Annotated in this window: 57 protein-coding genes (2 of these 57 only partly in view); 33 read left to right on the top strand and 24 right to left on the bottom strand. The window is 72.0% G+C overall.

Annotation, left to right across the window (positions count from 1 at the left end):
- From E9228_RS10695 to E9228_RS16775, 4 genes are all read left to right on the top strand, one after another.
- Positions 1–2,614 carry the 3' portion of an alpha/beta hydrolase gene (locus E9228_RS10695; protein ID WP_166780539.1) on the top strand. 596 nt of this gene lie to the left of the window's left edge, so 2,614 of the gene's 3,210 nt are visible here — the last part of the coding sequence; its start codon lies beyond the left edge, outside the window; its stop codon occupies positions 2,612–2,614.
- A 320-nt stretch (positions 2,615–2,934) separates the two neighbouring features.
- A complete protein-coding gene (locus E9228_RS10690; protein ID WP_166780538.1) occupies positions 2,935–3,987 on the top strand; it encodes a BLUF domain-containing protein in 1,053 nt (350 codons plus the stop codon).
- Positions 3,988–4,289: 302 nt separating this feature from the next.
- Positions 4,290–5,042, top strand: coding sequence for a hypothetical protein (locus E9228_RS16780; protein ID WP_208385827.1), 753 nt, complete (start codon positions 4,290–4,292; stop codon positions 5,040–5,042).
- 30 nt (positions 5,043–5,072) lie between these two features.
- The gene (locus tag E9228_RS16775) at positions 5,073–6,056 is read left to right on the top strand and encodes a hypothetical protein (RefSeq protein ID WP_208385825.1); all 984 of its coding nucleotides are present in this window, start codon (positions 5,073–5,075) and stop codon (positions 6,054–6,056) included.
- A 278-nt stretch (positions 6,057–6,334) separates the two neighbouring features.
- Here E9228_RS16775 and E9228_RS10680 read toward each other — a convergent pair whose 3' ends face one another.
- Entirely contained in the window at positions 6,335–6,826 is a 492-nt protein-coding gene (locus E9228_RS10680) for a MarR family winged helix-turn-helix transcriptional regulator (protein WP_166780537.1), read from the bottom strand.
- Positions 6,827–6,883: 57 nt separating this feature from the next.
- Here E9228_RS10680 and E9228_RS10675 point away from each other — a divergent pair, with 57 nt between their 5' ends.
- Both E9228_RS10675 and E9228_RS10670 read left to right on the top strand, forming a co-directional pair.
- Positions 6,884–8,074: an FAD-dependent monooxygenase gene (locus E9228_RS10675; protein ID WP_166780536.1), complete on the top strand. Its 1,191-nt coding sequence runs from the start codon at positions 6,884–6,886 to the stop codon at positions 8,072–8,074.
- 136 nt (positions 8,075–8,210) lie between these two features.
- On the top strand, positions 8,211–8,414 hold the full coding sequence (locus E9228_RS10670) for a hypothetical protein (protein ID WP_166780535.1): 204 nt from the start codon (positions 8,211–8,213) through the stop codon (positions 8,412–8,414).
- A gap of 73 nt (positions 8,415–8,487) precedes the next feature.
- Here E9228_RS10670 and E9228_RS10665 read toward each other — a convergent pair whose 3' ends face one another.
- Positions 8,488–9,369: an NAD-dependent epimerase/dehydratase family protein gene (locus E9228_RS10665; protein ID WP_166780534.1), complete on the bottom strand. Its 882-nt coding sequence runs from the start codon at positions 9,367–9,369 to the stop codon at positions 8,488–8,490.
- Between the two features lie 88 nt (positions 9,370–9,457).
- Between E9228_RS10665 and E9228_RS10660 the strand changes: the two genes are divergently transcribed.
- Both E9228_RS10660 and E9228_RS10655 read left to right on the top strand, forming a co-directional pair.
- A complete protein-coding gene (locus E9228_RS10660) occupies positions 9,458–10,036 on the top strand; it encodes a TetR/AcrR family transcriptional regulator (protein WP_166780533.1) in 579 nt (192 codons plus the stop codon).
- Between the two features lie 54 nt (positions 10,037–10,090).
- A complete protein-coding gene (locus E9228_RS10655; RefSeq protein WP_166780532.1) occupies positions 10,091–11,788 on the top strand; it encodes a cation:proton antiporter domain-containing protein in 1,698 nt (565 codons plus the stop codon).
- A 4-nt stretch (positions 11,789–11,792) separates the two neighbouring features.
- Here E9228_RS10655 and E9228_RS10650 read toward each other — a convergent pair whose 3' ends face one another.
- The 4 genes from E9228_RS10650 to E9228_RS10640 all read right to left on the bottom strand — a co-directional run bounded on the left by E9228_RS10650 (position 11,793) and on the right by E9228_RS10640 (position 15,077).
- Complete coding sequence (locus E9228_RS10650) at positions 11,793–12,320, bottom strand: hypothetical protein (RefSeq protein ID WP_166780531.1); 528 nt, start codon at positions 12,318–12,320, stop codon at positions 11,793–11,795.
- 125 nt (positions 12,321–12,445) lie between these two features.
- Positions 12,446–12,571, bottom strand: a complete 126-nt coding sequence (locus E9228_RS17350; protein ID WP_258366233.1) for a hypothetical protein — start codon at positions 12,569–12,571, stop codon at positions 12,446–12,448.
- A gap of 78 nt (positions 12,572–12,649) precedes the next feature.
- Positions 12,650–14,020: an AGE family epimerase/isomerase gene (locus E9228_RS10645; RefSeq protein WP_252727980.1), complete on the bottom strand. Its 1,371-nt coding sequence runs from the start codon at positions 14,018–14,020 to the stop codon at positions 12,650–12,652.
- Between the two features lie 151 nt (positions 14,021–14,171).
- Complete coding sequence (locus tag E9228_RS10640; RefSeq protein ID WP_166780530.1) at positions 14,172–15,077, bottom strand: ROK family protein; 906 nt, start codon at positions 15,075–15,077, stop codon at positions 14,172–14,174.
- A gap of 216 nt (positions 15,078–15,293) precedes the next feature.
- On the opposite strand from E9228_RS10640, the gene E9228_RS10635 reads away from it, so the two are divergent.
- From E9228_RS10635 to E9228_RS10615, 5 genes are all read left to right on the top strand, one after another.
- Positions 15,294–16,439: an ROK family transcriptional regulator gene (locus E9228_RS10635; RefSeq protein WP_166780529.1), complete on the top strand. Its 1,146-nt coding sequence runs from the start codon at positions 15,294–15,296 to the stop codon at positions 16,437–16,439.
- A 40-nt stretch (positions 16,440–16,479) separates the two neighbouring features.
- On the top strand, positions 16,480–17,808 hold the full coding sequence (locus E9228_RS10630) for an extracellular solute-binding protein (protein WP_166780528.1): 1,329 nt from the start codon (positions 16,480–16,482) through the stop codon (positions 17,806–17,808).
- Positions 17,809–17,898: 90 nt separating this feature from the next.
- Positions 17,899–18,885: an ABC transporter permease subunit gene (locus tag E9228_RS17590; RefSeq protein WP_166780527.1), complete on the top strand. Its 987-nt coding sequence runs from the start codon at positions 17,899–17,901 to the stop codon at positions 18,883–18,885.
- The gene (locus E9228_RS10620) at positions 18,882–19,808 is read left to right on the top strand and encodes an ABC transporter permease subunit (protein WP_208385823.1); all 927 of its coding nucleotides are present in this window, start codon (positions 18,882–18,884) and stop codon (positions 19,806–19,808) included. The genes E9228_RS17590 and E9228_RS10620 overlap by 4 nt, the downstream gene beginning before the upstream one ends.
- Before the next feature lie 57 nt (positions 19,809–19,865).
- Positions 19,866–20,360, top strand: a complete 495-nt coding sequence (locus tag E9228_RS10615; protein ID WP_166780526.1) for a DUF4126 family protein — start codon at positions 19,866–19,868, stop codon at positions 20,358–20,360.
- A 125-nt stretch (positions 20,361–20,485) separates the two neighbouring features.
- On the opposite strand, the gene E9228_RS10610 is transcribed toward E9228_RS10615, so the two are convergent.
- Positions 20,486–21,466, bottom strand: coding sequence for an aldo/keto reductase (locus E9228_RS10610; RefSeq protein WP_166780525.1), 981 nt, complete (start codon positions 21,464–21,466; stop codon positions 20,486–20,488).
- Between the two features lie 90 nt (positions 21,467–21,556).
- Between E9228_RS10610 and E9228_RS10605 the strand changes: the two genes are divergently transcribed.
- From E9228_RS10605 to E9228_RS10590, 4 genes are all read left to right on the top strand, one after another.
- Positions 21,557–22,537 (top strand): NAD-dependent epimerase/dehydratase family protein, encoded by a 981-nt coding sequence (locus E9228_RS10605; protein WP_166780524.1) that lies wholly within the window; start codon positions 21,557–21,559, stop codon positions 22,535–22,537.
- 99 nt (positions 22,538–22,636) lie between these two features.
- Positions 22,637–23,032 carry a lactococcin 972 family bacteriocin gene (locus E9228_RS10600; protein ID WP_166780523.1) on the top strand — a complete coding sequence of 132 codons (396 nt, stop codon included), beginning with the start codon at positions 22,637–22,639 and terminating at the stop codon, positions 23,030–23,032.
- A gap of 74 nt (positions 23,033–23,106) precedes the next feature.
- The gene (locus E9228_RS10595) at positions 23,107–25,134 is read left to right on the top strand and encodes a hypothetical protein (RefSeq protein WP_166780522.1); all 2,028 of its coding nucleotides are present in this window, start codon (positions 23,107–23,109) and stop codon (positions 25,132–25,134) included.
- Positions 25,134–25,772, top strand: a complete 639-nt coding sequence (locus tag E9228_RS10590; protein ID WP_166780832.1) for an ATP-binding cassette domain-containing protein — start codon at positions 25,134–25,136, stop codon at positions 25,770–25,772. Before E9228_RS10595 ends, E9228_RS10590 begins: the two co-directional genes overlap by 1 nt.
- A 55-nt stretch (positions 25,773–25,827) precedes the next feature.
- On the opposite strand, the gene E9228_RS10585 is transcribed toward E9228_RS10590, so the two are convergent.
- Positions 25,828–27,066 carry an MFS transporter gene (locus tag E9228_RS10585; RefSeq protein WP_341849862.1) on the bottom strand — a complete coding sequence of 413 codons (1,239 nt, stop codon included), beginning with the start codon at positions 27,064–27,066 and terminating at the stop codon, positions 25,828–25,830.
- 148 nt (positions 27,067–27,214) lie between these two features.
- Between E9228_RS10585 and E9228_RS10580 the strand changes: the two genes are divergently transcribed.
- Positions 27,215–28,282: an SDR family oxidoreductase gene (locus E9228_RS10580; protein ID WP_166780521.1), complete on the top strand. Its 1,068-nt coding sequence runs from the start codon at positions 27,215–27,217 to the stop codon at positions 28,280–28,282.
- A gap of 2 nt (positions 28,283–28,284) precedes the next feature.
- Here the strand turns inward: E9228_RS10580 and E9228_RS10575 are convergent, their stop codons facing one another.
- Positions 28,285–29,403 (bottom strand): PQQ-dependent sugar dehydrogenase, encoded by a 1,119-nt coding sequence (locus E9228_RS10575; RefSeq protein WP_166780520.1) that lies wholly within the window; start codon positions 29,401–29,403, stop codon positions 28,285–28,287.
- A gap of 120 nt (positions 29,404–29,523) precedes the next feature.
- Between E9228_RS10575 and E9228_RS10570 the strand changes: the two genes are divergently transcribed.
- The 3 genes from E9228_RS10570 (at position 29,524) to E9228_RS10560 (ending at position 31,311) form a co-directional block, all read left to right on the top strand.
- Positions 29,524–30,030 carry a hypothetical protein gene (locus E9228_RS10570; RefSeq protein WP_166780519.1) on the top strand — a complete coding sequence of 169 codons (507 nt, stop codon included), beginning with the start codon at positions 29,524–29,526 and terminating at the stop codon, positions 30,028–30,030.
- Between the two features lie 125 nt (positions 30,031–30,155).
- Positions 30,156–30,557, top strand: a complete 402-nt coding sequence (locus E9228_RS10565; RefSeq protein WP_166780518.1) for a (R)-mandelonitrile lyase — start codon at positions 30,156–30,158, stop codon at positions 30,555–30,557.
- 88 nt (positions 30,558–30,645) lie between these two features.
- On the top strand, positions 30,646–31,311 hold the full coding sequence (locus E9228_RS10560; protein WP_166780517.1) for an SDR family NAD(P)-dependent oxidoreductase: 666 nt from the start codon (positions 30,646–30,648) through the stop codon (positions 31,309–31,311).
- Positions 31,312–31,428: 117 nt separating this feature from the next.
- Here the strand turns inward: E9228_RS10560 and E9228_RS10555 are convergent, their stop codons facing one another.
- Complete coding sequence (locus E9228_RS10555) at positions 31,429–31,833, bottom strand: sigma factor-like helix-turn-helix DNA-binding protein (RefSeq protein WP_166780516.1); 405 nt, start codon at positions 31,831–31,833, stop codon at positions 31,429–31,431.
- A gap of 8 nt (positions 31,834–31,841) precedes the next feature.
- Positions 31,842–32,060, bottom strand: a complete 219-nt coding sequence (locus tag E9228_RS10550) for a type II toxin-antitoxin system HicA family toxin (protein WP_166780515.1) — start codon at positions 32,058–32,060, stop codon at positions 31,842–31,844.
- A 186-nt stretch (positions 32,061–32,246) separates the two neighbouring features.
- Between E9228_RS10550 and E9228_RS10545 the strand changes: the two genes are divergently transcribed.
- The gene (locus E9228_RS10545; protein WP_166780514.1) at positions 32,247–32,531 is read left to right on the top strand and encodes a hypothetical protein; all 285 of its coding nucleotides are present in this window, start codon (positions 32,247–32,249) and stop codon (positions 32,529–32,531) included.
- A 66-nt stretch (positions 32,532–32,597) separates the two neighbouring features.
- Here the strand turns inward: E9228_RS10545 and E9228_RS10540 are convergent, their stop codons facing one another.
- The 6 genes from E9228_RS10540 to E9228_RS10515 form a co-directional block, all read right to left on the bottom strand.
- A complete protein-coding gene (locus E9228_RS10540; protein WP_166780513.1) occupies positions 32,598–35,411 on the bottom strand; it encodes an FtsX-like permease family protein in 2,814 nt (937 codons plus the stop codon).
- The gene (locus E9228_RS10535; RefSeq protein WP_166780512.1) at positions 35,408–36,139 is read right to left on the bottom strand and encodes an ABC transporter ATP-binding protein; all 732 of its coding nucleotides are present in this window, start codon (positions 36,137–36,139) and stop codon (positions 35,408–35,410) included. The genes E9228_RS10540 and E9228_RS10535 overlap by 4 nt, the downstream gene beginning before the upstream one ends.
- Complete coding sequence (locus tag E9228_RS10530) at positions 36,136–36,726, bottom strand: PadR family transcriptional regulator (RefSeq protein ID WP_252727979.1); 591 nt, start codon at positions 36,724–36,726, stop codon at positions 36,136–36,138. The genes E9228_RS10535 and E9228_RS10530 overlap by 4 nt, the downstream gene beginning before the upstream one ends.
- 167 nt (positions 36,727–36,893) lie before the next feature.
- Positions 36,894–37,775 carry an aldo/keto reductase gene (locus E9228_RS10525; RefSeq protein WP_166780511.1) on the bottom strand — a complete coding sequence of 294 codons (882 nt, stop codon included), beginning with the start codon at positions 37,773–37,775 and terminating at the stop codon, positions 36,894–36,896.
- A gap of 9 nt (positions 37,776–37,784) precedes the next feature.
- Entirely contained in the window at positions 37,785–38,411 is a 627-nt protein-coding gene (locus E9228_RS10520) for a YdeI/OmpD-associated family protein (RefSeq protein WP_166780830.1), read from the bottom strand.
- On the bottom strand, positions 38,408–38,944 hold the full coding sequence (locus E9228_RS10515; protein WP_166780510.1) for a thioesterase family protein: 537 nt from the start codon (positions 38,942–38,944) through the stop codon (positions 38,408–38,410). The genes E9228_RS10520 and E9228_RS10515 overlap by 4 nt, the downstream gene beginning before the upstream one ends.
- Positions 38,945–39,047: 103 nt before the next feature.
- On the opposite strand from E9228_RS10515, the gene E9228_RS10510 reads away from it, so the two are divergent.
- On the top strand, positions 39,048–39,458 hold the full coding sequence (locus E9228_RS10510) for a hypothetical protein (RefSeq protein ID WP_166780509.1): 411 nt from the start codon (positions 39,048–39,050) through the stop codon (positions 39,456–39,458).
- 184 nt (positions 39,459–39,642) lie between these two features.
- Positions 39,643–40,629, top strand: coding sequence for an aldo/keto reductase (locus E9228_RS10505; RefSeq protein ID WP_166780508.1), 987 nt, complete (start codon positions 39,643–39,645; stop codon positions 40,627–40,629).
- Between the two features lie 87 nt (positions 40,630–40,716).
- Here the strand turns inward: E9228_RS10505 and E9228_RS10500 are convergent, their stop codons facing one another.
- From E9228_RS10500 to E9228_RS17345, 4 genes are all read right to left on the bottom strand, one after another.
- Positions 40,717–41,196 (bottom strand): FBP domain-containing protein, encoded by a 480-nt coding sequence (locus E9228_RS10500; RefSeq protein ID WP_166780507.1) that lies wholly within the window; start codon positions 41,194–41,196, stop codon positions 40,717–40,719.
- A 167-nt stretch (positions 41,197–41,363) separates the two neighbouring features.
- Positions 41,364–42,098, bottom strand: a complete 735-nt coding sequence (locus E9228_RS10495; RefSeq protein WP_166780506.1) for a methyltransferase domain-containing protein — start codon at positions 42,096–42,098, stop codon at positions 41,364–41,366.
- 63 nt (positions 42,099–42,161) lie between these two features.
- On the bottom strand, positions 42,162–43,070 hold the full coding sequence (locus E9228_RS10490) for a helix-turn-helix transcriptional regulator (protein ID WP_166780505.1): 909 nt from the start codon (positions 43,068–43,070) through the stop codon (positions 42,162–42,164).
- A gap of 131 nt (positions 43,071–43,201) precedes the next feature.
- A complete protein-coding gene (locus E9228_RS17345; protein ID WP_166780504.1) occupies positions 43,202–44,164 on the bottom strand; it encodes a M23 family metallopeptidase in 963 nt (320 codons plus the stop codon).
- A gap of 147 nt (positions 44,165–44,311) precedes the next feature.
- Between E9228_RS17345 and E9228_RS10480 the strand changes: the two genes are divergently transcribed.
- Positions 44,312–44,800, top strand: a complete 489-nt coding sequence (locus tag E9228_RS10480; protein ID WP_166780503.1) for a hypothetical protein — start codon at positions 44,312–44,314, stop codon at positions 44,798–44,800.
- 151 nt (positions 44,801–44,951) lie between these two features.
- Positions 44,952–47,162 carry an NADP-dependent isocitrate dehydrogenase gene (locus E9228_RS10475; RefSeq protein WP_166780502.1) on the top strand — a complete coding sequence of 737 codons (2,211 nt, stop codon included), beginning with the start codon at positions 44,952–44,954 and terminating at the stop codon, positions 47,160–47,162.
- A 99-nt stretch (positions 47,163–47,261) separates the two neighbouring features.
- Here E9228_RS10475 and E9228_RS10470 read toward each other — a convergent pair whose 3' ends face one another.
- Both E9228_RS10470 and E9228_RS10465 read right to left on the bottom strand, forming a co-directional pair.
- Positions 47,262–47,720 carry a DUF3817 domain-containing protein gene (locus E9228_RS10470; RefSeq protein WP_166780501.1) on the bottom strand — a complete coding sequence of 153 codons (459 nt, stop codon included), beginning with the start codon at positions 47,718–47,720 and terminating at the stop codon, positions 47,262–47,264.
- A 124-nt stretch (positions 47,721–47,844) separates the two neighbouring features.
- Positions 47,845–49,284 (bottom strand): DUF4832 domain-containing protein, encoded by a 1,440-nt coding sequence (locus tag E9228_RS10465; protein WP_166780500.1) that lies wholly within the window; start codon positions 49,282–49,284, stop codon positions 47,845–47,847.
- A 153-nt stretch (positions 49,285–49,437) separates the two neighbouring features.
- On the opposite strand from E9228_RS10465, the gene E9228_RS10460 reads away from it, so the two are divergent.
- Genes E9228_RS10460 through E9228_RS10450 form a run of 3 tightly spaced genes read left to right on the top strand, consistent with a single transcriptional unit; the run spans position 49,438 to position 52,459 of the window.
- Complete coding sequence (locus tag E9228_RS10460; RefSeq protein ID WP_166780499.1) at positions 49,438–50,556, top strand: Gfo/Idh/MocA family protein; 1,119 nt, start codon at positions 49,438–49,440, stop codon at positions 50,554–50,556.
- Positions 50,553–51,305: a ThuA domain-containing protein gene (locus tag E9228_RS10455; protein WP_166780498.1), complete on the top strand. Its 753-nt coding sequence runs from the start codon at positions 50,553–50,555 to the stop codon at positions 51,303–51,305. The genes E9228_RS10460 and E9228_RS10455 overlap by 4 nt, the downstream gene beginning before the upstream one ends.
- On the top strand, positions 51,302–52,459 hold the full coding sequence (locus E9228_RS10450) for a GAF domain-containing protein (RefSeq protein WP_166780497.1): 1,158 nt from the start codon (positions 51,302–51,304) through the stop codon (positions 52,457–52,459). Before E9228_RS10455 ends, E9228_RS10450 begins: the two co-directional genes overlap by 4 nt.
- Positions 52,460–52,475: 16 nt before the next feature.
- Here E9228_RS10450 and E9228_RS10445 read toward each other — a convergent pair whose 3' ends face one another.
- Positions 52,476–52,907, bottom strand: a complete 432-nt coding sequence (locus E9228_RS10445) for a hypothetical protein (protein WP_166780496.1) — start codon at positions 52,905–52,907, stop codon at positions 52,476–52,478.
- Positions 52,908–52,960: 53 nt separating this feature from the next.
- Between E9228_RS10445 and E9228_RS10440 the strand changes: the two genes are divergently transcribed.
- The 4 genes from E9228_RS10440 to E9228_RS10425 form a co-directional block, all read left to right on the top strand.
- Entirely contained in the window at positions 52,961–53,866 is a 906-nt protein-coding gene (locus tag E9228_RS10440) for a phosphotransferase (protein ID WP_166780495.1), read from the top strand.
- Positions 53,867–54,004: 138 nt separating this feature from the next.
- Positions 54,005–54,661 carry a DUF6197 family protein gene (locus tag E9228_RS10435; RefSeq protein WP_166780494.1) on the top strand — a complete coding sequence of 219 codons (657 nt, stop codon included), beginning with the start codon at positions 54,005–54,007 and terminating at the stop codon, positions 54,659–54,661.
- A 191-nt stretch (positions 54,662–54,852) separates the two neighbouring features.
- Entirely contained in the window at positions 54,853–55,500 is a 648-nt protein-coding gene (locus tag E9228_RS10430) for an ABC transporter permease (protein WP_111074059.1), read from the top strand.
- On the top strand, positions 55,487–55,529 hold the 5' portion of the coding sequence (locus E9228_RS10425; RefSeq protein WP_166780493.1) for an ATP-binding cassette domain-containing protein. It continues 1,217 nt past the right edge of the window; only the first 43 of its 1,260 coding nucleotides appear in the window; it begins with the start codon at positions 55,487–55,489; the stop codon falls past the right edge of the window. Before E9228_RS10430 ends, E9228_RS10425 begins: the two co-directional genes overlap by 14 nt.

The raw sequence follows: 55,529 nt of genomic DNA, 5'->3' as shown, positions 1-55,529 counted from the left end.
CCCGACCGTGGTGCTGCTGCACGGTCGCCACACCTCGTGTGCGGGCACCGGCGCCAACCCGCTGCGCTGGCCCTGTGGCCCGACGCAGTCGAACGTCCGCTCGTACCTCGGCTACGAGGGCACCGCGCGTGCACTCGCCACCCGCGGCTACAACGTCGTCTCGATCGCCGCGAACGCCGTGAACTCGAACGACAACCAGCTCGCACTCGACTACGGCGCCGAGGCCCGCGGTCAGCTCATCCTGGACACGCTGGCGATGCTCGGCAAGGCCGACGCCGGCACGCCCGTCTCCTACGACGACGTCACCACGGCGACCGACGCGAGCCCGAGCACCACGACGACCCGCACCCTCGACGACGCCCTCGTCCGCGCGACGACCCGGGCCGACCAGCCCGCCGCCGCGACCGGTGTCACCGCAGCGTCCCTCGCCGGCCGCTTCGACCTGACCCACGTCGGCATCATGGGCCACTCCCGCGGTGGTGAGGGCGTGGTCTCGGCCGCCACCCTCAACGAGGCGCTCCCGAAGCCGTACGGCATCGAAGCGGTCCTGCCGCTCGCACCCGTCGACTTCGGCCGCATGACCCTGCCCGACGTCCCGACCGCCGTCTTCCTGCCCTACTGCGACGGCGACGTGTCGAACCAGCAGGGTCAGCACTTCATCGACGACTCCCGGCACGCCTTCGGTGACGAGGTCCTCCGCTCCGCGGTGTGGGTGATGGGCGCGAACCACAACTTCTTCAACACGGTGTGGACCCCCGGCCAGTACCCGGCCGCGACCGGTGACGACTGGAACACGCGCGACACCACGTCGACCTGTGCCACCACCAGCCCGACCCGTCTGACCTCTGCGCAGCAGTACCAGGTCGGCGTCAGCTACATGACCGGTTTCTTCCGCCTGACCATGGGCGGCGAGACCCAGTTCCAGTCGATGTTCGACGGCTCGGTCAAGCCCGCCACCACCGCGACGCCGTTCGCCGACGTCCGCACCATGGCCACGCAGCCCACCTCGAAGACCCAGCTCGTCACGGACTTCACCTCGTCGAGCTCGCTCGTCCGCACCGTCGGCAGCGCCACCGCCCCGGTCTGCACGAACCTGACCGGCCGCACCCTGCCGCAGTCCCAGCCCTTCTGCGCCACCACCAAGGGCTCCGCCCAGGTGCCGCACTGGACGCCCGGCTCGTTCGCACCGAACGTCCCCGCGTTCCCCACCACCCGGTTCCTGTGGACCGGTGCCTCCACCACCGACCCGGCAGTGCCGAGCACCGGTGAACTGCGCGTCTCGGTCCCCGCGTCCGCACGCAACGTCACCGGCAGCACCCAGCTGACGGTGAAGACCGCCCCCGACGAGGCCGTGCCCACCGGCACCGACTTCCGGATCACCGTCCTCGACGGCTCCGGTGGCAGCTGGTCGACCGCCGCCTCGGCGATCAACCCGCTCGCCGTCAACCGGATGCCCGGTGGCACGAACGCGACCCTGAACAAGATCGTCCTGCAGCAGCTGACGATCCCCACGGCGACGATGACCGGTCTGGACCTGACCGACGTCCGCGAGGTCCGCTTCACCGCGGGCGTCGGCGCCGACGGCACCGGGACGGGCGGGGTCTACCTGTCCGACCTGGCGTTCGACACCCCGAGCGTCGGCACTGCCGTCGCCCAGACGCGCACCACGGTGAACGTCGCCCCCACCGCGGTGGAGGAGGGCGCCGGCCCCGGCACCGCCGACATCGCCGTCTCCCTGTCGCGTGCCGACTCCCGTCCGGTCACCGCGTACGTCAGTGTCCTCGGATCGGCGACCGGCACCGTCGGCGTCGGCATGGAGCGCGTGACGTTCGCACCGGGCGAGACCTGCCGCGCGGTCACCGTGCCGACGGCCGGCAACACCATCGCCTCGGCGACGCCCAGCTCCGCCTTGAAGGTGAGCGTCACGAACACCAGCAACGCCGTCATGGGCGCATCCGCGTTCACCAACCTGACCGTCCGCGAGGACGACGGCGTCACGGCGCCCGCGAAGGCGATCGCCCCGGTCGGGAAGCAGGGCGACGTGTGCGCCGAGCGGACCGCCGCGGCCACTCCGGTGACGCTCGGCACCTCCTCCTCGAAGGTCACGCCGGGCACGACGGTCCTGCTCACGGGCACGGGCTTCCGTCAGGGCGAAGGCGTCACGTTCCGCTCCGGCACGACGGTCGTCGACACGGCGGTCGCCGGGTCGAGCGGTGCGGTCGCCGGGACCCTGCAGGTACCGGCCGACGCGGACCTCGGTGCGCTCGCCGTGTCCGCCGTCGGCGCTGGCTCCGGTCGTGAGGCCCGGGCCACCGTCACGGTCGTCGCGACCACGCCGAAGCTCGCACTGCAGGAGGGCAGCCGGGCGACCGTCGTCGGGTCGTGGAAGGTCGGCCGGACCATCACCGCGAAGCCCGGTTCCTGGAACGCGACCGGCATCACGTTCACCTACAAGTGGTCGCGTGACGGCAAGTCGATCCCCAAGGCGACGAAGTCGACCTACACGACGACGTCGAAGGACGTCGGGGAACGGTTGACGGTCACCGTCCGTGCCACGAAGGCCGGGTACGCGAACGGCACCACGGCCGGGCTGTCGGGACGGATCCACAAGTAGTCGGACACTGATCACGACGAGGGCGGGTGACCACGAGGTCACCCGCCCTTCGTCGTGGTCCGCCGTCGTCACCCACCCGGCGATGGCGTCCAGTCCAGCCACGGACGACCCCACCGAACCGGGCGTCTCCCTGCACCGCCGCGGCCTGACCGGCCCGCGCCGGACGGGAGGCCCGTCCCCAGCCCGCCACGCGCCTCCCGTCCGACGGTCCCGCCACCACCCCGGCACGCGACCCGAAGACGGGACTGGTGCCGCCGCCCGACCCGCGCTTGACTCGTGCCAGGGCACCCCGCCCTGTTCCTCGACCAGGGAGGCCGACCATGCGCTCGCTCGTCTACACCAGTACGCAGACGCGACCGATCTCGGACTCCGAACTGGCCCAGATCCTCGCCGTCGGTCGCGAGAAGAACACGCGCATGGGGGTCACGGGCATGCTCGCGCACCGTGACGCGAACTGCATCGGCATCATCGAGGGCGAGGACGACGTCGTCCACGAGCGCCTCGAACAGATCCGCGTCGACCCGCGGCACACCAACGTCCGGGTGCTCTGCGACGACCCCGTGCAGCAGCGCTCGTTCCCGGACTGGTCGATGGCGTTCCAGCCCCTCGACCCGCTGATGCGCGAGGTCCCGGGCTTCAGCGACCTGTTCGACACGCAGCGGCCGACGGACGCGGAGTTCGGCGCCTCCCGGGCCCGCGCGCTCCTGGAGTGGTTCCGCAAGCACCCGCTCGCCCCGCTGACGAGCCAGGACGCGGCAGACGCGGAAGCCCCGCGGACCCGAGCGCTCAACGGCGCGATCGCGGTGCTGCACGACGCCGGCACGTTCGCCTTCTCCATCGAGGCGGTCGCCGAGCGCTGCGGCATGCGCGTCGCCGAGGTCGAGGGTCTCTTCCCGAACCGGCACGCCCTGCTGGCGGCGACCGTCGAGCGGTGGAGCCTGGCCGTCTCGGCGCCGCTCCTGCCGATGATCGCCGAACGCGGCACGGTCGCGTTCATGCACGCGCTGCTCGCCGCCCACGTCGAGGAGCCGGGCCTGATGCGCCTGCTCGCCTCCATCCTCGGGGCCGCCACGGACCCGACCGTCGACGGCGCCGACTACTACCGGTCGGCCTACCTGCAGTTCCGGCAGACGATCCGCACGGCGCTCGCCGCGGACGTCCGCGACGGCCGTGAGCCGGCGACGATGGACCCCGAGCGCGGTGCGCAGCAGCTCCTGGCGCTCTACGACGGCCTCCGTCTGCAGGCGTTGCTCACGCCGGACACCGACCCGCTCGACGCGTTCGACCGCGCCGCCGCCCGGATGCGCCGCGGCTGGTCGGAGCAGTACGAGCAGCCCACCTACTGGGACATCCCGGTCGCGCCGACGCGCTGAACGCTACCGGTCGATCCGGGACCGTGCGGTCTGCCCGTGGAGTGGGGGCGGTGGAGCGCTCCCGGGTCGGCCATGATGGTCCCAGGGCGTGGACCGGGTATCCGCGCTCTGCTCTCTCACCCAGGGTGGTGAGCCGGCCGTCTGGTCGCCTTCGGGTGGTGATCAGGCGGCCGAACGCGTTCGCCGGACCGGCACTTGTCCGCCGTTCGTCCGACTGCGGAGCGTGCTCGATGGGGTCTACCGTCGCGACCGTGCGGCAACGGGGCCGCACCGGTCATGAATCGAGCATCATGCAACGACGGATGAGAAGTCTCGTCGCCTTCGCCGTGAGTGCCGGCGTCGTGGGGGCGCTGGTCCCGGCGATGTCGGCCCAGGCGGTCACGACGAGCGACACCCCGGACTTCGGCAGCAACGTCAAGGTCTACAGCCCATCGACACCGACCTCGACCATCCAGGCCGACGTCGACGCCGCGTTCAACGCCCAGCTCCGCAGCCCGACCGCGCAGTTCGGGACGCAGCGGTCGGCGTTCCTGTTCAAGCCCGGCAGCTACGGCCGTGTGTGGGCCAACCTGGGGTTCTACACCTCGGTCGCCGGCCTGGGGAAGAACCCGGACGACGTCACCATCAACGGCGCGGTCAACGTCGACTCCGGGTGGAACGCCGGTGACGAGTCGAACGCCACGCAGAACTTCTGGCGCTCCGTCGAGAACCTCGCGATCGTGCCCGAGGGCGGGACCGACCGCTGGGCCGTCTCGCAGGCCGCGCCGATGCGGCGCGTGCACGTCAAGGGCAACCTGACCATGGGTCCGTCGAACCAGGACGGTGGCCAGGGGTACTCGTCCGGCGGGTACATCGCGGACAGCAAGGTCGACGGCACCGTCACCTCGGGGTCGCAGCAGCAGTGGTACACCCGCAACTCCACGCTCGGGTCGTGGCAGGGCGGCAACTGGAACATGACGTTCTCGGGCGTCCAGGGCGCACCGGCGAACGACTTCTCGAAGAGCTACACGACGCTCGCCACCACGCCGACGACCCGCGAGAAGCCGTACCTGTAAATCGACTCGTCGAACAAGTACCACGTCTTCGTGCCGTCGCTCAAGCAGAACTCGAGCGGCGTCACCTGGCCGAACACCGGCGGCACGGACATCCCGATGCGGAACTTCTACGTGGCGCACCCTGGAGACTCGGCGGCGACGATCAACAGTGCGCTGGCGCAGGGCCTCAACCTGTTCTTCACACCCGGCACGTACCAGCTCAACGCGGCGCTCAACGTGACGCGGGCGGACACCGTCGTCACGGGCATCGGCTTCCCGACGCTCGTGCCGACGGCCGGCAACGCCGTGCTGACCTCGTCCGACGTCGCCGGCGTGAACGTGTCGAACCTCGTCGTCGACGCCGGGTCGCAGAACAGCGCGCAGCTGCTCCGCCTCGGTACCAGCGGGTCGCACGTCGACCACGCGGCCGACCCGCAGAGCATCCAGGACGTGTTCTTCCGAGTCGGCTCGAGCATCCAGGGCCGGGCGACCACGACCCTGCAGGTGAACGCGGACGACACCCTCGTCGACCACATCTGGGCCTGGCGCGCCGACCACGGCGGAGCCGCCACGGGCTGGACGGTCAACACCGGCGCGACCGGTGTCGAGGTGAACGGCAACGACGTCCTGGCCACCGGACTCTTCGTCGAGCACTACCAGAAGTACGAGGTGCAGTGGAACGGCAACAACGGGAAGACGATCTTCTTCCAGAACGAGATGCCGTACGACGTGCCCGACAACGCCTCGTGGCAGAGCCCGACCGGAGCCGGGTACGCGGCCTACAAGGTGGCGTCGACGGTCACGACGCACGAGATCTGGGGCGGCGGTGTCTACTGCTTCTTCAACACGAACAAGTCGGTGCACGCGGATCGCGCGTTCGAGGTGCCGCAGACGGCCGGCGTGAAGGCGCACGGGCTGGTCACGGTCTCGCTCGGCGACACCGGCACCATCTCCAGCGTCATCAACGGCGTCGGTGGCGCCGTCCCGACCCCGGCGGGCAACACCGCGCCGAACCGGGTGGCGAGCTACAACTGACGGCGGTCGCGATCGCGACCACCTGACGGACGGGAGGCCCGGTGCCAGCTGGCACCGGGCCTCCCGTCCGTCTCGTGGCGTAGGCCCGCCACCAGGGCCGGGCGCACCCACGGCTTCCGGAGCTGCGACCACTGCCCGGATCGCGAGTCCGGTTCCGCGTCGTCGAGCCGCCCGCGACCTGGTCCTCGGTGCTGGTGGTGTCGGTCATCCGGGCCCTCCGCCTCGCGGTGGCCGGCACGCGCCGGATCGGGCCGGACCGGACCGGGCCGAGGTGCCGGCTACGAGCGTCCTGCCCGGAGTCTCGTCGTGGCGTCCGAGGCGGCCGCGACCATCTTCCGGAGGAACGCCGTCGAGGTCACGAGCTCGGCGGCGGACGAGCCCTGCAACGCAGCGGCGATCTCCGCGCTCGACTCCTCCAGGAACGCCCCGGCGCGCTCCCGTGCCACTGGCGTGGGCCGCAGGGTCACCCGGCGCCGGTCACTGTGCTCACGGCTGCGTGCGAGGAGGCCGGCTGCCTCCAGGCGGTCCACCAGGACGGTGACCGAGCCGGAGGTCATCCCGATCCGTTGACCGAGCCGCGCGGGCGAGAGCGGATCTCCGGACGAGTCGGCCCAGAGCACCTGTCCGAGGGCGTTCGCGTCGGTGGTGGGCAGGTCGAGCCAGGACGACATCTGCTGGTTGAGTTCGGCGGATGCCACGGCCCAGGCCTGGAGCGCCTCCATCACCTCGACCTGGGGCGCATCCCACTGCGTCTCGAACACGTTCGTCATCATGCTCCTTCAATGTGTAGTGTCTTTACTGTAAAGCTCAACCATCAGAGGAGCACCATGGAGCACCGCACTGCCGTCGTCTCAGGAGCCAGTATCGCTGGCCTGTCGACCGCCTACTGGCTCCGCCGGACCGGCTGGGACGTGACCGTCATCGAACGAGCCGCTGCCTTCCGGGACGGTGGACAGAACGTCGACGTCCGCGGAGTCGCACGGGACGTCCTCCGCCGGATGGACCTCTTCGACGCCGTCAAGGCACGGAACACCACCGAGACGGGCACGGTCCTCGTCGACGAGCGTGGTGCCGTCACCACCGAGCTGCCCTCCGACGGGGCCGGCGGCGCGACCGCGGAGCTCGAGATCCTCCGCGGCGACCTCGCGCGGACGGTCCTCGAGGCCCTGCCGTCCGGCGTCACGTTCGTGTACGGCGACGCCGTGTCGGCCGTCGACGACGACGCGGACGGTGTCACCCTCACGACCGAGGCCGGGCGGAGCCTCCGTGCCGACCTGTTCGTCATCGCCGAGGGTGTCCGCTCCCGTACCCGGGCGACCGTGTTCGGCGAGGACGTCGTCGACCAGCGCGACCTCGACGTCACCATGGTCTTCGGCACCATCCCCCGGACCGACCGCGACGACGACCGCTGGCGGTGGCACAACGCCGTCCGCGGGCGCCAGGTCCACCTCCGGCCCGACCCGTACGGCACCATCCGTGCGATCCTCGCCTACTCGCCCGGGGACGACGTGATCGGGCTGACCCGGGCGGAGACGCTGGCCGCCGTGCGACGCCGGTACGACGGGGTCGGGTGGGAGGCGCCGCGGATCCTCGACGCCCTCGACACGTCGCCAGACGTCTACATCGACCAGCTCCAGCAGGTGCGGATGTCGACCTGGCACCGCGGGCACGTGGTGATGGCCGGTGACGCCGGCTGGTGCGTCACGCCGATGGGCGGTGGTGGCGCCTCTCTCGCGCTCACCGCCGGGTACGTCCTGGCCGCGCAGCTGGCGGACACGACGCAGGACCAGGAGGCGGCCCTGGCCGCGTACGAGTCGTGGATGCGACCGCTCGTCGACGACGTGCAGGACCTCCCGCGCGGGCTGAAGGCGTTCGCCTACCCGCAGTCCCGGCTGGCGCTCGCGCTCCGTGGCGTCATGGGCAAGGTGCTGACGTCGAAGCCACTCCGACCGCTGGCGGCGAAGCTCACGCAGGTCGCCGAGACCGACCGCGAGTTGCCGGTGCTCGTCGAGCGCTGAGTGGGACGGGAGGCGCTGGCCGGCCCTGTGACCAGATGACCAGCATGGTGATGTACCACCGTGGTGAAACGTGGTACTCCTCCGCTACGTTCCGGACTGTCGTCACTCCTGGCGATCTGTGCAGGGAGGAGGGCTGATGAAAGCGCTCACGAGCCTGCGGTTCGCGATCATCGTCTCCATCGGCGCTCTCGTCGGCGGCTCCGCCTGCTTCGCAGCGACCGCTGGGACCCCGGCCCACTGGATCGGCGTACTGGCCTCGAGCGTGGCCACCGGGCTGAGCGGGATGTACGTCGGCATCGTTGCGCGCCTGCGCATCCGCAACCGTAGCGATCGGCACTGATCGCCTGTCTGGCACGCACGGGAGGCGCCCACCAGCTGGTGGGGCGCCTCCCGTCCGCCGCGTGGTGCGTCGGTCAGGGCTGCAGCGCCTCGAGGTCCTCGAGCAGGGACGGGTGCGTCGGCTCCCACCCGAGCGCCTGCCGGGTGTGCGCGCTGGAGGACGGCTGGTCCATCGCGAAGATCGGACCGAACGGGCCGAACGTCTCGTCCGGAACGGACTGCACCGGCAGGCCGAGGCGACGCCCGACGACGGTCGCGATGTCGACGACCCGGTCGCCCTCGTCGGCAACGGCGTGCCAGGCGGTGCCGCCGGGTGCGGACTCGAGCGCGAGCCGGAAGAGCGCAGCCGCGTCGCGGGCGTGCACGGCGGGCCAACGCTGTTCGCCGTCGCCGGGGTAGCCGGCGATCCCGGACCGCCTGGCGGCGTCGGTGAGCAGTCCGGCGAAGCCACCCTGCCCGTCCTCGTGGACCGTGCGGGGCATCCGGACGGCCGAGGTCCGGACCCCCTGCGACGACAGTGCGAGCAGGTCGCCGACGGCGATCGCGCGGCTTGCGACCGGGCCCTCGGTCGGCAGCGGGTCGGCCTCGGTCGAGGCACGTCCCGTCACCCACGGGGTGCCCGAGACCGTGACGAGTGGCTTGTCGGTGCCGATCAGCGCGGCCCCGAGGGTCGCCATCGCGTCGCGTTCCTCGGTCAGCCCCTGCTCGAGCGCCTCGGCGCTGCCGTAGTCGCGGCTGAAGGCGAGGCTGATGACCCCGTCGGCGCGGGTGGCGCCGTCACGCAGGACGTCGAGGTCGGTGAGGGAACCGCGCAGCGGTTCCGCGCCGGCGGCCGTGAGGGCGGCGGCGGAGGCGTCGGACCGGGCGAGCCCGAGGACGGTGTGGCCGTGGGTGAGCAGCTCGGCGACGACGGCGGTGCCGATCGTGCCGGTGCCGCCGGTGACGAAGACGTGCATGGGGACTCCTGAAGTCGAGTGACGGGACTTGTGTACCGTCACTGTAGACCTACGATGGGACAATTGTCCCATCGACTAGGATCGGACCATGGCGCGATGGGAACCAGGAGCACGGGAACGACTCGTGATCGCCGCCGTCGACCTGTTCACCGAGCAGGGCTACGACGCGACGACCGTGACCGAGATCGCCGAGCGTGCTGGCGTCACGAAGAGCACGTTCTTCCGGCACTTCCCCGACAAGCGCGAGCTCCTCGTCGCCGGGCAGGAGACCCTCAGCCGCCTGCTCGCCGAGGGCATCACCGAAGCGCCCGCCGATGCCAGCCCGCTGGAGGCCGTCGCCGCCGGACTCGAACGCGCCTCCGGCGAGATGGGTCCCCGGAACCGCGAACTCGGACCGCGCCTCAAGGCCGCCGTCGCAGCGAGCACGGAGCTGCAGGAACGCGATGCGTTGAAGAGCGTCGGCATGGCCGCGGCGATGACGGCCGCGCTGCTCGAGCGCGGGGTGCCCGAGACGACCGCGCACCTGGCCAGCGAGATGGGGGTCCTGGCGTTCAAGCAGGGCTACGCGCGCTGGTCGGAGGGCGAACGGAGCGACGACGACGGACTCGCCCGGCACGCGCTCCAGGTCCTGCAGGAGCTCCGGACCGCGACGGCGGCGCTCGGCTGAGTCCGCCGGATCCCGGTGTGGCCCCCAGCGCCCCGGGATGCCACGCTGGGGCACGTGATCGAGATCCTCGTCGTCGGTGTCGTCGCGCTGCTCGTGATCGCGGCGGCGGCGGTGCTCGGACCACGGCTGGGCATCGCCGCACCGCTCGTCCTCGTCGTCGTCGGCATCGTCGCGAGCCTGGTGCCCTGGATCCCGCACGTGGAGATCGACCCGGAGTGGATCCTCGTCGGGGTGCTGCCACCGCTGCTCTACTCGTCGGCGGTGTCGATGCCGGCGATGGACTTCCGGCGGGAGTTCACCGCCATCAGCGGGTTGTCCGTGGTGCTGGTCGTCGCGACGTCGGTCGTGCTCGGGCTGTTCTTCGCCTGGGCAGTCCCGGGCCTCGGGCTGGCCTGGGGGATCGCGCTCGGGGCGATCGTGAGCCCGACCGATGCCGTCGCGACGTCGATCGTCAAGCAGACGTCGGTGTCCCGCCGGGTCATCGCGATCCTCGACGGGGAGTCGCTGCTCAACGACGCGACGGCGCTCGTCCTGCTGCGGACGGCGATCGCGGCGGCGGCGGCGGCTGCGTTCTCGTTCTGGGGAGCGGTGGGCGACTTCGCCTTCGCCGTGGTGGTGGCCGTGGTCATCGGCGGGGCCGTGGGGCTCCTCAACCTCGCGGTCCGTGCACGCGTCACGAGTGCCCCGGTGAACACCGCGATCTCGTTCGCCGTCCCGTTCGTGGCCTCGATCCCGGCGGAGCACTTCGGAGCCTCCGGTCTCGTCGCCGCGGTCGTCGCCGGTCTCGTGACGGGTGTCCGCGCCCCCCGGGTGCTGCCGCCCGACCACCGTCTCTCCGACGCGCAGAACTGGAGCACGGTGGAGTTCGTCCTCGAGGGCGGGGTGTTCCTCGTGATGGGGCTGCAGCTGGCGTCGATCGTGGGTGCTGTCGAGCGCGAACACACCGGGGTGTGGTCGGCACTCCTCATCGCGCTCGGTGCCCTCGTCGTGACGTTGGCGGTCCGAGCGGCGTACGTCGTCCCGTTGCTCCGCTCACTGCGCGCGAGCGCTCGGCGGAGTGCGGGCATGCAGGCCCGGGTCGAGTCGATGCGGTCGAAGCTGGACGACCCGGAGGCTGCCCGCGCCGCCGTCCAGGAGCACCGGCGCGGGCGACGCATCCCGACCGCGCGCGACGTCGAGCGGTTCGGCAGCCGGGTGCGGCAGGCGCTCGGGGACATCGCCTACTTCCGGAAGGCACCCCTCGGCTGGCGCGACGGCACCGCCGTCGTGTGGGCGGGGATGCGCGGTGCGGTGACCGTCGCAGCCGCGCAGACCCTGCCGGAGGGGACCCCGCAGCGGGCGCTCCTGGTCTTCGTCGCGTTCGCGGTCGCCCTGCTGTCCCTGGTGCTGCAGGGCCTGACGATCGGTCCGCTGATGCGCCGGATCAGCCCACAGCCAGGCGACACCACGGAGGAGGACGAGGGTGAACGGCGTCGTCTCCTCGACCTGCTGCGGACGGCGTCCGACACGGTGCCGACGTCGGGGGAGTCCACCGTGACGCGGGCGGAACTGGCAGCTGCCGACCCGACGGAGCTCCGTGCCTGGCTCGGTCGCGAGAAGGCCCGTCGCCTCGCCGTCCTGCGGGCACAGCGGACGGCGTTGCTCGACGCACGCGACGACGGCACGTTCGACGCCGAGGTGCTCGCGTCCGTGCTCCGGAACCTCGATGCCGAACAGATCGCCCTCGAACTGCGCGGCGGTCCGGGCACCTGACGACTCAGTCGCGGACGACGACGCCCTGCCGCAGCATGTCCCTGGCGACCCGCGAGCGCGGGATCACCCACAGCGCACTCCACAGCGCGAGGCCGGCCCACAGCCCGAGCAGCAGCAGCGTGATCACGGTGCCGTGCTGGTCGCGCATCGACCACGTCATCGCGCTCCAGAACACGGCGAGCACGATCTTGCCCCACCCGGCGGTCTGCTGGTCGGCCTGGGCCTGCAGTCGCGGGACCCAGATCTCGGCGGGGACCCCGGACGGCACGTGCCGTTCGCTCACCCACCGTTCGGCCATCACGACGGCCTCGTAGCCGCCGTCGGTGCGCCACGACCGGAGCTGCAACCAGCCGGCGACCGCCGCGCCGACGAGGGCCGCGGGGAGTCCGACGGAGACGAGCACCTGCGGGGTCGCGGTCCGGAACGAGGACAGGACGAGCATGGTGAACACGAGCGCGAAGCCCGCGCCCGCCGCCGCGCTGCCGAGCAGCCGCAGCCGCCCGGCCTCGTCGACCTCACCGATCCCGTGCACGCTCCGACCGTACCCGCGTGCGTGGACGTGCCGCCGGTCGCCGGGACAACGCACAGGAGGCCCGGCACCGGTCTCGTGGACCGGCGCCGGGCCTCCTGTCTGTCTGCTGGTCGTGCCCGGAGGGGTCAGTCTCCGGCGTTGATGAGTCCGAGCCAGCGGCCGAAGCCCGTCGGTTCGTCGTCCTGCAGGCGGAACTGCGGGTGCTGGGCCACGTCGGTGCGCTGGCCTGGGGTGCGGTCGTCGTCGATCACGGCGGACTCCTTTCGTCGAGGTGGTGGTCTGAACACGCGCGGGCCTCGGCGTGTTCCCGAACCGACCGACCCGCCGGGTCAGAGGCGGAACGGGTTCGTCCGGGTCACCGCCAGCAGGTACCACGCGGTCGCACCCGTGTGCAGGCTCGCGTAGTAGAGGTCGCCGAACCCGGTGTCGAGCCCGTCCGAGGACGCCGACACGATCCCCTTCCCGTCGCCGTCCGGCTGCGTCCGCTGCGCGAGCTGCACGCTGTCCAGGACCGACGAGGCCCGTGCCCGGTCACCGCGTGCACCACGGGCCTCCAGGGCGAGCGCCAGCTGCCCGGAGCCCTCGAACCAGACCTTGCTGGTGTCGGTGTCCGAGAACGACGGACCGGTGTACGGACCGTCGTGCGCGATGAGGGTGTCGAGGACCCACGTCACCGACGCCGAGTACCGCCGGTCGAGCGTTGCCAGGTACGCCCAGACCTGCACGTCCTCGGGGATCGGCACCCGGTTGATCGTCACGCCGTCCGGGTCGGTGCCGGTCCACAGGTGCCCGTCCGTCCGGTCCTGCATGGCCCGGACGAACGACTCCGCCAGGGCCGCCCGTCGCTTCCACGCCCGGTCGTGGGTGAGCTGCGCGAGCTGGGTGAAGAACGCGGTCACGTCGATGTTGTGCTCGGTGGACTTGTACGTGATCGGCTGGTCGTCGGCGTTCCGCCCACCGGTGTACCCGGCCGGCTGACGGACGTCGTCGCGGGCGTGCTCCTCGATCCACGTGCCGAGGCGGAGGGCGCCGTCCAGGAACCGTCGCTGCCGTGTCACCGCGTAGAGCCGGCAGAACGCCATCCCCACCCAGGACTGGTTGCCCGTGTACGCCGCCGGGGAGCCGATGTCGATCGGCCGCGGCGGGGTCGCGACCGGGAACGTGTCCGGCTGGTACGAGGCGCGGGTCCGCCCGTCCCCGATCGGGTCCGCCGCCTGCAGGGACAGCAGCGCGTCACCGAGGACCGTCGCCCGCTGCACGTCATCCCGACGACCGCGGCCGAGCCACGCCAGGACCATCAGGGCGTCGTCGTACGCGAACGAGGACACGAACTCCGTCGGCAGGGACGCGAAGTACCCGCCGGAGTAGCTCCGCGGCAGCCGGAGCGCGCTCCCGCTGCCGTACTCGTCCATCCGCAGGTCCAGGTACTCGTACGCCAGGTCCCGGGAGCGCGTGCGGGACAGCGTGGGAGCGCCGGGGCGGCGGCCGGCGCTCGTGACGGTCGCCGCGCCTCCCGGGCTGGCCGAGGCGACGCCCGGGGCGCCGAGGGCGACGGCTGCGGCCGCGACGGCGGCAGCACCGCCGAGGACGACGCCGCGACGGCTCAGCGCACCAGACGCGCGGGCACCGGACGCGCGGGCACCGCCCGTGCGGGCGTCGGACGGGACGGACGGCTCGGTGGGACGGGATGTGTCGGGCATGGCGTGCTCACTTCCAGCCGCGGGTGCCGCGGCGGACGGTGGATCCGGACGGGGAGTGCGCCGGCCCGACCGGGTGGTCGGCGCCGACAGGGGTCGTGGCGACCGACGCGGCGGACGGGAGGTTCGGCTCGGCCGGGTCCCGCCCCTCGCGTCAGGCGGTCGTCACGGCGGACTCGGGAGCCAGGTGGGCGGCGCCGAGTGCGGCGAGCGGCTGGTCGAGCGGCGCAAGGAGCACGCGGGACGACAGGCCGAGCGACGCGACGAAGGGGGAGGAGCGTGCGGCCTCGTCGAAGTCCGCGCGGAGCGGCAGGAGGAGGCGCTCGCCGAGGGCGGCGAGCCCACCGCCGATGACGACGGAGTCCACGTCGACCGTCACGACGAGGATCCGGACGGCGGAGGCGACGCCGGCGACGAACCGGTCGCGGACCGCGGTCGCGGCCGGGTCCCCGGCGTCCGCGCTGTCGAAGACCTCGGTGGCGGTGGTGCCCGGGTGCCCGGGCCATGCAGCCGCCAGTGCGGAGCCCGAGGCGACCGTCTCGAGGCAGCCGCGTTGTCCGCACACGCACGGCGGACCGTCGGCGAGCACCGGGATGTGGCCGACCTCGCCCGCGTTCCCCCGGGCGCCCCGCCAGAGCCGCCGGTCGACGACGATGCCGGCCGCGAGGCCGGTGCCGATGTTGAGGTAGGCGTGTGCACCGTCGAGGTGCATCGCCTGCGCCGCCCCGAGGGCCGCGACGTTGACGTCGTTCTCCACCTGCACGGGCAGCCCGACGTGCTCGGCGACGAGTGGACCGAGGGCGACCTCGGACAGTCCGAGGTTCACGGCGTGCCGGACCCAGCCGGTCTCGTGGTCGATGAGCCCCGGGATCCCGATGCCGACGGCGGTGGGCGTCGTGCCGGTCCGTCCGCGCAGCGCATCGATCACCTGCAGGGTGTTGGCGACGACCTGCTCGGCGCCGAAGCCGGTCGGCACACGGACCCGGTCGACGGTCTGCCCGGTCGGAGCGACCGCGACGGCGTCGATCTTCGTCCCGCCGATGTCCAGGCCGATCCTCATGGGGAACCGGTCGTCGGGGTGTCCGGCCTCGGCGTCGAGGACGCGGCGTCTGGGCTGCGCATGCGGGTTAGTAAACACGCCTTACGCATCCGTGGCAAGCAACGACTTCCGCCTGTTTCCGCCAGATCACGCGCTTGTTACGGCTGCAGATCGGGTCTTGACAGGTGATTAGGAACGGTCCTTTACTAAGGCAACCGCTCGGAGGGAGGAGATCTGATGCCGAACGAGACGGACGCACAGACCGCCTTCGGCGCGCAGCTCCGACGCTCGCGGACCAAGGCGCTGCCGCAGCACAGCCGGGCTCACAACCGCTCGCTCATCCTGCAGACGCTCTTCACCGACGGGGCCATGAGCCGCGCCGACCTGTCCCGGCAGTCGGGACTCACCCGGCCGACCGTGTCCGGACTCGTGGCGGAGCTCGAGGCGGACGCACTCGTCACCGAACTCGGCCCGCGCGAGGACCTGCGGGTCGGCAAGCCCGCGACCCTCATCAACCTCAACGTCGACGCCTTCCACATCGTCGTCGTCGACCTGTCGCTGCCGGACCACTTCGTCGGCGCCGTCACGAACCTCCGCGGGGACGTCGTGAACAGCGCCAAGATCGAGGTCGACGGTGCGACGGGGGAACAGGCCGTCGTCCGGATCATCCGGCTGGTGGAACGCCTCACCACGATGACTTCCCGCCGCCTGCTCGGCATCGCGGTCGGCTGCCCCGGGGTCATCGACGCCGCCGGCACCGTGCTGCACTCGGTGGCCCTCGGCGCCGACCTGCCGCTGCAGGCGCAGCTCACCGAGCACTTCCGCCTGCCCGTGCACGTGCTGAACGACGCCAACACGGCAGCGCTCGGGGTCCATGCGTTCGAGGTCGAACCCGGCAACGACCTGCTCGTCGTCGCACTCGAGCACGGCGTCGGCACGGGCATGGTCCTCGGCGGCCGCCTGGTCCTCGGCGAGCGGTTCGCCGCCGGTGAGATCGGACACCTGACCATCGACGAGGACGGCGAACCCTGCCTCTGCGGTCGACGCGGGTGCCTCGAGGTGATCATCGGCGCCGAACACCTGACCCGACGGATCGCCGCGTCGCCCGACGGCCGCGACGAGGTCCTGCGCTCGGCCGGCAGCACCCTGGGCGGTGTCCTCGCGCCGATCATCAGCGCGGTGAACATCACCGAGATCGTCGTCACCGGCCCCGCCGACCTCGTCGCGGGCCCCTTCATCCAGGCCGTCCGGGCGACGGCCACGGCCCGCACCCTCGCGAGCGTCGGCAACGACCTCGCCGTGACCGCCACCTCCACCAACAGCGACCTGATCCTCCGGGGCGGAGCAGCCTTCCTGCTCGCCGCGGAGCTCGGCGTGAGCTGACCTGACACCGACACAGCAGAACGACCACCAAGGAGAAGCAATGCGTACGAAGAAGTTCGCGGCAGCAGCTGCCGTGGCCCTGACCATCGCCCTGGGCCTCACGGCCTGCTCCAGCGCCGGCAACGCCGGTGGCGGGGGCGGCGGTGGGACCAAGGACGTCGCCGACGTCAAGGGCGACGGCAAGACGCTGACCGTGTGGGCCATGACCGGGGACTACTCGGACAAGACGATCGCCGCGATCAACAAGGAGTTCGAGTCCAAGACCGGTGCGAAGGTCAAGGTGCAGATCCAGCAGTGGGACGGCATCACGACCAAGATCTCCACCGCACTGGCGACGAAGACCCCGCCGGACGTCCTGGACCTCGGCAACACCCAGGTCGCGAGCTACGCCGCCAACGGAGCGCTCCTCGACCTGACCCCGTACAAGAAGGACCTCGCGCAGGGGCAGACCTGGCTCGACGGGCTCTCGGACCCGGCGACCGTCGACGGCTCGCTGTACGGCGTCCCCGGGTTCGCCGGTGCCCGATCGGTCATCTACAACAAGCAGATGTGGGCCGACGCCGGCGTCACGACGGCCCCGACCACGTACGAGGAACTGACCGCGGACCTCGACAAGGTGAAGGCGAAGAACACTGCGAACGACTTCTCGGCCTTCTACATGCCCGGTCAGTACTGGTACGCCGGCATGCAGTTCGTCTGGGACGCCGGCGGCGAGATCGCGACCGAGCAGGACGGCACCTGGAAGGCCGGCTTCGGTGACGCGAAGGCGCAGCAGGGTCTGGCGGACTTCAAGGAGTTCGCGAACGACTACTCCTCGAAGGCCTCGGCGACGCTCAACACCGACAGCCCGGACATGAACCAGATCTTCGCCGACGGGAAGGCCTCGGCCATCCTCAGCACCAGCGGCGCACTCGGGCTCATCGAGCAGGCCAACCCGAAGATGACCGCGGACGAGCTCGGGAGCTTCCCGTTCCCGGGCAAGTCCGGCAAGACCCAGCCGGTCATGCTCGGCGGCTCCGACTGGGGTGTGGCCGCCAAGTCGGCGAACACCGACCTGGCCCTGCAGTGGGTGAAGATCGCGTCCGGTCCGGACATGCAGAGCAAGTACGTCTACGGCGACAACGGCTGGATCCCGAACAGCACCGACGGCATCAAGGCGGCCGACTCGACGCTCAGCGACATCAACAAGGGCTTCTTCACGGCAGCGCTGAACTCGAAGGCGACCCCGGCGAACTCCCGCTGGGCGGACCTCGAGGGTGACCAGAGCATCAACGACCTGTTCTCGAGCATCGTCTCCGGCTCGAAGACCCCGGAAGCGGCCGCCGCGACGTTCGACACGGCAGCCGACTCCGCGCTCAACAAGAAGTAGGCCGCACTCCTCGACCGACGCAGGACGGCGCGGGTGCCCGGGCACACGCCAGGGCACCCGCACCGTCCGCCCCTCACGGAAAGGCCAGACGTGACCGTCTCCGCCACCCGCCCGAGCCAGGAGCGCACCGACCGCCCGACCCGCTCGCGCGACGACCGGCCCGGTGGGTCGCCCCGCCGCCGGCGCGCCACCCGCTCGTTCGCTCCGCTGTGGCTCCTCACGCCGGCGGGCCTGGTGCTCGTCTTCGTGACGATCGCCCCCATCGTCTTCCTGGTCTTCACGTCCTTCACCGACTACGACCAGCGCTCGCTCTACACCGGGGCCTACGACGCCGTGGGCCTGGCGCAGTACGTGCAGATCCTCACGGACCCGACGTTCTGGGCCTCCCTGGTGCGCACGGTCCTGTTCACCGCCGCGATGGTGCTCGGCAGCATCCTCATCGGCGCCGGCGTCTCCCACCTGATGACCCGGCTCGGGGTCGTCCTCCGGTACGCGGTGACGATCGTCCTGATCTGCGCCTGGGGCATGCCGAACGTGGCCTCGTCGCTCGTGTGGAACTGGTTGTTCCAGCCGGGCTACGGCGTCGTGAACTGGGCCCTCACCCAGCTGCACGTCTTCGGCGACATGACGAACACCGACTGGGGCAACAGCGCCGGCCTGGCGTACACGTCGATCTGGATGCTCGTCGTCTGGCAGGCGGTGCCGTTCATCGCCCTGACGCTGTACGCGGCCGAGACGCAGATCCCGCTCGAGGTGAAGGAGGCCGTGCGACTCGACGGCGGCTCCGAGTGGACCGTCTACCGCGTCGTCACCATCGAGTACCTCCGCCCGACGCTGCTCCTCGTGACGATGCTCTCGATCATCTGGGACTTCAACGTCTTCAACCAGATCTGGCTCGTCTCGCAGGGCGGCCCGGACGGCGCCACCTCGACCCTCGGCGTCTTCACGTACATCACCGCCTTCGTCGGGCACGACATCGGCACCGGCTCCGCGGTCGCCGTGATCGCCGCGCTGATCCTCATGGTCCTCAGCGCCCTCTACATCCGGAACCTCGTCCGATCGGGAGAAGAGCTGTGACCACCGCACTGCCGACGGGCGTCCCCGTCGAGGCCGACGTCCCGGCCGCCGTCCCCACCCCGAAGGGCATCGCCGCCACCAGGCGCATCCGTCGTCGTCGTCGACCGGTCAAGTGGATCAGCAGCACCATCGCCGTCGTCTTCTGCGTGGTGTGGATCTTCCCGGTCTACTGGATGGTGAACACCGCGTTCAAGCCGCGGTCCGAAGCGTTGACGAGCACGCCGCTGTTCGCCCCGGCACACCCGACGATCGCCAACTTCGTCACCGCCTTCACCCGTGCCGACTTCCTCGTCTACCTGAAGAACTCGAGCATCGTGGTCGTCGGCGCGGTCGTCCTGTCGCTGGTGCTCGGGATCCTGGCGTCGGCGGCACTGTCCCGCTTCCGGTTCCGCGGACGCCGCACGATCCTCGTGGTGATCCTGCTCGTCCAGATGCTGCCCGGCACCGCACTGCTCATCCCGCAGTTCCTCATCTTCAACCAGACCGGGCTCACCGGCAGCTACTTCGGCCTGATCCTGGCCTACGTCGCCGCGGTGCTGCCGTTCTCGATCTGGGTGATGCGCGGGTTCTTCCTCGCCATCCCGATGGAGATCGAGGAAGCCGCCCGCATCGACGGCGCGAGCACCTGGCAGGTCCTGACGAAGGTGCTGTTCCCGCTCGTGATGCCCGGCATGATCGCGACGAGTGTGTTCGCGTTCATCGCCGCGTGGAACGACTACATCGTCGCCTACACGTTCATGCAGGACCAGGCGCACTACACGCTGCCGGTCTGGCTGGCGTCGTTCACCACGCAGACCGCCGGCACCGACTTCACCGGGCAGATGGCCGCGTCGGTGCTGTTCTCGCTGCCCGTCGTGGTGTTCTTCATGATCATCCAGCGGAACCTGGTCTCCGGCATGTCCGCGGGCGCGGTCAAGGGCTGAGCCTCGGGGCCAGCCGGGCTGAGTAGCGTCGACCGGGACACGAAGGAGACGAAACACATGTCGAAGAAGAGCCGGACCACCAGCACCCTGACGCGTGCCCTGCTGCTCGGGATCCTCAGCGGAGGCCGCTCCGCCACGCCGCTCGCCGTCCTCGGGCTGCACCACGGTGACAAGAACCTGCGCGGCGACTGGCAGGACTGGAAGACCTTCGACTCGTCGCTGGGTCGCGCCGGTCTCGTCGCCGGTGCCGCCGGCGAGATCATCGGCGACAAGATGCCGAAGACCCCGAACCGGATCGCCTTCCCGGCGCTCCTCGGCCGCATCGGCGCCGGCGCGTTCGCCGGTCTCGCCCTCGGCACCACGACGAAGTCCGGCGGGTCGGACCTGCGCATCGAGGGCGCCATCCTCGGCGCGATCGGGGCCCTCGTCGGCTCCTACGTCGCCTGGGCTGCCCGCAAGGCCGTCGGGTCGGTCCTGCCGGACCCGGTCGTCGCCGTCGCCGAGGACGTCGCCGTCATCGCCGGGTCGCGCGCGGTGGTGCGCGCCGGCTGAGCCGACCACGTCACGGACGGGAGGCCCGACTCACCTGGTGAGCCGGGCCTCCCGTCCGTCGTGGTGCGGGTCGCTGTCACAGCCGTGACCGCGACGCGTCGCCGACCGCCGTCAGCGGTGGTGCGTCACCAGCGCTCGTGCACCGTGGCGCGGAACCACCGGTCGTACAGCTCGTGGACCGTCGCGTCGAGGTCCGCGGGCAGCTCGAGCGAACCGGCGGCCGCGTTCGACCGGGCCTGCTCGGCGTTCCGGGCACCCGGGATCGCCGCGGTCACGCCGTCCTGCGCGACGACCCAGGCGAGTGCTGCCTGCGGGACCGAGACGCCCTCGGGCAGGGACGCGGCGAACTCCTGCGCCGCACGGACGCCGTCCTCGAACGGCACGCCGCTGAAGGTCTCGCCCTGGTCGAAGGCCTGACCCTCGCGGTTGTAGGTGCGGTGGTCCTCCGGCGCGAACGTGGTCTCGGTCGTGTACTTGCCGGTCAGCAGCCCCGAGGCCAGCGGGACCCGTGCCAGGATCGCGACCCCGGCCTCCCGGGCGGCCGGCAGCACGCGGTCGAGCGGCTTGAGGCGGAACGCGTTGAGGATGACCTGGACGCTCGCGACCCCGGGGCGGGCGATCGCGGTGAGGGCCTGGTCGGCGGTCTCGACGCTGACGCCGTAGGCCGCGATCGAACCGTCGGCGACCAGGGCGTCGAGGGCGTCGTAGACGGCGTCGTCCTCGAACACGGGAGTCGGCGGGCAGTGCAGCTGGACGAGGTCGAGCGTGTCCTGGCCGAGGTTCTCCCGCGACCGGTCGACCCACTGCCGGAAGTTCGCGGCCACGTAGTTCGACGGGACCTGGTCCACCCGGCGGCCCATCTTCGTCGCCACCGTCACCCCGGCTTCCGGGTGCGCGGCGATCCAGCGGCCGATGAGCTGCTCGCTCCGGCCGTCCCCGTACACGTCGGCGGTGTCGAACAGGGTGGTGCCGGCCTCGGCAGAGGCGTCCATCACGGCGAAGGCGTCCTCGGCCGCGACCGGGCCCCAGTCGCCGCCGAACTGCCAGGTGCCGAGTCCGATCACGGAGGTCTCACGGCCGGTACGGCCCAGTGTGCGTCGCTGCATGGGATCGACGGTAGCCCCTGGTCGCCGGGCGGACGGTGGCATCGTCCGCTGCGCGTGGCGAGGCGGCGGGCCGCGCGTACGGTGACGTCCATGAGCAGACAGCGCGTCGTCGTCATCGGGGCCACCGGCCACATCGGCACCTTCCTCGTCCCCCGGCTGGTGCGTGCCGGCCACGACGTCGTCACCATCAGCCGCGGGACCCGCTCGGCGTACGTGGACGCCCCGGAGTGGCAGCAGGTCGAGCAGGTCACGGCCGACCGCGAGCAGGAGGACCGCGACGGCGTCTTCGGCGACCGCATCGTCGGGCTGCGTCCCGACGTCGTCGTCGACCTCGTCTGCTTCACCCTCGAGTCCGCCACCGCACTCGTCGCGGCACTCCGCGGAACCGACGTGCACCTGGTCCACTGCGGCTCGATCTGGCGCGCCGGCCCCAGCGCGGTCCTGCCCGTCACCGAGGAGAACGCGACCCCGCCGCAGGGTGAGTACGGCACGCAGAAGGACGCCATCGCCCGGATGCTCCTGCAGGAGACCGCCGATGGGGGTGTCGCGACGACCTCGCTGCACCCCGGGCACATCAGCGGCCCGGGCTGGGCGCCGATCGGCCCGGTCGGCAACCTCGACCCGTCGGTCTGGCGCACGCTGTCCGCCGGGGAACCCCTGCTCGTGCCCGGCCTCGGCGCCGAGACGATGGCCCACGTGCACGCCGACGACGTCGCCCAGGCGTTCGAGCTCGCCGTCGAGCACCGCGACGCGGCGGTCGGCGAGGACTTCAGCGTCGTCGCCCCCACCGCGCTGAACGTGCGGGGGTACGCGGCGCTCGCCGCGTCCTGGTTCGGCCGGGAGGCCCGGCTCGAGTCCGTCACGTGGGACCGGTTCCGCGCGGGCACCGCTGCCGAGCACGCGGACGCCAGCTGGGAGCACCTCTCACGCAGCCACGTGTTCAGCATCGACAAGGCACGACGGCTGCTCGGGTACGCCCCGCGGTACACGGCGGAGGAGACCGTGCTCGACGCGGTGCGGTGGCTCGTGGAGCACGACGAGGTCGAGGTCGCCGGGCCGATCGTCGTGTGACGTCACCTCCGCCCATCTGGAATACGAAGTACTTGGCATCGGCGCGGTCCACCTGCCAGCCTCGGCCTGCCTCGATCGGGGGCAGGAAGAGGAACACACATGGTGAACAAGAAACCAGTCCTGATGGTCGGTCTCGCGCTGGCGTCCGCGCTCGTCGTCGGACCAGCATCCCTCGCGTCGGCGACGCCGACCGAGGTGCTCGGGCATGGCCCGGAAGCGGGTGGCGTCCTGATGACGAGCGACGGGCCCGGCTCGAGTGGTGAGACCCGCGGCAGCACCGCGCGCAAGGACGACGGTGGTGGGGGCAGTTTCTGGCAGTGGGGAGTCGGGAAGGACGACGCATGGTCGAACTTCTTCCGCGAACGCCGGTGTCACGGAGCCACCGCCGTCGGGGTGAAGTCGAAGCGCGTCACCGGAGTCGCGGGCGGCAGGTACGCGCTCGCCACCGCGCCGAAGGCCCGGAGCGGCAACAAGGCGTACTACCACAACTGCTGACCGGACAGCGGGGCGTTCTCCTGTGGAACGCCCCGCTCGCCGCTCTGCCCATCGGTGCCGCCGGAAGGAGACCCATGCGGATGCGCTCCGTGCGCCTCGCCTACGTCATCCCACCCCTGCTCGCCGTCGTCCTCGCCTTCCTCGGCGCGACCCGACTCAGTGAATCCGGCGTGGTCGGTGTCTCCGGCGTCGTGACGGCCGCGGCCGAGCGCGGGACGACGTCGAACGGCCGGATCGCCGCCTCCCTCGAAGACGTCGCACGCCGGCACCAGGCCACGGTCGTCCGGACCGTCGCCGACCGGTCCGCACCGACCACCCGGCGCACGACACTGGTGACCGCTGCGCCGGGGACCGACGGTGCCGAGTGGCTACAGGACGGCTACGCGGACTTCTCGCCGACGGTGCGCACGGCGGTGCGGCCGATGGCGGCACTCGACCGCTACGACCCCACCGGCTCGTACGAGGTCATCGGTGACGACGGCGCTCGACGGGCCACTGCCGCTGCGCTGCGAGCCGCCGGTTTCACGACGAGTTCCGAGACGGTTCCCGTCCTCGACCGCCTCGGCGTCGCCGGGGGCATCCAGGACACGTCCGGACTCGTCGGCTGCGTCGTGCTCGGTTGCGCGACGCTCTGCCTGGTCGGGACGATCGGATCTCCACGCCGGACAGCTGTCCGCGGTCTGCACGGTCGCAGCGCCTGGGCGATCGTCTGCTCGGAGTCGTCCGAGGTCCGGACGACCGTGCTCGTCGCGCTGGTCGGAGCACCGGTCGTCGGACTCGTCCTCTGGTGCCACAACGGTCTCGCAGCGTGGACGACCTTCGCGACGTCGGCAGCGGTGTTCGTGGCAGCCCTGCTCATCCCGGTCGCGGCGGTCCACGTCGTCGGAACGCTCATCGCCGCCCGGCGCCCGATCGCGGCCACCCTCAGGGGAGCTCGGCCCCCGGGGACGATCGTCCTGGTGGCACAGGCCGCTCGACTCCCCGCGCTGTTGCTGCTGGTCGCCGCGGTGTTCGACCTCACGGCGGCAGTCGCAGTGGCCCGGTCGGACTCCGGTGACCGTGAGCTCCGCGCGGCCGGCGAAGCCGTACAGCTGTGGGTCACCCCGGATCCTCGGCCCGGATCGACGACGCAGGACTACTGGGACCGGATCGGTGCGTTCGTCGGCGCCGCTCTCGACCGGCACGATGCCCTGCTCACCGCTGCGGTCGAGGTCGGCACGGGAACCGGTTCGGGTTCCACGACGGCGCTGTTCGTCGACTCGGAGTACCTGCGTCATCAGGACCTCCGGGCCGAGAACGGTGACCGCATCACGGTGACCGACGACCGCATCGCGGTCTGGACCCCGCCGCGGTCCGACCTGGACCGAGCTGCGGTGATCCGTGCGCTGGTGGGCTGGGAACTCCGCGGGGCTCCCGACGAGCAACGACGGCACATCGGCGGTGGGGCCCTCCGATCAGCCGGGGCGTACACGTACGCGGCTGACTCGTCGGCGGTCTCCTGGCTGACCGATGCCGTGGTCGTCATCGTCCCGGATGCCTCCCATGTCTTCACGCCGGACCAGCTCGGGGCCTGGCTGTCCACCGGTGACGTCGTCTTCACCTCCGAGGCCGCTGCCGATCGCGCCATCGACGCAGCCGATCTCGGCGACGAGTTCAGCGCAGTCGTGTCCGTGGGACAGGCGGCGGCCGAACGTCGGCGCCAGGCCGAGACCGCTGTGGGCATCGCGGTGCTCGCGACGATCAGTGGTCTGGCGGTCGTCGTCGTCCTCGCCGTGATCGGTACCACGGCACATCACCGACGTCACGGCCGCCGGCTCTTCACCGGCATCGCGGCCGGGCGCCCGTCGGTCCGGGCGAACGGCGATCTGCTGCTCAGCGAATGCCTCCTGCTGGCAACAGGCTGTGTCGCGGTCGTCAACCGCTGGTGGCGGGCTCGACCCGACGGGTCTGGGGCCGTCTCGGCACTGGATCCCGCCGCGCGCGCGGCGGGCGTGGGTGGAGCATCGGCAGCCGCGGTGCTCGCGCTGCTCTCGGTGGTCGCCGTCGCCGTGGTCGCCGTCTCGACCCGGGCGGTCGTCCGGTCACGTGGAGCCGGGTCGTGATGCTCGAGGTGGACCGTGCAGCGAAGCGCCGGGGTGGACGGCTGCTCTGGCGGGACCTGTCGTTCAGTGTGGCGCGAGGTGAGGTCCTCGCACTCACCGGGCCGAGCGGCTCGGGCAAGTCGACGCTGCTCGACTGCATCGGGCTCATCGACTCGCTGGACTCCGGGGCGGTGCGCATCGACGGTACGACCGCGGGCAGGAGCCACGCTCGAGCCAGACGACTCCGGCGTGACCACCTCGGTTACCTCTTCCAGGACTTCGGCCTGGTCCCCGACATGACGGTCGACGCCAACATCGACATCGGACGTCCGGATCGTGGACGGCGCGGACTCCGGACGAGGACTGCGGAGGCGCTGGAGCGGGTCGGACTCGCAGGCCGCGGAAGCGATCGGGCACACGACCTCAGTGGCGGCGAGCAGCAGCGCGTCGCACTCGCGCGACTCCTCGTGAAGCAGCCCGACGTCATCCTCGCCGACGAACCGACCAGCGCACTCGACGACGACAACGCCCGGATGGTGTTGGACACGCTCGCCGACTTCGCATCGGCCGGAGCTGCGGTGCTCGTCGCGACGCACGACCCATCCGTCGTCGCCTGGGCGGCGAGCGTCCTCCGGTTGGAGCCGACGGGCCCCAGGTGAACCACCGGAAGTGGTCCTGGCGTGCCTTGTGACAGATGTTCCGTGACGGTCGTGGTCAGGGCCTCCCGGCTCCCGCCACGGCGCCACCACCACCCGGCAGCGCGAATGCCCCGCGGCGGTGGACCGCCCACACCGTGAGCGCGAACCCGAACAGGACGGCCCCGCCGATCGTGACCGCCGTCCAGCCGCCGAGACCCCAGAGCACCGAGGCCAGCGCGGAACCGACGGCACCCCCGATGAAGTTGCCCGTCACGAACGCCGTGTTGAGCCGACTCCGCGCGGCGGGGTCGATCGCGAACAGCCGGGTCTGGTTGAGCACGTTCGCCGCCTGCACCCCGACGTCGAGCAGGACCACCGCGACGAGGACGACCACGATCGACCGCCCTCCGAGCCCGGCGACGACGAGCGACACGAGCCCCAGGGCGAGCGCCGCCCCGGTCACCGGCACCGAGAGTCCGCGGTCGTGCAGCCGCCCGACCCGCTGCGCGGCGACGGCCCCGGCGAGCCCCGCCAGGCCGACCAGTCCGATCGCGGCCGGCGAGTACCCGAACGGCGCAGCACTCAGCAGGAACGTCAACGCCGTCCAGAACATGGTGAAGACCGCGAACGCCGACGCGCCGAGCAGCAGGGTCACCTGCACCGACCGGTGGTGCGCCACCGCTCGGAACACCGACCCGATGAGCCGTGGGTACGGCACCCGGTCGCGCCGTTCCAAGTGCGGGATCGCCCGGCGCAGCAGGACCGCGAGCACGAGGGCCGCGACGGCGGCGACGACGTAGATCGCGCGCCACCCGGCCACCTGGGCGACCAGCCCGCTGACCGTCCGCGACACCAGGATTCCGGTGAGCATCCCGGACGCCACGGTGCCGACCACCCGACCTCGGGCGGCCGGGTCCGCCAGGTCGCCGGCGAGCGGTGTGAGGAGCTGTCCGGCGACGGTCGTCAGCCCGACCAGGCCGAGGGCGCCGAGCAGGACGCCGAACGAGGGCGCGACCGAGGCGAGCAACAGCGCGACCGCCGAGGCGACGAGCACCCCCGGCACGAGACGTCGGCGGTCCAGGACGTCGCCGAGGGGGACGACCAGGAGGATCCCGAGGGCGTACCCGACCTGCGTCACGGTGACGAGCAGCCCGGCAAGGGACGACGACGCGTGCAGGTCCGCGGCGATCTCGTCGAGCAGCGGTTGCGCCCAGTAGAGGTTCCCGACCGCCGCACCGCCCCCGACGGCGAACAGGAGGGTGCGACCGGTCGTCATGCCGGGAGTCCCGGACGGGTTCGGGGTCTGCGCTGTCACCCGGACGACGGTAGGCGGAGGCGACCGCCCGTGGGAGGTGACGCTCGTACCCCTGTCCGCCGCGCCTCCCGGCGACGACCGCGGGACGGAATGCACACAGGCGACAGGTGTTGTCTCCGGTTCACCGCCCTCCACCGGAAGGACCCGCATGACCGCGACCCCCCACGCCCTCGTCGTCGGCGCCACCGGCATCGCCGGATCGGCGATCGTCGAGCACCTCGTCGCCGACGGGTGGACCGTCACCGCACTGTCCCGCCGCCCGGGAGCCGAGCGACCCGGCGTCACCTGGCGCTCCGCCGACCTGCGTTCCGCAGAGTCGTTGACCGCGACCCTGGCGGACGTCCCCGCCACCCACGTGTTCTTCACGGCGTGGTCGCGACAGGCGACCGAGGCCGAGAACATCGCCGTCAACGGGGGCATGGTCCGCGACCTGCTCGCCGCGCTCGCCGACGCTCCGGTGCAGCACGTGGCGCTGATGACCGGGCTGAAGCACTACCTCGGGCCGTTCGAGGCGTACGGGCAGGGCGCGATGCCGGACACCCCGTTCCACGAGGACGAGCCGCGCCTGGACGTCGACAACTTCTACTACGCGCAGGAGGACGAGCTCTTCGCCGCCGCCGCGCGCCAGGGCTCCACCTGGTCGGTGCACCGCTCCCACACTGTTCTCGGGTACGCGGTCGGCAACGCCATGAACATGGGACTGACCATCGCGGTCGCCGCCGCGATCAGCCGCCACACCGGCCGGCCGATGGTCTTCCCCGGCAGCGAGACGCAGTGGAACGGACTGACCGACGTGACCGACGCGGACCTGCTCGCCGCGCAGATGGTCTGGGCGGCGACGAACCCGGCCGGGGCCGACGAGGCGTTCAACACCGCGAACGGGGACGTCTTCCGCTGGCGCTGGATGTGGCCGCGGATCGCCGCGCACCTGGGCGTCGAGGCCGAGGGCTTCGACACCGCGCCGCGCCCCTTCGAGGAGCAGATGGCCGATGCTGCTCCGGTCTGGGCCGAGATCGTCGCCGAGCACGGCCTCGTCGAGCCGGACCTGGAGCGCCTGGCGTCCTGGTGGCACACCGACGCCGACCTCGGGCGGGACATCGAGGTGATGACCGACATGTCGAAGAGCCGGCTCGCCGGGTTCACCGAGCACCACCGGACGCTCGACTCGTTCACGCGCCTGTTCGACCGCTACCGGGCGGAGCGGCTCATCCCCTGACGTCAGGACCCGGTGGTCAACGGGACCTGCACGATCCGGTCGTCGCCCGCGCCCGGGTCGCCGCGTCCGTCGGTGTTGTTCGTGACGAACCAGAGGGTGTCGTCCGGCCCGGCCAGGACCGTGCGGATGCGGCCGTACTCGCCGGCGAAGTACTCCCGCGCGGTGCCCGGGTCGTCGACCGGGACGCCGCGGAGCACCCGGCCCTGCAGGTTCGCGATGAACACGGTGTCGCCGACGACGGCCAGGCCGCTCGGACTGGCGTCGTCGGTGGCCCACTGCTGCACCGGGTCGACGAAGCCGCGGTCCTCGCCCCCGGAGCCCTCGACCTCGGGCCAGCCGTAGTTGCTGCCCGGCTCGATGACGTTGAGCTCGTCGCGGCGGTCCTGCCCGAACTCGGAGGCGAACATCGTGCCGTCCGCGCTCCAGCCGAGCCCCTGCACGTTCCGGTGCCCGAGGCTCCAGACGGGGGAGCCCGGGAACGGGTTGTCATCGGGCACATCGCCGTCCGGGGTCAGCCGGAGGATCTTGCCGGCCAGCGAGTCCTGGTCCTGCGCGTCCTCGCTCGCCCCGGCGTCACCGACGCTGGCGTAGAGCATGCCGTCCGGGCCGAACGCGATCCGGCCGCCGTCGTGGAACGTGTTCGCGGGCAGGTCGTCGATCAGCGTCGTGGCGTCGCCGAGCTCGTACGAGCCCGCCGAGCCCCGCAGGTCGTAGCGCTCGACGCGGTTGCCGTCCTCGCCCGTCGAGTACACGAACAGGTCGTCGTCGTGCAGCGCGAGGCCGAGCAGCCCGCCCTCGCCACCGTGCTGGACGCCGGGGACGATGCCCACGGTGCGGGTCTCGCCGTCCGCTGTCAGCTCGAGCACCTCCGCCGAGTCGCGCAGGCTGACGAGTGCGTCGGCTCCGTGACCGGTGCGCACGACGGACCAGGGCGCTTCCAGCCCGGTGACCACGTCGGTCGTCGCTCCGTCCGGCGCGACCTGCCCCGTCGCCAGGTCGGCCGGGGTGGAGGCGCGGGGTGCGCCCGACGGTCCGCTCCGGTCGTCACTCATGCAGGCGGTCAGGGCCAGGGCGACGAGCGCGACGCTCGCCGCCGCAACGGTTCGACGGATCCGCGTCATGGGGTGCCTCCGGGGATGGTGTGGATCGATTGCACCCCGCGGAGGTGCGGAGGGGCTGGGCGTCTGCGGGACGCGGACACGCTCGTCGTGTCGGTCGGTCGGCCGTGCCATGCTCCGGTCATGAGGTCCACTGCCCGCGGCCGTCGGGTCGTCGCCACCGTCGCACTCGTGCTCGGCGTCCTGGCACTGACGGCGTGCACGGGTACCGACGCCGACCGGCAGCGTTCCGCACAGGCCTGGCTCGACCGGACGGCCGACGCCGTCGCCGATCCCGACGGCTGGGACAGCGGCGGCGGGCAGCTCCTCCGCAGCGGCGACGGCTCCGAGGGCGGGTTCATCAGCGAGTCGACCCCTGCCGGCGACTACGACGTCGTCGCCGTCTGCCGCGATGCCGGAGCGGTCCGGGTCACGGTCCGGGTCTTCCCCGAGGGCCGTGACGGCGAGGGCGGCGTCCTCGCGGGCAAGGCTGATCTCCGATGTGGGCGGACGGCACGCATCCCGGTGACGGTCCCCGCCGGCTCAGGGGTGTGGGTCCGGGCGCGGACGAGCGACCGATCCGAGTACGCGCTCTGGTACAGCACGATCGCCACACCGGGGTGGACGCCGACGGCACCCGCAGCGCGCTGACGTCGGGGCTCAGAGCGCGGCCGGCCGCCGCCGCGGTCGGCTGACGAGCGTGTGCCCTGCAGCCCGCTGAGGGGTGCCCGACCAGGGCCTCCCCACGCGGTCCCGATCGTCCTACCGTCGACGGCATGCAGATCGAACCGAAGCAGCCCACGACGAAGAACCCGCCCGAGATGTTCGCCGGTGATGTCTGGCTCGACCCCATCGCGGGTCCGAAGGAGCCCGGGCAGACCATGACCGTCGCGATGGTCCGGTTCGCGCCGGGCGCCCGCACCGCCTGGCACTCGCACGCGAAGGGGCAGACGCTGCACGTCACCGACGGGGTCGCCCTCGTCGGCACGCGGGACGGTCGGGTCGTCGAGCTCCACCCCGGACAGACGCTGACCTCGCCCCCGGGTGAGGAGCACTGGCACGGGGCCACGCCCGACGACTTCATGGCGCACCTGGCGATGCTCGACAACGCCGAGGACCCCGCCACGACGACGACCTGGCTCGAGCACGTCGCCGACGACGAGTACCACCGCCCCTGACCGACCCGGCCACCGACCTCGACACCGGGCTGCCGCACCGGGCCGCCTGGTTCAGTGGACCGACCACCGACCGTCCCCGGAGGACCACATGACCACCATCGCCATCGTCGGCGCCGGCAAGGGCCTCGGGCTCGCCGTCGCGGAACGCTTCGCTCGTGAGGGCTTCGCCGTCGCCCTGATCTCCCGCAACCAGGCACGACTCGACGAACTCGCCGCATCGCTCCGTGAGCAGGGCCACCAGGCGGCCGGGTTCGCCGCGAACGTTCGCGACGGCGACTCGCTCCGCCACGCGCTCGAGCAGGCCACCGAGCAGCTCGGCCCGATCGAGGTCCTGCAGTACAGCCCGCTTCCCGCCAAGGAGTACATGCGGCCCGTCCTCGAGACGACCGCCGAGGACCTCGTCGGCCCGATCGAGTTCTCGGTCTACGGTTCCGTGAACGCCGTCCGCCAGGTGCTGCCCGGCATGCGGGCGCTCGGCCACGGCACGATCCTGTTCGTCAACGGCGGCAGTGCCGTCCGCCCGGGAGCCCGCGTCACCGGCACCTCGGTCGCGTTCGCCGGCGAGACCGCGTACGCGCAGCTGCTCCACGACGCCGTCCGCGACGAGGACGTCCACGTCGGCCAGCTCATCATCCCGTTCGGCATCGACGACGGCCAGGACGACCACTCGGGTCGGTCGATCGCCGAGCGGCTGTGGTCAATCCACACCGAGCGCGGCGACTTCCGCACCTACGCGGAGCCGCTGCCCGAGTGACCCCTGACGGACGGGAGGCGCGGTGCCGGACCGCCCCGCGCCTCCCGTCCGGCGCCGGCCCGCTGGTACGGACCGGCGCAGCCCGACCGCGCCGGGTCACGCACCCGCCATCCGCCCTCACGCCGGGGTGAGTTCGCGCCCGTTCGCCTGTTCGATGCGGTGCACGCGCTGTTCCGAGAGGCCGAGTGCCGCAGCCGCTTCCTTGTAGGTCCACTTCTGGTCGCGGAGGGCATGGACAACGGCTCGACTCTCGGCCGCTGCCGCCAGTTGTTCCGCCGCGGCTCGGGATGCGCGCTCCCGTGCCGCCCGCCACTTGGCCTCGAGCTCTTCGGGCAGACCGACGTTGATCTCGACCCGGACCTCGGTGGGGTCGACGTCGAGCACGAGTCCGGCGATCTCCTGCGCCACGTCCTGGACCTCGCTGAGGCTCCGAGCCTGTCCGGTGACGTCGAGCGCGGGGACCTCGACGGTCCACCACCGTCCGTCCTTCCGCGCGACGGCTGCGTACGTGATGTCGGCCATGGTCTCTCCTATCGCCAGTTGTCGGGGGCGGTCGGGAGCTTGCGCAGGAGCTTGCCGACCACGCCGGCGCTGATCTCGCCACCGGGACCGTGGTTGCTCACGACCTCGTACACGGAGCCGTCCGGCGGACCCCACAACTCGTGTGACCCCTTGCCGGACCGCAGCAAGATCCATCCGTTCGCACGGAGGACCTTCACGACGTCCCGGTACTTCTGTGGCTTCGGCATCATCGTAATCTACCGGGGGGTGAGGTGTCCATCAGCCCCCTGTTGACAAGTCGGGAACGGCCTCCGGGAGGCGCGGTGCCGGACCGCCCCGCGCCTCCCGTGCGGCGCGACCGCGCCGCGGGCGCGCGCCGCGGGCGCCCGCCACCACCGGTGGCCCTCCGGGCACCCGCGGGCTACCGTGGGCGCATGCGACGCAGGGACCGTGCGACGGGCGACACCGCGCTGACGGTCGACGAGGCCACCGCGATCGCGGAGCACGCCGAGAACGGCGACCTCGACATGGAGGACCCGGAGGTCCGCCGGCTGGTCGGCGAGGCGAACCGCCTGCTCGTCCGCGCCGGCGTCTGGGGCATCGCGGAGAGCCCGAAGCAGCGCCGTCGCCGCCGGCTCCTGGCGATCGGCGCCTCGGTGCTGGTGCTGTCGTGGCTCGCGGGGCTGTTCCTGCCGCTGCTCATCAAACTCACCGAGTGACGGAGCGCGACCGCGCACCGGACGGGAGGCGCGGCACCAGACGGCACTGCGCCTCCCGTCCGGTGGTCAGACCGTCCGGCGGACCGCCACCCGCCGCCGACGCCCGGCGACGGTCCACACCCCGGCGGTGACCAGGACCGGCAGCCCGAGCGCGAGCACGACGAGGGTCGTCGGGTCCGGCGCGAACGGCAGGTGCGAGACGCCGAGCGGCGTCGGGGTGAAGCGCAGGGTGAGTGCGCGGAGCGGCAGGACCCCGAGGACGACGCCGACCAGCGAACCCACCAGGGTGAGCACCGCCGCCTGCCAGGTGGAGACCCGACGACGGATGCCGGGGGAGGCACCGATCGCGTCGAGGACCTCGTCGTCGCGTCGACCGTCGGCGCGAGCGAGCCCGATCGCGACCGTCGTCGCGCCGAGGGTGACGATGCCGGCGAGCAGGACGACGACCAGGGCGATCGGACGGAACGGGTCCTGCGGTCCGGCCTCGATGGTGAACGACGGGTACCAGGAGTCGGCCTGGGGCCCGGCGGACGCCTGCCAGGTGGCGGCCAGGGTGTCGGAGCGTTCCGTCGACATGCCGTCGGGGAAGCTCCCGACCAGGTAGTTCTGCGCGGTCTCCAGACCGTGCCGTGCGGCGCCCTGCGGGGTGAGGAAGACGGCGATCTGCAGCGGCTGGTCGGTGTGTTCGACCACGGCCGGCACGGTCGACGTGTGCAGTGGCTCGCCGGTCGGCTGCTGACCGAACATCACGAACTGCGACGCCTTGCGGGTGTCGAACCGGACGACGCCGTCGTGGACGAACTCGGGGCGCACCGCGACGGCGTCACCCCGGTCCAGTGCGGCACGCGCCGCGCGCGAGGGCCGGTGCCCGAGGAGCATGCCGAGGTCGTCCGCACTGCCCGTGAGGACGTGCGGGCTGGTGCTGTCCGGAGCGACCAACCAGGCCGAGCACGCTCCGCTGCCGCTCGAGGCGCAGTCCGGTCGGTCGACGTCGACCGGCAGCGTGACCGGGGAGTCGTCCGAGCGGTTCTCGACGCTGGCACCGAGCACGCGGACGTGGGCCTCGGGGACGACCTGTCGCACGACCCGCACTGCACGGGCGGTCAGTTCCGCGTCCGGTGCTCCGTCGACGTCGGTGACCGCGGTCGTCCCGACGCCCGTCGCGGTCCGGAACTCGTACTGCTCGTTGCTCTGGGTGGTCTGCGACGCGGTGAAGGACAGGACGACGGTGGCGACGAACACGACGCTCATCACGCTCGCGAGCACCGGTACGGTCCGGACCGGGTTGCGGACGGCGTCCCGTACGGCGATCCGGGCGGGCAGGCCGAACCGTTCACCGATGCGGGCGACGGCTCCGAGCAGTCGACGCGCGGCGAGGACGACCCCGAGCTGCGCCAGGCAGGGGCCGAGGGCGACACCGGCACCGACGACGAGGGCCAGGTGGTCCTCCTGCACCGGTCGGGCGTTCAGCGCGAGGACGCCGATGCCGCATGCCAGGGTCATCACGATGCCGACGGCGGCGAGCACCGGACCGGCAGCGGCTGCCCAGCGTCGGCGGGAGACCGGCGCGGGACGTGTCGCGCCGCGGAGTGCACTGTCGACGTCGACCCGGCTGGCGCTCCGGGCGGCGACGAGCGACGCGGCCCATCCGGCCAGGACGCCCAGGACCAGCACGACGAGCAGCACGAGCCAGGGCAGGTGGACGCCCGGGTACTGCGCCCGGTCGCCGGAGTCGAGCAGGTGGAAGGCCACGACGCCGCCGACGATGCCGAGCGCGGTGCCGACGATCGCTCCCACGGCGCCGAGCACGAGCCCCGACGAGGACACCACGGCGAACAGGAACCGCCGGTCCCCGCCGACGCTGGCGAGCACCGCGTGGGTCCGGGTGTCGGCGCGGGAGCTGACCAGGAACGCGGCCGCGGCGAGCAGACCGACCTCGAAGAGGGCGAACACCCCGGCGAGTCCGACGTAGCCGTAGCTGATGAGGGAACCGGAGCCGCGCGTGCTCGCGCTCGGGAAGGGTGGGTCGAGCACGACTGCCCGCGACTCCACGAGGATCCCGTGGTCGTTGTACCGCCGGATCTCGGGCCACGTGACGCTGCGGTCGGGCAGGAACACCTGCGCGGTCGTGTCGTCCTCGAGTCCGAGTGCGCCCCACTCCCCGAACACCCCGAGGCTCGACGTGGGCTGCCCCAGGTCGCGGAGCGTCCCCACGACGGTGACCTGCCGCTGGACCGGGTCGTTGAGCTCGAGCGTCTGGCCGATCGCGATGTGCAGTCGGTCGAGCGTCGCCGGGGTGACGAGGACCTCGTTGCCGGACCGCGGGACGCCGCCGTCGATGCGTTCCCAGTGGCCCTGCAGTGCGCCGGCCCAGGTCTGGCCCTCGACGGCGTTGACCGTGACGGGGACGCGGGGGCCGCTGACGACGGCGGTGCCCTGCCGGACCGGGATCGACGCGGCACCGTCGGGCACGGAGCCGAGCAGGTCGGGTGTCGGGAAGGCGCTGGCGTCGGCGTCGGAGGTGGCCGGGCGGTCGTAGTACCGCTGCAGCGGGCTCTTCTCGTCGATGGTCGACGTGTACCGGTCGACGGGGTCCTGCCGCATGCCGGCGATGTCCGGGCCGTTCGCCTCGAGCATCGCCGCGGACTGCCCGAGCTCGACGGCCAACCGGTCCTCGGTGCTCTGCGTGCTCGACGCGATGAGCACCCCGCCGGCGGCCAGACCGGCGATCGGCAAGCCGATGAGCGCCGCGACGAGCACCGCACGCCCGGGCCGGGCGAACGCCAGACGTCGGGCCAGCAGCAGTGCCGGGCGGACGGCGAACGGGGTACGGGTGCGGATCGTCGGACGGTGCGTGTCCCGCCGGAGCCGCTCGCTCACGGCCGGTCCTGCGCGTCCGTCAGCGCCAGCTCGACGCCGGCGTACGACGACTCGTCGACGATCCGGCCGTCGCGGAGGAACACGATCCGGTCTGCCCAGGCCGCGTGCCGGGCGTCGTGGGTGACGAGCAGCGCGCCGGCGCCGGAGTCGACGTGGCGGCGGAGCATGCGGAGCACGACCTCGCCGGTCTGCGAGTCGAGGGCACCGGTCGGCTCGTCGGCGAGGACGAGTTTGCGGTCCCCGACGATCCCGCGGGCGATGGCGACTCGCTGCCGCTGCCCGCCGGAGAGGTCGTCCGGCCAGGCGTCCAGACGGTGTCCGAGTTCGACGCTCTCGAGCGCGAGCTCCGCCGCCTTCCGTGCACGCCCGGTCCGCCAGCCGTCGAGCTCCAGCGGCAGCGCCACGTTCTCGACCGCGGTCAGTGAGGGGATGAGGTTGAAGTCCTGGAACACGAACCCGAGCACCCGTCGCCGCAGCGCTGCGAGTTCGCGGGCGGGGCGGTCGGACACCCATTCCCCGTCGATGCGGACCTCGCCGCTCGTCGGCGGCATCAGGGTGCCGGCGACCGACAGCAGCGTCGACTTGCCCGAGCCGGAGGTGCCCATCACGGCGACCATCTCGCCCGGTCGGATCGTCAGGTCGACACCGGCCAGGGCGGTCACAGCCTGCGCGCCGGTGCCGTACTGCACGGCGACGGCATCGAGTTCCAGCAGCGGTGCGGTGCTCATCGGACGGCTCCCGTGCCGCGGCGACCGGTCGGCTCGCTGCCGTACACGTCCTCGTCGTCTGGGGTGTCGGCCGTCGCTCGGGGAGCCGGCTGGTACCGCGCGACGCTCGACTCGACGTGGTCGAGCCACCGGACCTCGGACTCCGCCTGGAACACCATCGACTCGAGGACGAGCGACCATGCCAGCTCCGTCGCCGGGTCCGTCGTGCGCTTCAGCCGGGTGAGGTCCTGCAGCGCCCGGACCGCCGCGGTCCGCTGCACCTGCACGAGGCGCTGGACGTCCACGCCGGGCACGGTGACCGCGATGGCGAACTTGATCGCGAGCTCGTCACGGCCGCGCTTCGCCGGCACCGGTTCGCTGAACCAGCGGTCGACCGCCTCGCGTCCCGCGTCGGTCGCCGTGTAGACGACGTGTCCGTCGTCGTCGGCGTCGCCGCGGGCCACGAGGCCGTCGCGCTCCAACCGGTCGAGCGTCGTGTAGACCTGGCCGATGTTCAACGGCCAGCTGCCCCCCGTGCGGTGCTCGAACTCCCCCCGGAGCTGGTAGCCGTAGCCCGGCTCGGCCACCAGCAGTGCGAGTACGCCCATGCGAACGCTCATCGTTCCCCCTCGACCCGGCGGAGCACTTCCCCTCGGGCATACCGAGTATGCACATACTCGGTATGGGTCGGCAAGCGCCTGGGCGGAGATCATCCGAACGGATGACAGGAGGCTCCCCACCGGACCGGTGGGGAGCCTCCTGGATCGGAACTGCGTCAGCTGTGCAGCTTCGACAGCTCCTGGAACTCGTCGTCGGACAGCTCGATCGTCGCGCCCTGCAGGTTGTCCTCGAGGTGGTCGACGCTCGACGTCCCCGGGATCGGCAGCATGACGGGAGAGCGCTTGAGGAGCCAGGCCAGCGCGACCTGCGCCGGGGTGGCGTCCTTCTGCTTCGCCAGCTCCGTCAGCGGCGAGTCGTCACCGGTCAGGCCACCGGTCGCGAGCGGGAACCACGGGATGAACCCGATGCCCTGCTGCTCCGACCAGTCGAGGAGCTCCTCGGCCGACCGGTCGGTGAGGTTGTAGAGGTTCTGCACGGAGACGATCGTGGCGATCTCCTGCGCGGCCTTCACGTCGTCGACCGAGACCTCGGACAGACCGATGTGGCGGATCTTGCCCTCGTCCTGCAGCTTCTTGAGCTCGCCGATCTGGTCCTCCAGCGGGACCTTCGGGTCGATGCGGTGCAGCTGGAACAGGTCGATGCGCTCCAGACCCAGGCGGCGGAGGCTCATCTCGGCCTCCTGACGCAGGTACTCCGGGCGGCCGACCGGCGGCCACTCGTTCGGGCCGGTACGGGTCAGGCCGGCCTTCGTCGCGATGACGACGTCGTCGCCGTAGGGGTGCAGCGCCTCCTTGAGGAGCTCCTCGGCGACGTAGGGGCCGTACGAGTCAGCCGTGTCGAAGAAGTTCACGCCCAGCTCGACGGCGCGCTTGAGGACCCGGACGGCCTCGTCGTGGTCCTTCGGCGGTCCCCACACGCCCGGGCCGGTGAGCTGCATGGTGCCGTAGCCGAGGCGGTTGACCTCGAGGTCCCCGCCGATGCGGAAGGTGCCGGACGAAGCGGCCGGACGGTTCGTGGTGTCAGTGCCAGTGGTCATGCACCCGGTCTACGCCTCCCCGGCACCACGGTCCTGAGGGTCCACCCGGGGACGGGGGTACGGCGTCTCACCGCGCTCGAGCATCCCGACCAGCTTCGCCACCCGGTTCCCCCGCGCCGTCGGGCTCGGAGCGGTCACCACCCGGTGCACCACCGCGTACCGGTTCGTCGCGTCGAGGTCCGCGAACAGTGCCGCTGCCGCCGGCACCCGGTCGAGCGCCGACCGGAGGTCCGCCGGCACCTCGGCCGTCGCCGCACCCGCGTACGCCCGGTCCCACCGGCCGTCGGACTTCGCGCGGTCGATCTCCGCCTGGCCCCGGGGCCGCATCCGTCCTGCCTCGACCAGGTCCGCGACCAGCCCGACGTTCCGCTGCGACCACAGCGACGCCTTCCGCCGCGGGGTGAACCGCTGGAGGAACGTGGCCGCGTCGAGCCCGCGCTTCGACCCGTCGATCCACCCGGAGCAGAGCGCCTCGTCGAGGGCCTGCGCGTACGTCAGGCTCGTCGGACTCGTCGTGCCCTTCTTCGCGAGGACCAGCCACACGCCGTCGGACAGGTCCTCGTGCCCGTCCAACCAGGCACGCCAGGCGGCGGCGTCGGCGACGACGAACGGCTCGATCTCGGCAGCCACGCTCAGCTCCGCCCGTCGCCGCTGACCCGCACGGCCGCGGCCCACGCCGACACCCACTCCGGCAGGGTCAGGTCCCGAGGCGACCCACCGGTCGCCGCGAGCAGTTCGTCGGGATGCACCGAGCCTCCCGTCCGACGCAGGAACCGGGCCTGCACCACCGCACGCGCCACGACGTCCCCGCGGCGGACGAAGGTCTGCTCCATGTAGACGGCGCGCTCGTCGACACCGAGCACCCGCGAGCGCAGCTCGAAGCGCTGCCCCAGCGTCAACGACCGCTTGTACGTGATCGTCTGCGCGGCGACCACCGGGTACCAGCCGCGCTCGCCGAAGACCCGCCACGCACCGGAACGGAGCATCAGGTCCAGGCGGCCCAGGTCGAGCAGCGACAGGTACTTGCCGTTGTTGACGTGTCGGAGCGGGTCCAGGTCGGTGAGCGTCACCCGGAACGGGGTCCGCGACTCGTCCCACAGCGACAGCCGGCGGCGCGGGGACAGCCGCACGCGCAGGGTCAACAGCAGGAGCCGGAAGGTCAGGTTCACGCCACGATCCGACCACGCGGAGAACGGACATCAGCCGTTTCGGAGACTACGTTCAGGTTCACTGCTGTCAACCGGCTCACCGAGCCACGAAGGGAACCCTCCGATGAGCACCAACTCCGCCACCGGTCGTCCGACGCCCGTCACCGTCTCGTTCATCCTCTGGCTGGTCACGGTCGTCCTCGGGATCATCCGTGGCGTCCTCGGCTTCATCGGTGCCGGGTCGTCGCCGCAGGTCCAGGCGCAGGCCGAAGGTCAGGGTGCCGCGATCGGTGCTGCCGTCACCATCGGCGCCGTGTTCGCGATCATCATCGCGCTCGTCCAGCTCTTCATCGTGTTCAAGATGCGTGACGGCCGGAACTGGGCCCGCATCGTGCTGCTCGTCCTCGCGATCCTGCAGGTGCTCGGCATCGCAGCGGCGTTCAACATCGTCGGCACGATCGGCGTCATCGTGGTCATCGTCGCCGCCGTGCTGATGTTCCTCCCCAGCTCGAACGCGTACTTCCGCAAGCGCTGACCACCAGCCCGAACCACCCCGACGGACCCGGCACCGCGCACCCGCGCGGACCGGGTCCGTCGTCGTTCGTGGAAGCCCGCATCCGCGACCGTCGTGTGCATTCCCGCCAGGCGGGCACGGTCAGTGCCTCCCTCCGACCGGCCCAGGGCGAGTACACCGGGACTGCAGACGAAAGGACCACCGCATGCAGACACGCACGCTCGCTGACCTCCAGGTCGGCGCGATCGGCCTCGGCACCATGGGCATGAGCGCCTTCTACTCGGGTGCCGGCTCGGACGACGCCGAGTCCATCCGCACCATCCACCGCGCCATCGACCTCGGCGTCACGCTGTTCGACACCGCCGAGGCGTACGGCCCGTACACGAACGAGGAACTCCTCGCCGAAGCCCTGCGGGGCCGCCGCGACGAGGTCGTCATCGCCACGAAGTTCGGTCTCTACAAGCACGAGGCCGACGAGGAGACGCCGACGCAGCAGCGCGGGATCTCCAGCGACCCCGCCTCGGTCCGGGTCGCACTCGAGGGGTCGCTCCGCCGTCTCGGCACCGACCACATCGACCTCTACTACCAGCACCGCGTCGATCCGGCCGTGCCGATCGAGGACGTCATCGGACAGCTCGCTGGCTTCGTGCAGGAGGGCAAGATCCGCCACATCGGTCTGTCCGAGGCGAGCGCCGCGACGATCCGCAAGGCCCACGCCGTGCACCCGATCACCGCGCTGCAGAGCGAGTACTCGCTGTGGACGCGCGACCCCGAGGGCGACGTCCTCGACACCCTGCGCGAGCTCGGGATCGGCCTCGTGCCGTACTCGCCGCTCGGCCGCGGGTTCCTCACCGGCGCCATCACGAAGCCGTCCGACCTGGACGCCGACGACTTCCGCTCCGCGAACCCCCGCTTCCAGGAGGAGGCCTTCGCGGCGAACATGGAGATCGTCCACGCCGTCAAGGGCATCGCGGACGAGGTCGGCGGTACCCCCGCCCAGGTCGCGCTCGCGTGGCTCCTCGCCCAGGGCGACGACATCGTCCCGATCCCCGGCACGAAGCGCGTCTCGCGTCTCGAGGAGAACGTCGGGGCCGCCGATCTCACCCTCACGCCGGAGCAGGTCGAGCGTCTGTCGGCGCTGCCGCTGCCGACCGGGGACCGCTACCCCGACATGTCGAGCATCGGCCGCTGACCCTCCCGCGGAACGCAACGTGGGCGGCACCACGCAACGCGATCGCGTTGCGTGGTGCCGCCCACGTTGCGTTCCGCGGGGCTCCGCTCAGACCTCGGTGGCGAAGGCTGCGACGCGCAGCTGCAGGTCCTCCATCCGCTGGAGGCGCGCCGCTTCGACGTCGTAGCCCTCGTACGCCGGCGGCGGGGTCCTCCGGACGTTCCGCGAACACTGGAAGTCCTGGCAGACGAGCGTGCCGACGGTGTCGCCCTTCCGTCCGGCCGGCCCGGAGCGCTTGGCGCTGGAGAACACGACGTCGTTCGGCAGCTTGACGTCCTGGCACCACGAGCACTGGGCACGGGAGCGGGGTGACACCTCGGCCTGCCGCAACACGATGCCGACGAGGTCGCCGTCGAGCGTCGGGACGACGGCGTAGGCACGGCGCGGGGTCTTCGGGTCACGCCACCCCAGGAAGGTCAGGCCGTCCCAGTCGACGGCGTCGAGGTCGGGGACGGTCATCTCGGTGACCTCGCGGCGGGAGGCGTTGACGAACGAGGCGCGGAGGGCCTCGACGGTGATCGGGAGCATGGTGGACCTGTCGTTCTGGCACCGGCGCAGCAGTGTGCGTCCAGGGTGCGGTTCGTTCGGGAGGGGTCGACGACGACGCCGTGTCGGACGACACGGCGGGGGCGTCAGGCCCTGATGCCGGCGCAGGCGCCGACGACCTCCTCGGAACGGTTGCTCACACCAGCACCCTACGGCTGGGCGACGACGAGCACCAGCGAGCCCTGGTACGACGGCTGCACGCGGAGCCGTCCGTGCCGGGCGTCCCACGAGCCGTCCTCGATGGCGGAGCGGAGGGCGGCGACCGACCGGGCGGCGGTCATCTCGTCGACGGCACCCCACGCCGGGTCGGCGCGACGGGCACCGGCGTCGAGGAGCCGTTCGGGCCGCGCGTAGTACGCCTCGGAGAACCCGTCGACACACGTGAAGGGGATCGGGACCCGGGTCGTCGTCACCTGGCCGCCCAGGGCGTCGGCGACGCGCTCGAGTGTCGGCCACCGTCGGGCCTCGCGTGCCAGGACCTCGGGGGTGTACTCGGCGAGCCAGTGGTCCGCGATGCGTGCGGGGTCACGGGTGAGCAGGACGACGGGGCCGCGGGTGACCCGTCGGACCTCGGCGAGACCTCGATCGAGATCGGGCCACACCGGCAGCGAGAAAGCCGACGAGGCGGCGTCGAAGGACCCGTCCGCGAAGGGCAGTGCGCCGGCGGCGGGCTCGACGGCGGTGACGTCCCGGTCGCGCGGCTCGTACGACACGGCTCCGGCACCGGCGCTGAGGTGGAGGACGGTGTCGGCCTGCCCGAGCGCCACCCGGATCGCCCGCTCGAAGACGGGCTCCGGGCGACGATGGCGGGACGAGCCGTCGACGGTGCCGTCGATCCTGCCGTGCTCGGCGTCGCCGGCCGGTCCGTCCGCAGTCCTCGTCACGCCGTCAGCCTACGGCGGGGACGTCGGCGGCACCCGGACTGACGAAGTCGATCCCGGTCGGCCTCAGTCGACCTGGTCGACCGACTCCGGCGAACGTGCCGCGGCCCGCTGCTCAGCGAGCTCGGTGGCGGCCCACGTGCCGAGGAGCGACAGGGACCGCTCGGACTCCGACCCGGCGTCGGCGCCGTAGGTGAACACCGTCAGACCCGGATCGGCGACCAGGTCGAGCGCCTCGAACGTCAGCTCGAGGTCGCCGACGATCGGGTGGTGCAGGTGCTTCCGGCCGGAGCGGTGCACGTGGACGTCGTGCTCGGCCCACCAGGTGCGGAACTCCTCGCTCTTCGCCGAGAGCTCGCTCACCAGCGTCATGAGTCCGGGCTCGCACGGGTTCGAGGCCGCGGTCGTGCGGAGGACGGCCACGGCGTCGCGGGCGGTCTGCTCCCACCGGGGGAAGAAGTCGCGGGCCGCGGGGTCGAGGAACGCGAAGCGCGCCGTGTTCACCGGGCGTCCGGCACCGGCGAAGACCGGCGCGTAGAGCGCGTGGCCGAGGGTGTTCGCGGCGACGATGTCGAGCCGTTCGTTGCGCACCCAGGCCGGGGCGCCGGTGATCGCGTCGAGCAGGCGCTGCACCGCGGGCCGCACCGACGTCGGCACCGCACGGTGGGTGGTCTTCACGCCGGAGTTCGCCAGGTGCGCGAGGTCCGCCAGGTGTGCACGCTCCGCCTCGTCCAGCTGCAGGGCGGTGGCGAGACCGTCGAGCACACCCTCGGAGACGCCCTTGAGCGTGCCGCGTTCGAGTCGTGTGTAGTAGTCGACGCTGACGCCGGCGAGCATCGCGACCTCGTGCCGACGGAGTCCGGGGACGCGGCGGGTGCCCCCGCCGAACGACGGCATGCCGGCCTGGTCCGGGGTGAGACGCGCTCGGCGGCTGGACAGGAAGTCGCGGATCTCGTTGCGGACGTCGATACCCATGTCCCCAGGCTACGTGTCCGCCGGTGTGCCCGGCTGCGGACCGTCGGACGGGAGGCCCGGCACCGGTCCGGAGGCGCGCCTCCCGTCCGTCGTCGGGTCGCCGCGGCGCGGCGCTGCCGGATGCGCTCCGGCTAGAGGGCGCGGCCGGTGTGTGCGGCGAGCCAGGCGGCCGGGTCGACCGGCAGGGTGCCGTCCATGAGGACCTCGAGGTGCAGGTGCGCCCCGGTCGAGACCCCGGAGGACCCGACGCTGCCGATGAACTGGCCGGGCTCCACGCGGTCGCCGACCTCGAGCGGCGACGACCCGGGGATCATGTGGCCGTACAGGGTCGAGACCTTCCGGCCGTCCACCTGGTGGTCGATGACCACGGTCTCGCCGTACGAGAAGTACGTGCCCGCGACCCGGACGGTGCCCGCGGCCACGGCGCCGATCGGAGCACCCATGCCCGGGTTGAAGTCGAGCCCCTGGTGCAGGGACGAGCACGCACCGCACGGCGCGGTGCGGTAGCCGAAGCCGGAGCTCATCCGGACCGGGCCCGGGAAGGGCGAGCGGACGTCGCCGCCGTAGGTCACGGTCTCGCCGGCCACCACGGCCCCGGCCTTCGTCGACGCGACCCCGCCACCGACCGTGAAGCCGTCGCGTGAGGTGCTCGGCAGTGCCACCTGCGTGACGGCGAAGTCCTGCGTGCTGACGGCCGGGGCGAGGGTCGAGATCGCGGAGGACGGTCCGGTGCTGGCGTGGGCGGGCATCGCGGCGGCGCCGAACATCGCGAGTGCGGCGGCGGCGCTGGTCAGGGTGAGGCGGCTGGCGCGGACCCCGCGACCGGAGCGCCGGCCGGCGGCGGCGGGTGCGGTGCTGGCGATCGCGACCGCGCGGCGCGGGACCCGGCGGATGCGGGTGTCGGCGTGCACGGCGGCCGGGGTCGGGACGGTGGGGGCCGTGACGAGCGGGGTCGGAACGGGAGCCGGTCGTGGCGCTCGGGGGCGCGGCGTCGACGCGGCGGCCTGCTCGGCCCGTTCCGCCGCCAGGGCAGCACGACGCGTCAGGTGCACGACGGGCGTGCTGCTGGGGTGGTCTGCATCTGGGGGAGTCATGGCCGGAGCCCATTCTGCACGAAGCTGTCCGGTTGTACAGCCCCGTGTTCCGCGGCCACCTGCGGTCGTCGGCGCGCGGAACGACGGGATCCGTCCCTCCCGGCCGGGGATCAGTAGTGTCGGGGGAAGCGACGGAGAGGACCCCTCATGGCCCGATCGCCGCGGGAGCGGCACGAACCCATCGACCTCCGGTCGGCGGAGGTCGTGCTCGCCGGCACCCAGGACCTGCTCCCGGTCCTCCGGGTGGCAGCCGTCCGAGCCGGTGTGGACGCAGCGCGGATGCACGTCGTCGGTGTCGACGACGTGCCGGAGCTGCACGAGACCGCGGACGCGGAGCTCGCCGTCATCGCGATCCGCCGTCCGGGCGACGACCCGGCCTTCCACCGCGCCCAGGAGGCGGCGGAGCTGATCCAACCCCTGCTCCGACCAGGTGCCGTGCGCATCGTCATCACCGTCTCGCGGGCGACGCGGCTCGCACCGAAGCTGGAACGCGCCCTCACGGCCGAGGTCCTGCACCAGCTCGGTGCGGCGACGGCCTGGTCGGGGTTCCGCCGGCCCTTCCGCAACCTGCGCACCCGGCTCGGGACGGCGGGTCTCCGTGCCGCCGGTCTCCGGGTGTTCCGTCTGACGGTCTGAGCGATCCGTCCCCCTGCGGCTGGGCCCTTCCTCCACAGGTCCGCCCGGCACTGGTGCTCGTCCACAGGACCGGTATCTTGATGTCGAGACATCTCACGCCGCGAGTAGCGTGGGGGGCACGGACCGCGCGAACAAGGGAGTACCCGCCAGCATGGCCAAGATCATCTACACGCTCACCGACGAGGCCCCGTTCCTCGCCACCCACTCCTTCCTGCCCGTCATCGCGTCCTTCGCGAAGACCGCGGGGGTCGACGTCGAGACCCGCGACATCTCCCTCTCGGGCCGGATCATCGCCCTGTTCCCGGAGCGGCTCAGTGCTGAGCAGCGCCTGGACGACGCACTGGCCGAGCTCGGCGAGCTCGCCGGGACGCCCGAGGCGAACATCATCAAGCTGCCGAACATCTCCGCCTCGATCCCGCAGCTCAAGGTCGCCATCGCCGAGCTGCAGTCGCAGGGCTACGACCTGCCCGACTACCCCGACGAGCCGACGACGGACGACGAGCGCGACGCCCGCGCCCGGTACGACCGCGTGAAGGGCAGTGCCGTCAACCCGGTCCTGCGCGAGGGCAACTCGGACCGTCGTGCACCGCTGTCGGTCAAGAACTACGCCCGCAAGCACCCGCACCGCATGGGCAAGTGGAGCAGCGACTCGAAGACGAACGTCGTCACCATGGGCGTCGACGACTTCCGCTCCAACGAGAAGACCTGGGTCGCCCCGGCCGACGACACCCTGACGATCACCTTCGTCGGGCAGGACGGCAGCGAGCAGGTGCTCAAGCAGTCGATCCCCGTGGTCGCCGGAGAGGTCGTCGACGGCACCGTGCTGCACGTCGCCGCGCTCGAGCAGTTCCTCCGCAAGCAGATCCAGCGCGCCGCGGACGAGGACCTGCTGTTCTCGGTCCACCTCAAGGCCACGATGATGAAGGTCTCCGACCCGATCATCTTCGGGCACGTCATCCGGGCGTTCTTCCCCGACGTGTTCGCGCGCTACGGAGCCGACCTCGCCGCCGCCGGGCTCACCCCGAACGACGGCCTGGGCTCGATCTACGCCGGCCTCGACGCGCTGCCGAACGGCGCCGAGATCAAGCAGGCGTTCCAGGACGGCATCGACGCCGGCCCGGACCTCGCCATGGTCGACTCGGACAAGGGCATCACGAACCTGCACGTCCCGAGCGACGTCATCGTGGACGCCTCGATGCCCGCGATGATCCGCACCTCGGGCCACATGTGGGGCCCGGACGGCGACGAGCACGACACCGTCGCGGTCATCCCGGACTCCAGCTACGCCGGCATCTACCAGGCCGTCATCGAGGACTGCCGTGCCTACGGCGCCTTCGACCCGGCGACCATGGGCTCGGTGCCGAACGTCGGACTCATGGCCCTCAAGGCCGAGGAGTACGGCTCGCACGACAAGACCTTCGAGCTGCCGGGCGACGGCGTCGTCCGCGTCACGAACGCCGCCGGCGAGACCGTGCTCGAGCACGACGTCGAACAGGGTGACATCTGGCGTGCCTGCCAGACCAAGGACATCGCGATCCGCGACTGGGTGAAGCTCGCCGTCACCCGCGCCCGCAACTCCGGCACCCCGGCCGTGTTCTGGCTCGACGAGACCCGTGCCCACGACGCCGTCCTGATCGGTCTGGTCCGCACCTACCTGCAGGAGCACGACACCGACGGGCTGCACATCGAGATCCTGTCGCCGGAAGACGCCATGCGCTTCTCGCTCGACCGCATCCGTCGTGGCGAGGACACCATCTCCGTCACCGGCAACGTCCTGCGTGACTACCTGACCGACCTGTTCCCGATCATGGAGCTCGGCACCTCGGCGAAGATGCTCTCCGTCGTCCCGCTCCTCGGGGGCGGCGGCCTGTTCGAGACCGGGGCCGGTGGTTCCGCACCGAAGCACGTGCAGCAGCTCGTGCAGCAGAACTACCTGCGCTGGGACAGCCTGGGCGAGTTCCTGGCCCTCGCGGTCAGCCTCGAGCACCTGGCCGGCGTCACCGGCAACGCCCGCGCAAAGGTGCTGGCGGACACGCTCGACCGGGCCACCGGGACGTTCCTCGACGAGGACAAGTCCCCGGGCCGCAAGCTCGGCTCGATCGACAACCGCGGCAGCCACTTCTACCTGGCGAAGTACTGGGCCGAAGAGCTCGCTGCGCAGACCGAGGACACCGAGCTCGCCGCGGCGTTCCAGGGCCTGGCGACGACCCTCGCCGAGCACGAGGACACCATCGTCGCCGAGCTCGCCACGGTGCAGGGTCACCCGGCGGACATCGGCGGCTACTACCGGCCCGACGACGCCAAGACCAGTGCGGTCATGCGTCCGTCGGCGACGCTGAACGCGGCGCTCGCGAGCCTGTAGCGCGCGACCCCACCACGGACGGGAGGCCCGGTGCCAGCTGGCACCGGGCCTCCCGTCCGTCTGTGGTGCTGCCCGCCCGACCAGACCGGTCGCGACCCGTCAGCGCGACGGGACCGGCGGGCCGATCGTCAGCAGCACCACGAAGACGAGCGCCACCAGGACCACCCCGACCGCCGCAGCCAGGAACGGGTGCGCCACCACGACGAAGAGCAGCCGGTCGAGCGGACCCGGGCGCTCCCCGGCCTCGGGGCCGCGACGCCACCCACCGTCGAGCATGCCGCGGCGGGCGACGCCGACCTCGAACGGCAGCGTCGTGTACGGCACGATCGCACTCACCCAGCCGAGCACCGTCGCGCCGAACGACCACCGCTGGTTCACCGCGACGACCGTCGTGACGACGAGGTACGCCAGGAACACGAAGCCGTGCACGCCACCGCCGACCCGGACGGGCCAGTCACCGGCACCGAGGCCGTACTCCAGCAGCATGCCGACCAGCAGCAGGGTCCAGGTCACGAGTTCGGCGATCGCCAGGCCGCGGAACAGGGATCGAGGGGTCATGGCCTCCATCGTGGCGGACTCCGGGTGGAAGACGCGTGCACGACTGCCGGACGACAGCCACACGACGGGACGCCCCGGACGGATGGGTCCGGGGCGTCCTGTCTGCGTCGTTCGGCGGTCCGCGTCAGCGACGGACGGTCACCACCTGCCCGAGCTCGTTGACGCCGGCCTCGGCGTCCCAGGTGCCGACGTTCGCGGTCTGGATCGCGAACGCCGGGTCACGGGCGACGGACCGCTCGGCGGCGGGCATCGCGAGTGCGACGTCCCACTTGCCGGACGGCACCTTCCGGAGCGACGCGGTGACGGTCGCGGTGGTGCCGGGCTGCCACGAGGACGCGTCGGCACGCACGGGCACGGTGACCCGACGGTGGCCGTTCGTCAGCACGAGCTGCACCGGTCGGTGGTTGTACGGCGCGGCCCAGCCGTCGTTCCGGACGGACACCGACACGGCAGCGTGCTTGCCCGAGGTCACGGTGCTCGAGGTGAGCGTGAACCGGTAGCCGAGCTTCTTCGCGGCGTCGGTCATGCCGGCCTGACCCCAGGTCGACAGGACGTCCTTGTTGTAGTCGAGGTTCAGGTAGCTGTAGTGGTACTTCGCCATCTCGGCGGAGGCGGACGGGTACTCGGACCGCGGCGCGTTCACGGCGCAGGTCTCACCACCGACCGGGACGTACCGCGAATCGGCGGCAAGGTAGTCCTGGTCGAGCGACAGCGGGTCGGTCAGGAACGTGCCGAAGTCGTCGGGGGACGCGAGGAAGCAGTCGTTGTGGTGGCCGATGCGGGATGCCGCCGACCCGTCGTGCGCCTGCTGCGGCGTGAGCGCTCCGGCGGTGCCGGACGTGGTGCGGAGGGCGTCCTGCTTCATCTGCATGGTGCGGACCTGGATCGAGCGGCTGGACGGCAGGGCGGCGAGCTCGGCCGCGATGACCTGACGTCGGGCGTCCTTGTCGGCGTCGGTCAGCACGCCCGGGTTGGTCGGGTCGCTGGCGAAGTGGTCGGTGTAGTACCCCTCACCCCAGAGGCCGATGAAGCCCTCCTGCAGGGTCGGGATCACGTCGGCGTTGCGGCGGAGGACCGGTGTGAGCTGCTTGATGTGCGCGAGCACGGTCGGCAGGTCGGCGTCGCCGTACGGAGCCGAGTACGGGTAGGCGCCGCCCTGGACGTAGGCGAAGCGGGTGATCACGCTGACGCCGGCCGCACGGGCCGTGTCGTAGTCGTGCTGCACCAGCTTGAGCCAGGTGCGGCTGAGGTGCCGCTGGTCGACGAAGGCCTCCATGTAGAACACCCGGACGATCTGGGTGACGCCGTCGGCGCGGTAGCCCTCGAGAGTGGCCTGGTCGAGCGGGACGTACCCGCTGCCGTCGGCGCGGTAGTGCGTCTCGGTGGTGTGGTCGAACCCGCGCTGGGGGTTCGGGATGACGGCGTCGCTCGCCGTGTAGGTCACGGTGGAGCTGGTCGGCGCGGGATGGTGGTCGCTGTGTGACGACGACGCCCACGCGTTGGTCGGTACGGCGAGTGCGATCACGGCCGCGAGCGCGGCGGTGGTGATGGTGCGGTGCTGCATCGGACGAGCCCCTGTCCTCGGCGCAGGTGTGGATCGACACCCCCTGGTGGCGAAACCTGCGCGAATGTGATCTGAAGGTAGGTCAAACGATCAGAAAACACCAGCACCGGTTCCTCGTATCGATTCGACCCGATTGTCGGTAGCGTGGTCGACATGTCGCAGACGACGGACGCATCGAAGACGCTGCGCGTGGGGGTGGTCGGGCTCGGGTTCGCCGGGACGACTCATCTCGACGCCTACACCGCACTCCCCGGCACCGAGGTGGTGGCGCTCGCAGGCAAGGAGACCGAGCGGCTCCACGAGCTCGCCGAGACCCGCCACGTGCCGCACACGTCACCGGACTGGCAGGACCTGGTCGCCCGGGACGACCTGGACATCGTCTCGATCGGGGTGCCGAACTCGCTGCACGCACCGATCGCGATCGCCGCGCTCGAGAGCGGCAAGCACGTCTTCTGCGAGAAGCCCCTCGCCACCACGGGCGCCGAGGCCCAGGCCATGGTCGACGCCGCCGTCGCGAACGACCGCGTGCTCGAGGTCGCCTACAACCACCGCCGCCGTGCCGACGTGCAGTTCCTGGCCGACCACGTCCGCCCCGTCGACGGGCAGGACGGGCCGCTCGGACACGTCTACCACGCCCGCGCGAGCTGGCGTCGACGAGCCGGCATCCCCGGCATCACGTCGTGGTTCACGAACAAGGACGCCGCCGGTGGCGGGCCGCTCATCGACCTCGGCTCGCACGTCCTCGACATCGCGATGTACCTGATGGGTGAGCCCCGGGTCGTCGCCGTCAGCGCCGTCGCGTACAACGAGCTCGGCACCGCCGGCCGTGGTGGCAGCACGGGTGGTGGACCGGTCTCCGGTGCGACCGGGCGCCCGTTCGACGTCGAGGACTTCGCCAACGCCCTGCTGCGCTTCGAGGACGGCTCGAGCCTGCAGCTGCAGGCGTCCTGGGCGTCGTACTCGAAGGACGACGAGGACATCGAGGTCGAGCTCCTCGGGTCGACCGGCGGTGCCCGTCTGTTCGTCCGGAACTACGCCACCGAGGGCACGGTCGAGCTGTACTCCGACATCGACGGCGTCCCCGCGGTCACCCGCCCCGCCGTGCACGTCCCCGCCGGCCACCACCAGCGGGTCATCGAGGAGTTCCTCGCCACCATCCGCTCGGGGTCACACGAGGGCCACCACGGTGAGTTCGCGCTGCACCGCACCCGGGTCGTCGACGCCGTCTACGCCTCCGCGCAGGCCGGTCACGAAGTGGAGGTCGTCCGGTGAACATCGTCGTCTGGAACGAGAACGTCCACGAGACCCGCGGTGACGAGACCGTCCGCGAGCACTACCCCGACGGCATCCACACCGTGGTCGCCGCCGGCCTGGAGGCACGACTCGCCTCCGCCCACACCGTCACGACCGCCACGCTCCAGGAACCGGAACACGGTCTGAGCGAGGAGCGCCTGGCCGCGACCGACGTCCTGTTCTGGTGGGGGCACATCGCCCACGACGAGGTCGCCGACGAGGTCGTGGACCGCGTCGTCCGGCACGTGCACGCCGGCATGGGCCTGGTCGTGCTGCACTCCGGCCACTACTCGAAGCCGTTCACCCGGCTGATGGGCACGACGTGTTCGCTCAAGTGGCGCAACGACGGGGAGCGCGAGCTGGTCTGGACGATCGCACCCGAGCACCCGATCGCCGCCGGGGTCCCGCACCCGATCGTCATCGACCGCCAGGAGATGTACGGCGAGTACTTCGACATCCCGCGCCCCGACGAAGAGGTCTTCCTGTCGACGTTCGCCGGCGGTGAGGTGTTCCGCTCCGGCGTCGCCTACCGCCGCGGGCTCGGCCGGGTGTTCTACTTCTCGCCCGGCGACCAGGAGTACCCCGTGTACCACCATCCCGACATCCAGCGGGTCCTGGCGAACGCCGCCGAGTGGGCGGCACCGACCGGTCCGCGCCGGCAGCTGACCGCCGACCCCCACCCGAGGGACTGGTTCCTGGACGGCGGTTCGCGTAGACAGGAGGGGTGAGCACACCGCAGGACGTCGACCACCGCACGGCCCTGGTCGAGGCACTCGACGTCCTCGGCGCCGGCCCCGAGGAGCGGTTCGACCGGATCACCCGGATGACCCACGACGCGTTCGGGGTGCCGCTGACCTTCCTCAACCTCGTGCACCACGACCTGGTCACCACGCAGTCGACCTTCGGCTGGAACCAGGGGACGAGCGTGCCGGCGAACGAGCAGTTCTGCGCCACGACGGTGCTCACGCCGGAACCGATGGTGATCCCGGACACGACGCTCGACCCGCGGTTCGCGCACACCGCGGCCGTCGCCGAGCACGGCATCCGCTTCTACGCCGGGGCTCCGCTGTCGATGCTCGACGGCACCCGTGTCGGCACGCTCTGCATCATGGACGCGCAGCCGCGCGCGTTCTCGGCGACCGACCTCGCGCTGCTGCGTGACCTGGCCCGCTGGGCGGAACGCGAACTCGGCTACGCGATGGAACGCGACCGGCTCGCGAAGGTGCGCGAGGCACTGGTGCCGGACCTCCTCGCCGTCCCCGGTCACGACGTGGCGACGCTCGCCGTGCAGCGTCCGGACGGCGGTGGCGGGCTCACCGACTGGCGGGTCGCCGCGGACGGCGCCCTGCACCTGACCGTCGGCGCGGTCGTCGCCGGACGGGTCTCGGCGCTCCTCGCGGCCGACGTCCGCGGCGCGCTGGCCGCGCGGACCGCGCTCCCGATCACCGAGGCGATCGCCGGACTGGAGGCCCAGGTCGCCCCCGACCTCCGGGTCGCGGACGCGGTGGCCGAGCTGGTGCACGCACGGCTCGACCCGACGACGGGTCGCGTCGACCTGGTCGACGCCGGGCTCGGCACCGCGGTGCACGTCCGCGCCGACGGCAGCGTCCACCCGGTCCGCTCCGCCGCACTGCCGATCGGGCTCGGGTCCGGTTCCGCCGCGGCGCGGTCCGCGGTGACGGTCGATCTCCGGGCGGGGGACCGGCTCGTCCTGGCCTCCGACGCGTGGGCCACGGTTCCCGGGATCGAGGGGCCCGAGGCGTTGGCCGCGGCGGTCGCGGCGCAGCCGGACGGGTCGGCGGCGGTCGCGCACCTCCGTGGGCTGCTGCCCGAGGGGGACCCGGCGACCGACCTGACGCTCGTCGTCGTCACCCGACACTGAGCCGGACGGCGAGCCGTCAGCGGGTCGAGGTGCCGGGCTTGCCGGCGAACGCCGCCACGAGCAGGGTCGCGAGCGTCCCGAAGCCGGTGAGCACGACCCCGAGTGCCGCGAGCTGCCAGTAGGCGCTGGCGACGTGCTGCGGCTGCGTGACGACGGACGGCCACCACGGGTCGAGGAACGGCACCGAACCGGGGAACGGGTCGAGCCCGAACATCGCCAAGCCGCCGAGGAGCAGCACGACCCCGAGGGCCGCCATCGTGCCGCGACGTCCGGCGAGCATCCGGACGACGAGCGCCGCGCCGATGCCGACGAGCCCGACGACCGCCAGCGCGAACGCCGCGACGAACACGGGCTGCGGCACGAGCGAGAACCAGTCGAGCACGGCGATCGGGACGAGCAGCCACCGGCCGGTCCGGGCCCACCGTGCGGGCGTGCGCCATCCATGCATGCCGGGAACGGTACGACACGAACCCGGACGACCGCCCGGCTAGCATCGCCGGCGTGCCCACACCCGCCGCGGAGGTCGACGTCGACGTGCCCCTGGTCCGGGCGCTGCTCGCCGACCAGCACCCGGACCTCGCCGGCCGACCGCTCGCCGTCGTGGCGAACGGCTGGGACAACGTCGTCGTCCGGGTCGGCAGCGACCTGGCCGTCCGCCTGCCACGACGTGCGGCGGCCGCGATGCTCGTCGAGCACGAGCAGCGCTGGCTGCCGGAGCTCGCCGCCCTCGTCGGACCGGTCGTCCCGCTGCCGGTGCCGGTCCGTACCGGCCGACCGGCCCTCGGCTACCCGTGGTCGTGGAGCGTCGTGCCCTGGTTCCCGGGTGTCGCCGCCGGGTCCCGCGACGGCGGCTCCCGGGCTGCGGGACAGCCGGTCGCGGAGGTCCTCGCCGCCTTCGTCGTCGCCCTGCACGTCGCGGCACCGGCGGACGCCCCGGTGAACCCGGTCCGCGCCGTCCCGCTGCACACCCGGAGCACGGCGGTGCTCGAGCGGCTCGCGTCCGGGCCGGTCCCACGTGCAGCGGAACTGGCGACCGCCTGGCGGACCGCGTCCGACCTGCCGACGGCGACCGCGCCTCCCGTCTGGGTGCACGGTGACCTGCACCCGTTCAACCTGCTCGTGGAGACCGGCCCGCAGGGCGACCACCTGTCGGCGGTCGTCGACTTCGGCGACGTGACCGCGGGGGACTCCGCCGTCGACCTCGCGACCGCCTGGCTGACGTTCGACCGGGAGGCGCGGGCCGACTTCCGACGCCGCGTCACGGCCGACGACGCGAGCCTCGACGAGCACTCGTGGGGGCGGGCCCGCGGATGGGCGGTGTCGATCGCGTCGGCGCTCGCGGTCAGCGACGAGCCGTCCTTCCGTGTGGTCGCACGGCGGGCGATCGACGCGGTCCTCGACGACTGAGGACAGCCCGAGGACGGACGGCGGACCGGTCGCGGACCGACACCGGGCACCGGGGACTCCGCTTCACGCACGTCGTCGGGACGGGGGCTACCGCGCGGCGGACCGCGGGGTTACCGTCTCCCCACACCATCCGTGCACGTGAAGATCGGGAGGGGCCTCATGACCCTCGAGTTCCGCGTCCAGCACGACGTCGCCACCGACGCCGCCCCCGCCTCCCGGACCGCGCCGCGCGGCCGGGTCCGCCGGGTCATCGACCACCTCGCCGCCCGCCGCACCGCCGCACAACTGCGTCGACTCGACGCGGACCTCGCCGAACTCGCGGACCTGCAGCGGGTCCTCTCCGAAGCGCGGACGGTCGTCGACCGCGGCTGGATCCAGCACGCCTGGTTCGCCTACCTCGACGACCGGGGCCGCACCCGGACCGCCTCGAGTGCCGCCGCGACCGAGGTGGCCGGACGACCCCTCGTCGGCGCCTGCCTGGTCGGCGCGGTCGTCGACGCGGCCGGTGGTCCGCACGCGGTGCACTCGCAGCCGGTGCAGCGCTCGCTCGACCTCGTCTGGCACGCGCTCGCGGCGGCCGAGGGGTCGCCGGTCACCTGGTGCCCGGCCCCCGACATCCGGATGGGCCGCGTCCGCGACCTCACCCGCTGGAACGACAGTGCCGGCAGGACCGCGGAGCAGGTCTCCGGGCTGCTGCTCACGGCGGAGCGGGTGGCGCTGCAGGAGTCGGGCCGGGTCGCGGAACGGGCATCCGCGCTCCGTGCACACTCCGGAGGCGTACCCGTCCTCGGCTGAGATCGTTACACACCTCCCAGGGTCGGAGCGGTCATGTGCCGCTGACCAGGGGTTCTCCTGCCGAGCGACCGGGTGTGGACCCGCCGTTCTCCCTGCCTGGATTCGGCTGAGGCTGAGCATCTGCGTAGCTTGGGGGCCGTTCGTGCCCCGATCCGTGGGTCGAACTGCCGACCCGAGGGAGTGCAGAACCGGTGTTCCAGTACATCGCCGAGCGATGGGACCAGATCTGGTTCTCGTCCTGGCAGCACTTCTCGCTGGTGGTCCAGTGCGTCGTGCTCGCGACCGTCATCGCCGTGGTCCTCGCGGCGCTCGTCTACCGGGTGCCCGGGCTGCGGTCCGCCGCGAACGAGATCTCCACGATCGGTCTGACCCTGCCGTCCTTCGCGGTGATCGGTCTGCTCCTCGTGCCGCTCGGCTTCGGCGTCGTGCCGTCCGTCGTCACGGTGACGTTCTTCGCCGCGCTGCCGATCCTCCGCAACGCGGTCGTCGGGCTCAACGAGATCCCGCCCGCCGTCGTCGAGTCGGCGCGGGGCATCGGCATGAGCCGCTTCCGCACGCTCGTGCAGGTCGAACTGCCGATGGCGTGGCCGATCATCCTCACCGGCGTCCGGGTCTCCGCCCAGATGGTGATGGGCGTCGCCGCCGTCGCCGCGTACGCCCTCGGCCCGGGCCTCGGCAGCTTCATCTTCTCCGGACTGTCCCGCCTCGGTGGCGCGAACTCCCTCAACTCCGTCGTCGTCGGCACCGTGGGCGTCGTCCTGCTCGCCCTGGTGCTCGACCTCCTGCTCCTCGGCCTCGGCCGCCTGACCACCTCGAGAGGTATCCGTGTCCAGCACTGACTCCCCGACCACCGCGCCCGACTCCGACG

It is taken from the genome of Curtobacterium salicis (genome assembly GCF_011759505.1).
In the GTDB taxonomy this organism is placed as follows: Bacteria; Actinomycetota; Actinomycetes; order Actinomycetales; family Microbacteriaceae; genus Curtobacterium; species Curtobacterium salicis.
This window is presented reverse-complemented; position numbering and strand designations above follow the sequence as displayed.

What these genes read in the sequence shown, in the direction of transcription:
- E9228_RS10690 (WP_166780538.1), top strand. Translation starts at nt 2,935, where the DNA reads ATGCGCTCGCTCGTCTACACCAGTACGCAGACGCGACCGATCTCGGAC.
- E9228_RS16780 (WP_208385827.1), top strand. Translation starts at nt 4,290, where the DNA reads ATGAGAAGTCTCGTCGCCTTCGCCGTGAGTGCCGGCGTCGTGGGGGCG.
- E9228_RS10680 (WP_166780537.1), bottom strand. Translation starts at nt 6,826, where the DNA reads ATGACGAACGTGTTCGAGACGCAGTGGGATGCGCCCCAGGTCGAGGTG.
- E9228_RS10675 (WP_166780536.1), top strand. Translation starts at nt 6,884, where the DNA reads ATGGAGCACCGCACTGCCGTCGTCTCAGGAGCCAGTATCGCTGGCCTG.
- E9228_RS10670 (WP_166780535.1), top strand. Translation starts at nt 8,211, where the DNA reads ATGAAAGCGCTCACGAGCCTGCGGTTCGCGATCATCGTCTCCATCGGC.
- E9228_RS10665 (WP_166780534.1), bottom strand. Translation starts at nt 9,369, where the DNA reads ATGCACGTCTTCGTCACCGGCGGCACCGGCACGATCGGCACCGCCGTC.
- E9228_RS10660 (WP_166780533.1), top strand. Translation starts at nt 9,458, where the DNA reads ATGGCGCGATGGGAACCAGGAGCACGGGAACGACTCGTGATCGCCGCC.
- E9228_RS10645 (WP_252727980.1), bottom strand. Translation starts at nt 14,020, where the DNA reads ATGCCCGACACATCCCGTCCCACCGAGCCGTCCGTCCCGTCCGACGCC.
- E9228_RS10640 (WP_166780530.1), bottom strand. Translation starts at nt 15,077, where the DNA reads ATGAGGATCGGCCTGGACATCGGCGGGACGAAGATCGACGCCGTCGCG.
- E9228_RS10635 (WP_166780529.1), top strand. Translation starts at nt 15,294, where the DNA reads ATGCCGAACGAGACGGACGCACAGACCGCCTTCGGCGCGCAGCTCCGA.
- E9228_RS10630 (WP_166780528.1), top strand. Translation starts at nt 16,480, where the DNA reads ATGCGTACGAAGAAGTTCGCGGCAGCAGCTGCCGTGGCCCTGACCATC.
- E9228_RS10615 (WP_166780526.1), top strand. Translation starts at nt 19,866, where the DNA reads ATGTCGAAGAAGAGCCGGACCACCAGCACCCTGACGCGTGCCCTGCTG.
- E9228_RS10610 (WP_166780525.1), bottom strand. Translation starts at nt 21,466, where the DNA reads ATGCAGCGACGCACACTGGGCCGTACCGGCCGTGAGACCTCCGTGATC.
- E9228_RS10605 (WP_166780524.1), top strand. Translation starts at nt 21,557, where the DNA reads ATGAGCAGACAGCGCGTCGTCGTCATCGGGGCCACCGGCCACATCGGC.
- E9228_RS10600 (WP_166780523.1), top strand. Translation starts at nt 22,637, where the DNA reads ATGGTGAACAAGAAACCAGTCCTGATGGTCGGTCTCGCGCTGGCGTCC.
- E9228_RS10595 (WP_166780522.1), top strand. Translation starts at nt 23,107, where the DNA reads ATGCGGATGCGCTCCGTGCGCCTCGCCTACGTCATCCCACCCCTGCTC.
- E9228_RS10590 (WP_166780832.1), top strand. Translation starts at nt 25,134, where the DNA reads ATGCTCGAGGTGGACCGTGCAGCGAAGCGCCGGGGTGGACGGCTGCTC.
- E9228_RS10580 (WP_166780521.1), top strand. Translation starts at nt 27,215, where the DNA reads ATGACCGCGACCCCCCACGCCCTCGTCGTCGGCGCCACCGGCATCGCC.
- E9228_RS10575 (WP_166780520.1), bottom strand. Translation starts at nt 29,403, where the DNA reads ATGACGCGGATCCGTCGAACCGTTGCGGCGGCGAGCGTCGCGCTCGTC.
- E9228_RS10570 (WP_166780519.1), top strand. Translation starts at nt 29,524, where the DNA reads ATGAGGTCCACTGCCCGCGGCCGTCGGGTCGTCGCCACCGTCGCACTC.
- E9228_RS10565 (WP_166780518.1), top strand. Translation starts at nt 30,156, where the DNA reads ATGCAGATCGAACCGAAGCAGCCCACGACGAAGAACCCGCCCGAGATG.
- E9228_RS10560 (WP_166780517.1), top strand. Translation starts at nt 30,646, where the DNA reads ATGACCACCATCGCCATCGTCGGCGCCGGCAAGGGCCTCGGGCTCGCC.
- E9228_RS10555 (WP_166780516.1), bottom strand. Translation starts at nt 31,833, where the DNA reads ATGGCCGACATCACGTACGCAGCCGTCGCGCGGAAGGACGGACGGTGG.
- E9228_RS10550 (WP_166780515.1), bottom strand. Translation starts at nt 32,060, where the DNA reads ATGCCGAAGCCACAGAAGTACCGGGACGTCGTGAAGGTCCTCCGTGCG.
- E9228_RS10545 (WP_166780514.1), top strand. Translation starts at nt 32,247, where the DNA reads ATGCGACGCAGGGACCGTGCGACGGGCGACACCGCGCTGACGGTCGAC.
- E9228_RS10535 (WP_166780512.1), bottom strand. Translation starts at nt 36,139, where the DNA reads ATGAGCACCGCACCGCTGCTGGAACTCGATGCCGTCGCCGTGCAGTAC.
- E9228_RS10530 (WP_252727979.1), bottom strand. Translation starts at nt 36,726, where the DNA reads ATGGGCGTACTCGCACTGCTGGTGGCCGAGCCGGGCTACGGCTACCAG.
- E9228_RS10525 (WP_166780511.1), bottom strand. Translation starts at nt 37,775, where the DNA reads ATGACCACTGGCACTGACACCACGAACCGTCCGGCCGCTTCGTCCGGC.
- E9228_RS10510 (WP_166780509.1), top strand. Translation starts at nt 39,048, where the DNA reads ATGAGCACCAACTCCGCCACCGGTCGTCCGACGCCCGTCACCGTCTCG.
- E9228_RS10505 (WP_166780508.1), top strand. Translation starts at nt 39,643, where the DNA reads ATGCAGACACGCACGCTCGCTGACCTCCAGGTCGGCGCGATCGGCCTC.
- E9228_RS10500 (WP_166780507.1), bottom strand. Translation starts at nt 41,196, where the DNA reads ATGCTCCCGATCACCGTCGAGGCCCTCCGCGCCTCGTTCGTCAACGCC.
- E9228_RS10490 (WP_166780505.1), bottom strand. Translation starts at nt 43,070, where the DNA reads ATGGGTATCGACGTCCGCAACGAGATCCGCGACTTCCTGTCCAGCCGC.
- E9228_RS17345 (WP_166780504.1), bottom strand. Translation starts at nt 44,164, where the DNA reads ATGACTCCCCCAGATGCAGACCACCCCAGCAGCACGCCCGTCGTGCAC.
- E9228_RS10480 (WP_166780503.1), top strand. Translation starts at nt 44,312, where the DNA reads ATGGCCCGATCGCCGCGGGAGCGGCACGAACCCATCGACCTCCGGTCG.
- E9228_RS10475 (WP_166780502.1), top strand. Translation starts at nt 44,952, where the DNA reads ATGGCCAAGATCATCTACACGCTCACCGACGAGGCCCCGTTCCTCGCC.
- E9228_RS10470 (WP_166780501.1), bottom strand. Translation starts at nt 47,720, where the DNA reads ATGACCCCTCGATCCCTGTTCCGCGGCCTGGCGATCGCCGAACTCGTG.
- E9228_RS10465 (WP_166780500.1), bottom strand. Translation starts at nt 49,284, where the DNA reads ATGCAGCACCGCACCATCACCACCGCCGCGCTCGCGGCCGTGATCGCA.
- E9228_RS10460 (WP_166780499.1), top strand. Translation starts at nt 49,438, where the DNA reads ATGTCGCAGACGACGGACGCATCGAAGACGCTGCGCGTGGGGGTGGTC.
- E9228_RS10445 (WP_166780496.1), bottom strand. Translation starts at nt 52,907, where the DNA reads ATGCATGGATGGCGCACGCCCGCACGGTGGGCCCGGACCGGCCGGTGG.